This is a genomic window from Carnobacterium sp., from assembly GCF_040274425.1.
Genome location: NZ_JBEMBC010000003.1, coordinates 1 through 57671, shown reverse-complemented (window position 1 = coordinate 57671; position 57671 = coordinate 1). Strand labels below are relative to the sequence as shown.

Annotated in this window: 49 protein-coding genes (1 of these 49 running past the window's edge); 43 read left to right on the top strand and 6 right to left on the bottom strand. The window is 34.9% G+C overall.

Annotation, left to right across the window (positions count from 1 at the left end; genetic code table 11):
- Nucleotides 1-1154, top strand: partial view of a penicillin-binding protein PBP4(5) gene (pbp4, locus tag ABS911_RS01180; protein WP_350465895.1) — the 3' portion only. The gene continues 892 nt to the left of window position 1, outside the view; 1154 of the gene's 2046 nt are visible here — the last part of the coding sequence; the start codon falls outside the window, past its left edge; its stop codon occupies nucleotides 1152-1154.
- 91 nt (nucleotides 1155-1245) lie between these two features.
- On the top strand, nucleotides 1246-2592 hold the full coding sequence (locus ABS911_RS01175) for a hemolysin family protein (RefSeq protein ID WP_350465894.1): 1347 nt from the start codon (nucleotides 1246-1248) through the stop codon (nucleotides 2590-2592).
- 658 nt (nucleotides 2593-3250) lie between these two features.
- Here the strand turns inward: ABS911_RS01175 and ABS911_RS01170 are convergent.
- Nucleotides 3251-3913 (bottom strand): hypothetical protein, encoded by a 663-nt coding sequence (locus ABS911_RS01170; RefSeq protein ID WP_350465893.1) that lies wholly within the window; start codon nucleotides 3911-3913, stop codon nucleotides 3251-3253.
- 319 nt (nucleotides 3914-4232) lie between these two features.
- On the opposite strand from ABS911_RS01170, the gene ABS911_RS01165 reads away from it, so the two are divergent.
- The 9 genes from ABS911_RS01165 (at nucleotide 4233) to ABS911_RS01125 (ending at nucleotide 16298) form a co-directional block, all read left to right on the top strand.
- Nucleotides 4233-4808: a xanthine phosphoribosyltransferase gene (locus ABS911_RS01165; protein ID WP_350465892.1), complete on the top strand. Its 576-nt coding sequence runs from the start codon at nucleotides 4233-4235 to the stop codon at nucleotides 4806-4808.
- A 168-nt stretch (nucleotides 4809-4976) separates the two neighbouring features.
- Entirely contained in the window at nucleotides 4977-5534 is a 558-nt protein-coding gene (locus ABS911_RS01160) for a DUF2179 domain-containing protein (RefSeq protein WP_035023684.1), read from the top strand.
- A gap of 133 nt (nucleotides 5535-5667) precedes the next feature.
- Complete coding sequence (purK, locus tag ABS911_RS01155) at nucleotides 5668-6798, top strand: 5-(carboxyamino)imidazole ribonucleotide synthase (protein WP_502880486.1); 1131 nt, start codon at nucleotides 5668-5670, stop codon at nucleotides 6796-6798.
- A 15-nt stretch (nucleotides 6799-6813) separates the two neighbouring features.
- Nucleotides 6814-8112 carry an adenylosuccinate lyase gene (gene purB, locus ABS911_RS01150; protein ID WP_350465890.1) on the top strand — a complete coding sequence of 433 codons (1299 nt, stop codon included), beginning with the start codon at nucleotides 6814-6816 and terminating at the stop codon, nucleotides 8110-8112.
- A 227-nt stretch (nucleotides 8113-8339) separates the two neighbouring features.
- Nucleotides 8340-9236, top strand: coding sequence for a DMT family transporter (locus ABS911_RS01145; RefSeq protein WP_350465889.1), 897 nt, complete (start codon nucleotides 8340-8342; stop codon nucleotides 9234-9236).
- Between the two features lie 362 nt (nucleotides 9237-9598).
- Complete coding sequence (locus tag ABS911_RS01140) at nucleotides 9599-10249, top strand: GntR family transcriptional regulator (protein ID WP_350465888.1); 651 nt, start codon at nucleotides 9599-9601, stop codon at nucleotides 10247-10249.
- Nucleotides 10250-10489: 240 nt separating this feature from the next.
- Nucleotides 10490-12724: a DNA helicase PcrA gene (pcrA, locus tag ABS911_RS01135; RefSeq protein WP_350465887.1), complete on the top strand. Its 2235-nt coding sequence runs from the start codon at nucleotides 10490-10492 to the stop codon at nucleotides 12722-12724.
- A 438-nt stretch (nucleotides 12725-13162) separates the two neighbouring features.
- Complete coding sequence (gene ligA / locus ABS911_RS01130; RefSeq protein ID WP_350465886.1) at nucleotides 13163-15184, top strand: NAD-dependent DNA ligase LigA; 2022 nt, start codon at nucleotides 13163-13165, stop codon at nucleotides 15182-15184.
- A gap of 4 nt (nucleotides 15185-15188) precedes the next feature.
- The gene (locus ABS911_RS01125) at nucleotides 15189-16298 is read left to right on the top strand and encodes a CamS family sex pheromone protein (RefSeq protein ID WP_350465885.1); all 1110 of its coding nucleotides are present in this window, start codon (nucleotides 15189-15191) and stop codon (nucleotides 16296-16298) included.
- Nucleotides 16299-16655: 357 nt separating this feature from the next.
- Here ABS911_RS01125 and ABS911_RS01120 read toward each other — a convergent pair whose 3' ends face one another.
- The gene (locus tag ABS911_RS01120) at nucleotides 16656-17396 is read right to left on the bottom strand and encodes an alpha/beta fold hydrolase (RefSeq protein WP_350465884.1); all 741 of its coding nucleotides are present in this window, start codon (nucleotides 17394-17396) and stop codon (nucleotides 16656-16658) included.
- Nucleotides 17397-17944: 548 nt separating this feature from the next.
- Between ABS911_RS01120 and gatC the strand changes: the two genes are divergently transcribed.
- From gatC to ABS911_RS01060, 12 genes are all read left to right on the top strand, one after another.
- Entirely contained in the window at nucleotides 17945-18250 is a 306-nt protein-coding gene (gene gatC / locus ABS911_RS01115; RefSeq protein ID WP_350465923.1) for an Asp-tRNA(Asn)/Glu-tRNA(Gln) amidotransferase subunit GatC, read from the top strand.
- Between the two features lies 1 nt (nucleotide 18251).
- Nucleotides 18252-19706 carry an Asp-tRNA(Asn)/Glu-tRNA(Gln) amidotransferase subunit GatA gene (gene gatA / locus ABS911_RS01110; RefSeq protein WP_350465883.1) on the top strand — a complete coding sequence of 485 codons (1455 nt, stop codon included), beginning with the start codon at nucleotides 18252-18254 and terminating at the stop codon, nucleotides 19704-19706.
- 15 nt (nucleotides 19707-19721) lie between these two features.
- Nucleotides 19722-21152: an Asp-tRNA(Asn)/Glu-tRNA(Gln) amidotransferase subunit GatB gene (gene gatB, locus ABS911_RS01105; RefSeq protein WP_350465882.1), complete on the top strand. Its 1431-nt coding sequence runs from the start codon at nucleotides 19722-19724 to the stop codon at nucleotides 21150-21152.
- A 30-nt stretch (nucleotides 21153-21182) separates the two neighbouring features.
- Nucleotides 21183-22238, top strand: a complete 1056-nt coding sequence (locus ABS911_RS01100; RefSeq protein ID WP_350465881.1) for a diacylglycerol kinase — start codon at nucleotides 21183-21185, stop codon at nucleotides 22236-22238.
- A gap of 364 nt (nucleotides 22239-22602) precedes the next feature.
- Complete coding sequence (gene rlmD / locus ABS911_RS01095) at nucleotides 22603-23979, top strand: 23S rRNA (uracil(1939)-C(5))-methyltransferase RlmD (protein WP_350465880.1); 1377 nt, start codon at nucleotides 22603-22605, stop codon at nucleotides 23977-23979.
- 375 nt (nucleotides 23980-24354) lie between these two features.
- Entirely contained in the window at nucleotides 24355-25620 is a 1266-nt protein-coding gene (locus ABS911_RS01090; protein ID WP_350465879.1) for a PQQ-dependent sugar dehydrogenase, read from the top strand.
- A 628-nt stretch (nucleotides 25621-26248) separates the two neighbouring features.
- Nucleotides 26249-26422 (top strand): hypothetical protein, encoded by a 174-nt coding sequence (locus ABS911_RS01085; RefSeq protein WP_350465878.1) that lies wholly within the window; start codon nucleotides 26249-26251, stop codon nucleotides 26420-26422.
- A 216-nt stretch (nucleotides 26423-26638) separates the two neighbouring features.
- Nucleotides 26639-26851 (top strand): hypothetical protein, encoded by a 213-nt coding sequence (locus tag ABS911_RS01080; protein WP_350465877.1) that lies wholly within the window; start codon nucleotides 26639-26641, stop codon nucleotides 26849-26851.
- Between the two features lie 150 nt (nucleotides 26852-27001).
- On the top strand, nucleotides 27002-27157 hold the full coding sequence (locus tag ABS911_RS01075; protein WP_197050303.1) for a hypothetical protein: 156 nt from the start codon (nucleotides 27002-27004) through the stop codon (nucleotides 27155-27157).
- 1297 nt (nucleotides 27158-28454) lie between these two features.
- Nucleotides 28455-29534, top strand: a complete 1080-nt coding sequence (locus ABS911_RS01070) for a S66 family peptidase (RefSeq protein WP_350465876.1) — start codon at nucleotides 28455-28457, stop codon at nucleotides 29532-29534.
- A 161-nt stretch (nucleotides 29535-29695) separates the two neighbouring features.
- On the top strand, nucleotides 29696-30415 hold the full coding sequence (locus tag ABS911_RS01065) for a pseudouridine synthase (protein ID WP_350465875.1): 720 nt from the start codon (nucleotides 29696-29698) through the stop codon (nucleotides 30413-30415).
- Nucleotides 30416-30618: 203 nt separating this feature from the next.
- A complete protein-coding gene (locus ABS911_RS01060) occupies nucleotides 30619-30900 on the top strand; it encodes a DUF503 domain-containing protein (protein WP_350465874.1) in 282 nt (93 codons plus the stop codon).
- Between the two features lie 37 nt (nucleotides 30901-30937).
- Here ABS911_RS01060 and ABS911_RS01055 read toward each other — a convergent pair whose 3' ends face one another.
- On the bottom strand, nucleotides 30938-31777 hold the full coding sequence (locus ABS911_RS01055) for a glycosyltransferase family 8 protein (protein ID WP_350465873.1): 840 nt from the start codon (nucleotides 31775-31777) through the stop codon (nucleotides 30938-30940).
- A gap of 247 nt (nucleotides 31778-32024) precedes the next feature.
- On the opposite strand from ABS911_RS01055, the gene ABS911_RS01050 reads away from it, so the two are divergent.
- The 4 genes from ABS911_RS01050 (at nucleotide 32025) to ABS911_RS01035 (ending at nucleotide 34502) form a co-directional block, all read left to right on the top strand.
- Complete coding sequence (locus tag ABS911_RS01050; RefSeq protein WP_350465872.1) at nucleotides 32025-32447, top strand: VOC family protein; 423 nt, start codon at nucleotides 32025-32027, stop codon at nucleotides 32445-32447.
- Nucleotides 32448-32569: 122 nt separating this feature from the next.
- Nucleotides 32570-33145: a hypothetical protein gene (locus ABS911_RS01045; RefSeq protein WP_350465871.1), complete on the top strand. Its 576-nt coding sequence runs from the start codon at nucleotides 32570-32572 to the stop codon at nucleotides 33143-33145.
- A gap of 28 nt (nucleotides 33146-33173) precedes the next feature.
- Entirely contained in the window at nucleotides 33174-33602 is a 429-nt protein-coding gene (locus tag ABS911_RS01040; RefSeq protein ID WP_350465870.1) for a DUF1801 domain-containing protein, read from the top strand.
- 30 nt (nucleotides 33603-33632) lie between these two features.
- A complete protein-coding gene (locus ABS911_RS01035) occupies nucleotides 33633-34502 on the top strand; it encodes a DegV family protein (protein ID WP_350465869.1) in 870 nt (289 codons plus the stop codon).
- Nucleotides 34503-34878: 376 nt separating this feature from the next.
- Here ABS911_RS01035 and ABS911_RS01030 read toward each other — a convergent pair whose 3' ends face one another.
- The gene (locus ABS911_RS01030; protein ID WP_350465868.1) at nucleotides 34879-36228 is read right to left on the bottom strand and encodes an MATE family efflux transporter; all 1350 of its coding nucleotides are present in this window, start codon (nucleotides 36226-36228) and stop codon (nucleotides 34879-34881) included.
- Nucleotides 36229-36447: 219 nt separating this feature from the next.
- Here ABS911_RS01030 and ABS911_RS01025 point away from each other — a divergent pair, with 219 nt between their 5' ends.
- From ABS911_RS01025 to ABS911_RS01015, 3 genes are all read left to right on the top strand, one after another.
- Entirely contained in the window at nucleotides 36448-37710 is a 1263-nt protein-coding gene (locus ABS911_RS01025) for a mechanosensitive ion channel (protein ID WP_350465867.1), read from the top strand.
- 329 nt (nucleotides 37711-38039) lie between these two features.
- Entirely contained in the window at nucleotides 38040-39530 is a 1491-nt protein-coding gene (locus ABS911_RS01020; protein WP_350465866.1) for a DUF1538 domain-containing protein, read from the top strand.
- A complete protein-coding gene (locus ABS911_RS01015) occupies nucleotides 39523-40191 on the top strand; it encodes a P-II family nitrogen regulator (RefSeq protein WP_350465865.1) in 669 nt (222 codons plus the stop codon). Before ABS911_RS01020 ends, ABS911_RS01015 begins: the two co-directional genes overlap by 8 nt.
- A 484-nt stretch (nucleotides 40192-40675) precedes the next feature.
- On the opposite strand, the gene ABS911_RS01010 is transcribed toward ABS911_RS01015, so the two are convergent.
- A complete protein-coding gene (locus ABS911_RS01010) occupies nucleotides 40676-41152 on the bottom strand; it encodes a hypothetical protein (protein WP_350465864.1) in 477 nt (158 codons plus the stop codon).
- Nucleotides 41153-41383: 231 nt separating this feature from the next.
- On the opposite strand from ABS911_RS01010, the gene ABS911_RS01005 reads away from it, so the two are divergent.
- The 11 genes from ABS911_RS01005 to ABS911_RS00955 all read left to right on the top strand — a co-directional run bounded on the left by ABS911_RS01005 (nucleotide 41384) and on the right by ABS911_RS00955 (nucleotide 55624).
- Nucleotides 41384-42856 carry a UDP-N-acetylmuramoyl-L-alanyl-D-glutamate--2,6-diaminopimelate ligase gene (locus ABS911_RS01005; RefSeq protein ID WP_350465863.1) on the top strand — a complete coding sequence of 491 codons (1473 nt, stop codon included), beginning with the start codon at nucleotides 41384-41386 and terminating at the stop codon, nucleotides 42854-42856.
- Nucleotides 42857-42890: 34 nt separating this feature from the next.
- A complete protein-coding gene (locus ABS911_RS01000; protein ID WP_350465862.1) occupies nucleotides 42891-44021 on the top strand; it encodes a carbohydrate kinase in 1131 nt (376 codons plus the stop codon).
- A 98-nt stretch (nucleotides 44022-44119) separates the two neighbouring features.
- Nucleotides 44120-44620: a signal peptidase I gene (locus ABS911_RS00995; protein ID WP_350465861.1), complete on the top strand. Its 501-nt coding sequence runs from the start codon at nucleotides 44120-44122 to the stop codon at nucleotides 44618-44620.
- 603 nt (nucleotides 44621-45223) lie between these two features.
- The gene (locus tag ABS911_RS00990; RefSeq protein ID WP_350465860.1) at nucleotides 45224-45883 is read left to right on the top strand and encodes a TasA family protein; all 660 of its coding nucleotides are present in this window, start codon (nucleotides 45224-45226) and stop codon (nucleotides 45881-45883) included.
- 115 nt (nucleotides 45884-45998) lie between these two features.
- Nucleotides 45999-47801: a hypothetical protein gene (locus ABS911_RS00985; protein ID WP_350465859.1), complete on the top strand. Its 1803-nt coding sequence runs from the start codon at nucleotides 45999-46001 to the stop codon at nucleotides 47799-47801.
- A 323-nt stretch (nucleotides 47802-48124) separates the two neighbouring features.
- Nucleotides 48125-48808, top strand: coding sequence for a hypothetical protein (locus ABS911_RS00980; RefSeq protein ID WP_350465858.1), 684 nt, complete (start codon nucleotides 48125-48127; stop codon nucleotides 48806-48808).
- A 190-nt stretch (nucleotides 48809-48998) separates the two neighbouring features.
- Nucleotides 48999-49844, top strand: coding sequence for a metallophosphoesterase (locus ABS911_RS00975; RefSeq protein ID WP_350465857.1), 846 nt, complete (start codon nucleotides 48999-49001; stop codon nucleotides 49842-49844).
- 167 nt (nucleotides 49845-50011) lie between these two features.
- The gene (locus tag ABS911_RS00970; protein ID WP_350465856.1) at nucleotides 50012-50881 is read left to right on the top strand and encodes an aldo/keto reductase; all 870 of its coding nucleotides are present in this window, start codon (nucleotides 50012-50014) and stop codon (nucleotides 50879-50881) included.
- Between the two features lie 702 nt (nucleotides 50882-51583).
- A complete protein-coding gene (locus tag ABS911_RS00965) occupies nucleotides 51584-53077 on the top strand; it encodes an AcpB/EbpR/MafR family transcriptional regulator (protein WP_350465855.1) in 1494 nt (497 codons plus the stop codon).
- A 78-nt stretch (nucleotides 53078-53155) separates the two neighbouring features.
- Complete coding sequence (locus ABS911_RS00960) at nucleotides 53156-54157, top strand: Gfo/Idh/MocA family protein (RefSeq protein ID WP_350465854.1); 1002 nt, start codon at nucleotides 53156-53158, stop codon at nucleotides 54155-54157.
- A gap of 156 nt (nucleotides 54158-54313) precedes the next feature.
- The gene (locus ABS911_RS00955) at nucleotides 54314-55624 is read left to right on the top strand and encodes a DEAD/DEAH box helicase (protein ID WP_350465853.1); all 1311 of its coding nucleotides are present in this window, start codon (nucleotides 54314-54316) and stop codon (nucleotides 55622-55624) included.
- Nucleotides 55625-55728: 104 nt separating this feature from the next.
- Here the strand turns inward: ABS911_RS00955 and ABS911_RS00950 are convergent, their stop codons facing one another.
- Nucleotides 55729-56322, bottom strand: coding sequence for a hypothetical protein (locus ABS911_RS00950; protein WP_350465852.1), 594 nt, complete (start codon nucleotides 56320-56322; stop codon nucleotides 55729-55731).
- Nucleotides 56323-56625: 303 nt separating this feature from the next.
- Between ABS911_RS00950 and ABS911_RS00945 the strand changes: the two genes are divergently transcribed.
- Nucleotides 56626-56787 carry a hypothetical protein gene (locus ABS911_RS00945; protein ID WP_350465851.1) on the top strand — a complete coding sequence of 54 codons (162 nt, stop codon included), beginning with the start codon at nucleotides 56626-56628 and terminating at the stop codon, nucleotides 56785-56787.
- 42 nt (nucleotides 56788-56829) lie between these two features.
- Entirely contained in the window at nucleotides 56830-57300 is a 471-nt protein-coding gene (locus ABS911_RS00940) for an SRPBCC family protein (RefSeq protein WP_350465850.1), read from the top strand.
- The last annotated feature ends 371 nt before the right edge of the window (nucleotides 57301-57671 follow it).

Genomic DNA, 57671 nt, shown 5'->3' with positions numbered 1-57671 from the left:
CTGGAGACAGCATTGGAAAATCTGGTTTAGAGGCCACCTACGATGAACGGTTAAGAGGACAAAAAGGTGGACGCATAGAGATTCAAACAAGTGATAGCGAATTAAAAACGGTATTACAAGAAACTGAAGTCCAAAATGGTGAAGACATTACCTTGACCATTGATGCCGAAATGCAGCAAGCAGCTTATGATCAATTGTCAGGTGAAAGTGGCTCAGCTGTTTTCATGAGTCCAACAGATGGCAGTTTGTTAGTTTTAGTTAGCACACCATCTTATGATGCAAACTTGATGTCAAGTGGCATTAGTTCAGAGGATTATCAAACATATGCTGATGATCCAATGAGTCCGTTTCTAGCTCGTTATGCTGCTGGATATGCACCGGGATCAACTTTTAAAGTGGTCACAGCAGGTACAGGCTTAGATGCAGGAACGATCATTCCAGAAGAGACGCAGGAAATCGACGGATTATCTTGGCAAAAAGATGCTTCTTGGGGCGACTATAAAGTAACTCGTGTCAAGGATACTCCAAGTGTGAATTTAGCAGATGCATTTGCTTATTCGGATAATATTTATTTTGCACGAGAAGCATTGGAAATGGGTAGAGAAGTCTATGAAGCAGGCTTAGCTAACTATATTTTTGACGAAGATTTGAAATTACCGATTGCAATGAATCCCGCACAAATATCTAATAGTGGCACACTGGATTCAGAAGGGATTTTAGCAGATACAGCATTTGGGCAAGGGGAATTGTTGCTTAATTTAATTCAACAAGCGGTAACGTATACTCCTTTTGCAAATGAAGGAAACCTTGTGTACCCTAAACTGACAGCTGATCAAAAAACAGCAGAGCCAAAACAAGCTGTTACACCAGAATCAGCGGCTATTATTAAAGAAGATTTAGTTCAAACAGTACAAAAAGAATATGGATCCTCTCATAAACTAGCTGTTATTGACCAAAAAACTGCAGCTAAAACAGGTACAGCAGAAACAAGAGAATCAGAAACAGAAGGCGAAGATGCAGAAACAAATGGTTTCTTATTAGCCTTTGATGCTGAAAACAGCAGTTACTTGATGGTATCTATGATTGAAGGGAAATCAAGCGGAACAGTCATCGATGCAATGCTTCCAATGCTTGAAAAAATGGACACTTACTAGTAAAAGACTAGCAGTTGAAATTAGTTGAAAAAAGTGGTATATTATTTCTACTTTGTTAAAAAACAGAAAAATTTGAAGGAGACAATGATAAATGAATTCAGACCCCGATAGTCAGTCGTTGATAGGACAGATATTAATTATCGTTATATTGACAGCAGTTAATGCATTTTTTGCATCAGCAGAAATGGCATTCGTTTCGATAGATCAAGGAAAAATAAGAGAAAAGGCAGCTAAAGGTGATAAGAAGTCTTTGAATATCTTGAAGCTGTTGAGCAACTCAGATAACTTCTTAGCTACTATACAAGTAGCCATAACCTTAGCGGGATTCTTTTCAAGTGCATCAGCAGCAACCAGTTTTGCAACGCGCCTCGAACCCTATTTATCAACTATTCCAGGTGGGGCACAAATAGCAACATTTGTCGTGACGATTGTGCTATCTTATATAACCCTTGTATTTGGGGAATTATATCCAAAGCAAGTAGCTCTACAAAAAGCTGAAGAGGTTGCTCGCGCTACTTCTGGTACGATTCTAGTAGTACAAACATTCGCTAAACCTTTTGTACGATTACTTTCTTTTTCAACAAATATTTTAAAGAAATTAACACCAATAGACTTTACAGAAGAAAAAGAAAAATTAACACGTGATGAATTTCGAGCTTACCTAGAAAATAGCCAAATAGCTGGAGCAATCGATCCAGATGAATTCACTATGTTAAAAGGAATCTTATCCATGGATACTAAAATGGCTAGAGAAATCATGGTTCCACGTACCGATACATTTATGATTGATTATAAAGATGGAAGTGAAGTAAACATTCCTCAATTATTAGATATTCCCTATTCTCGTGTACCTGTTTATATCGAAGACAAGGACAGCATTATTGGGATCATCCATGTGAAGAATTTGTTGAAAGCTTCTCGAACAACTAAAATCGATGATATTGACTTAAAAGATATTTTAAATCCAGCTTTATTTGTTCCAGAAACCATTCATATTGATGATTTGCTGTATGAACTAAGACGTACACGTAATCAACTTGCAGTATTAAATGATGAATACGGCGGAGTTGTTGGTATTGTGACGTTAGAAGATTTACTCGAAGAAATAGTAGGGGATATCGATGATGAATACGATGAAACGTATAACATGATCGAACAAGTATCCGAAAGTATTTATTTAGTAGATGGTTCCACTCAATTGTCAAAATTTAATGAGTTCTTTGGAACAGAAATAGAATCAAACGATGTGGATTCTATTGCCGGCTATTTCATCACCCAATACGGAAATATTCCTCAACCAGATGATAACGCCAATGTGGAGTATGAAAATTACTTGTTAAAAGCCAATAAAGTAGAAGGTTCACGATTAGTGAGTCTTTATGTAGAACGATTAAACACCGTTGATGATGAAGAAGAAAATGAAGTATTAGAAGATTAAATTTGACCTCCAGGATGGGCAGCCTTCTGGAGGTTTTTTTGTCGCACATCTATAATTGTACAGATTAATGATTAGTGATTTTTCGTTACCGAAAAATTTTCTATATTAAACACATTTTGTTACAGAAATTTCACCTAATTTGTACTTGCTAGGTGAAATAGGTAAGAATGACGAGTAGAGGCGTTCTAGTTGATATTTGTTGATGGAAATAGGCTAAGAATGTCGGGTAGGAGCGGTCTAGTGAATATTTGCTAATGGAAAAGGGCTGAGAATGTCAAGTAGAGGTGGTCTAGTTGATATTTGCTGATTGGAATGGGTTAAGAATGTCGAATAGAAGCAGTCTAGTTGATATTTGTTGATGGAAATAGACTAAGAATGACGAGTAGAGGCGTTCTAGTTGATATTTGGTGATGAAGATGGGCTAAGAATGACGAGTAGAAGCAGTCTAGTGAATATTTGTTGATGGAAATAGACTAAGAATGTCGAGTAGGAGCGGTCTAATGGATATTTGCTGATGAAAATGGACTAGGAATGTCGAGTAGAAGCTGTCAAGGCAACATTTTCTCTCTAAGAGTGACATATGTGTTCTTAATTGAAAACAAACAAAAAGTACATTGTCTAAATGATAATGTACTTTTTGTGTGGTAAAGAGTATTTTCTATTCTTCACTAATGGAAGAGTCAATTGAAGGAATTTTATCTGCTGGTGGTTCTGACTCAATTATTTCTGGAGCAGAAGAAGAGTCTTCCGGTGTTTCTGGTTCAGGTTCTGGTGTTTCTACAGGTTCTGGATTTGATTCTTGAACAGGCTCTGATTCATCTGTCCCAGGTACTGGATTTTTAACAGGTTGTTTAGGAGTATTTGGTTTAGACGAGCTGTTATTGGATGACGAACCTGAACTTTTAGGTGTGCTTTTGTTATTTGAATATGTAGGGGTGTAGCTACTTGATTCAGTTGGTTCAATACTTTCATACTCAACACTGGAATCTTCGTCTTCTTCCACTTCGACTTCTTCTGGTTCGCTTTCAACAGATTCTTCCATTTCTTCAATGTCCGACTGATGGTCACTTAGGAAAAATAGTTTCGATTCTTTTCGAAAAACATTATTCTTATCTTCAGATACAGTAGAACTAACCTCAGATTCCACAACAGCAGACTCAGCTTCTTCTGAATTAGATGATGCTGTTTCAGTTATCGCAAGGCTCTCTGACCATGGTTTTTCTTGGTTTGTTCCAATAACGAGCACTACAATTAGAATGACAAATAAAATACCTAGATACCAATATTGTTTAATAAGTTCTAGTAAACTTTTATTACCCATGCCAAACTCCTTTCTTAAATTGCTTTAGTTTAATAGTATAACAATCTCTTTACAAATTCTAGCTTAATTTATGAGCTTACAGTAAAAACGACTATTAAATAACGAATCGTATAATGATTGAACGAGAAAATTGTTCGTTTTTTATACCTGTGCATCTAATTGGATATAAAAATGATTGACCTTTTACGTTAAAAAGCGTATATTCAATGTGAATGGATGACTATTTCGAGTCTTTTTCAACGCTTATGAACTCATAAGCAACGAGAAAGCTTTTTTTATTCTACTCTAAAACTATTAACGAAAAGAAAGGCTGGGCCTCATGAAAGAATTAGAAGAACGTATTTTAAGAGATGGGAATGTTTTAGGAGGAGAAGTTTTAAAAGTAGATAACTTTTTAAATCATCAAATTGATCCTAAACTTATGCAATCTATAGGAAATGAATTTGCTAAACATTATGCGAATAAAGGAGTCACAAGAATAGTAACGATTGAATCCTCAGGTATTGCACCTGCTGTATTCGCAGGATTGGCTTTAGGAGTTCCAGTGGTGTTTGCACGTAAGCAAAAAAGTTTAACGTTAACAGATGATTTGTATTCTACAGATGTTTATTCATTTACTAAAAAATCAACGAGTACGATCGTTATTTCTAAAAAATTTCTAGAAAAAACAGATCGCATATTATTGATTGATGACTTTTTAGCTAATGGGCAAGCAGCTAAAGGATTAATAAAATTATGTCAAGAAGCACAAGCGACAGTTGTTGGCATTGGTATTGTGATTGAGAAATCCTTTCAGATTGGCCGTCAATTGCTTGAAGAAGAAAATTATGATGTTTACTCATTAGCACGCATTCGTGCTTTTGAAGAAGGACAAGTAAAATTTGTAGAGGAATAAATTGACCTTATGAATAAGAAGGAACTGAACTAAAAGCTAAAGAATAGCTTTTAGTTCAGTTCCTTTGTTTAAGTACTTGATTTATAGTTGTTTTCCTTGCTATTTAAAGGGATTTTGATAATCTTAGAGAAGAATAAAATTTTTACCAATTAGTCAGGAGTGAAAAAAATGGAAGTAGATTTATCTTTTTTACTATTAATATTTGTTATTAACGTTGTTTACATCTCTTTGAACACGATCCGTTTTATGTTAACCATGAAAAGCTATCGCTTAGCAGCCTCACTCGTTTCAATGGTTGAGGTGACGATTTATGTTGTCGGTTTAGGATTAGTGTTGGACAGTTTAGATAATTATCTTAATCTGGCTGTTTATGCTTTAGGATACGGAGTCGGTATTGCTCTTGGAATTAAGATTGAGGAATTTTTAGCTCTTGGCTATATTATGGTTACCGCAATTGTTCCAGATTTAGAAACCAAAATGCCTGAAGAATTACGTAATTTAGGATACGGTGTGACAACAAGTCTTGCATTTGGTCGTGAAGGAGATCGAATGGTCTTAGAAATCTTGACACCTAGAAAAACAGAACGCAAACTGTATAAACAAATCAGCGAAATTGAACCTAAAACGTTTATTATCTCTTATGAACCTAAGTATATCAACGGTGGATTTTGGACCAAAAAAGTAAAAAAACGCCGTAAGGAAATTAGAAATGAAGAGAATAAATAAAAGCAACAAGTTATATTAAAATGTTTACTGAACAGAGGATCAGTTTTTCAAAGGTTGTCAATGACAGATAGCAAAATAACTGATAAACTAGGAACGAGAAGATAAAAAGTAATATAAATTGTTTTAGAAGGTAGTGATAGCTTTGTCTAATCTAATTAGTCCAGGGAAAATGATTGGGATCATTGGTGGCGGAGAAATAGCTCGCATGTTAGCTTTATCTGCTAAAAAAATGGGCTATCGGATAGGTGTATTGGATCCTGAAAAAGGATGTCCAGCAGCTCAGATTGCAGATTGGCAAATAATTGCTCCATTTGATAATCAAGAAGCATTGATGGATTTTGCAATGAAATGTGATGTAGTCACATATGAATGTGACACTATTGATGCAAATTTAATAATAAGAATGAAAAAGACAGTATCTGTTCCACAAGGTGCTGATTTACTGTCTATTACTCAAGATCGATTATTAGAAAAAGCCTATTTAGAAGCCAGTAATATCAATTTGGCTCCTTATGCCACGATTGTTACAGTAGAAGATATTAAAGGAGCAATAGACGGGATTGGATTTCCTTGTGTGTTGAAGACCATTAGCGAACGACATAATGGAAAAGATCGTTTTGTTCTTCAAAGTGAAGAAGATATTTCAAAAGCAACACATTTATTGAAAATGGGTACATGCGTATTGGAAGCTTGGATACCGTTTGAACGGGAACTATCTGTCATGGTCGCACGGAACCAGGCTAATGAAGTAGTTGTTTTTCCAGTATCAGAAAATATCCATCGGAATTCAATTTTACAGGAAAGTATCGTTCCAGCTCGAGTGGATCAGTACGTTGAAGAAGAAATAGAACGCATTGCTAGGGCTGTTGCTGAAAAGTTTGAGTTGATAGGGGTGTTAGGAATTGAACTGTTTATCACTTCCAGTGGTACACTTTATGTAAATGAAGTGATTCCAAGACCTCATCACTCAGGAAACTATAGTATTGAAGCTTGTTCTATGTCTCAGTATGATGCGCACATTCGTGCGATTTGCGGTTGGCCTTTACCTAAAATTGAGCTGATTACCCCAGCAGTCATGTTGACGATTTTAAGTGAGCATGAAGCAGCAGCAAAGGTCCAAATCCAATTAAAGCCGGATTGGAACTTTTATTATTATGGCAAAGAGAACTCAGAAAAGGGGCAAAAGATAGGCCATATTACAGTAGCAACCAAAAATATCGAAAAAACACTGTCCACCATTGCGGATACAGGAATATGGAAATAGGGAGCTAAGATAATTATGATAGAACGTTATACAAGACCTGAAATGGCGGCCATTTGGTCAGATGAAAATCGTTACAACACTTGGTTAGAAGTCGAAATATTGGCTGCTGAAGCTTGGGTTGAATTAGGGGAGATCCCTAAAGAAGATGTCCAAAAGATTCGTGCAAATGCTTCGTTTGAAGTTGAGCGCATTTTAGAAATCGAAAAAGAAACCAGACATGACGTAGTAGCTTTTACACGTGCAATTTCTGAATCATTAGGAGAAGAACGCAAGTGGGTTCATTATGGATTAACTAGTACTGATGTTGTGGATACTGCTTATGGGTACCAATTGAAACAAGTAAATGACGTTTTGCGTCAAGATTTACAAAAGTTTCTTGAAATTATTGGTAAAAAAGCTAAAGAACATAAATATACGGTTATGATGGGCCGTACTCATGGTGTGCATGCTGAGCCGACTACTTTTGGATTGAAATTAGCTCTTTGGTATTCAGAAATGAAACGCAACATTGAGCGTTTTGAACATGCAGCAAAAGGTGTCGAAGCCGGAAAAATAAGCGGAGCAGTTGGAACATTTGCTAATGTCCCAACTTTTGTTGAAAAGTATGTCTGTGAACAATTAGGAACGAGAGCTCAAGAAATATCTACTCAAGTTCTTCCTCGGGACTTGCATGCTGAATATGTCGCTGCAATGTCTTTAATTGCGACTAGTATTGAGAAATTTGCTACAGAAATCCGTGGATTGCAAAAATCTGAAACGCGTGAAGTTGAAGAATTTTTTGCAAAAGGACAAAAAGGATCGTCTGCTATGCCACATAAGCGCAATCCCATTGGTTCTGAAAATGTAACGGGTCTAGCACGTGTTATTAGAGGCCACATGGTAACAGCATACGAAAATGTTACTTTATGGCATGAACGTGATATCTCTCATTCATCTGCTGAACGCATTATTCTTCCAGATTCAACTATCTTATTAAATTACATGTTAAATCGTTTTGGAACGATTGTTGAAAAATTAACTGTTTTTCCAGAAAACATGAAACGCAATATGGATGCCACATTTGGATTGATTTACAGCCAACGTGTGTTGCTTAAACTGATTGATAATGGGATGAGCCGTGAAGCTGCATATGATTTGATTCAACCAAAAACAGCTGTATCTTGGGATGAACAAGTGTTATTCCGTCCATTACTTGAAAATGATAAAAAAATCATGTCTATTTTGACTACCAAAGACCTGGATGATGCTTTTGATTACAATTATCATTTAAGAAACGTAGATGAAATTTTCCAAAGAGTTGGTCTAGGTGAATAAAACTGTTCTTGTAAATTTAAGCGTAATATAAATACTAATTGAAGTATAAAAGCATAGGAATCTTTATTTTTCCTATGTTTTTTTTAACACATTTTTTTAAGAGGTGTACAACGTGAAAAACGGATAGCTGGTTCATAAAATATTTATATTTTTTTATTGAATAGAGGTTTTGAAATATAGGTTAATACTGAGTACATAGTTTACAAGAAGACTGAGGAGGGTGAAAAATGAGGATAGAAAAGGCTAAAGTTGTGATAGCAATGTTGCTATTTGGATCAATTGGGTTGATGGTCAAAAATATTGAACTGACTTCAAGTGAAATTGCTCTTTATCGTGGAGTATTAGGAAGTTTATTCTTGTTGATGTTCATGCTCTTTAAAAAAAATAAGGTTTCGTATGGGCTGTTAAAAAAGAATGCAGTTGTATTGTTTTTTTCTGGAACAGCTATTGGTTTAAACTGGATTTTATTATTTGAAGCCTATAACTACACAACGATTGCCAATGCTACGTTGAGCTATTATTTTGCCCCGGTAATCGTGATGGTTGTTTCTCCTTTTTTACTGAAAGAAAAATGGATGCTAAATAAAGCAGGAAGTATTTTATTGGCTATGGTTGGCATGTTTTTAGTCGTTGGGACAGGCAAGCAATCAAATATGGGTCACTCTCATTCGGTCGGAATCCTTTATGGATTAGGTGCAGCTATTTTATATGCAAGTGTGATGATGTTAAATAAATTTGTAAAAGATTTGACTAGTTTAGAGAGCACGATGATTCAACTAATGGTTGCTTCTGTTATACTTGCTCCTTATGTCTTCTTTACACAAGGGTTCGATGTAGTAGGGATAACAATCACGTCAGTTCCTTATCTTATCGTTTTAGGAATCGTACATACTGGTTTAGCTTATGTATTGTATTTTTCAGCGATGCAAAAATTAAAGAGCCAAACGGTTGCTCTGTTGAGTTACATTGACCCAGTTGCTGCAGTAGTGATGTCAGCACTTTTCTTGGGAGAAGCAATGAGTGGCATTCAAATTGTTGGTGGTGTATTAATATTGAGTTCAACATTTATTGGAGGACTGAAATGGCCAAAAAAAATTCCCATGATAGAGGAGAAAATAAAATAAAATAAAATAAAAAGACAAAAGAGAATTTGTCTTTTTATGTGATCTTCAACTATTCAAGGTCCGCTTTAAAAAGCGGACCTCAGGATGGGGGATCTTTACAATTATAAAAAAAGTAAAGAAAAATAGTTTCTGTTTGGAACAAGCTTATTATATCGTTCTAGTATAAATTCTATGTAAATATTTAGTAGTGGTTAAGTAAATTTTATTTTAAAGGTTAGATTTGGTTGAATACATAAAGGTATAGAAGTAAACTTGAAGTTAGGTAAGAAAAATCTTATAATTGGTACAGGCGTAAAAGATATAAAAAGCTGGTTTTTTCTGTGTAGATAAAAGTGATAACTAAAAATAGGCAGGTGAGCAAAATGTCTAAACCAAAAAAACTAGTAGAGGCAGCATACCAATACAGTAAGGAACAAATCTTAACCAAACAATGGTTACCTCAAACACATATTACAGAAATTGGGTTGTCTAAAAAGTTAGGTATTAGCCGGACTCCAATTCGACAAGCTTTTCTGAGATTAGAAGAAGAAGGTTACATAGTTATTGAACAAAATAAAGGCATACGAATTCGTGAAAATCAGATCTCGTTGCAAGGATTTCATGAACGATTAGAGTTTATGGAACTCCTATTAATTGATTATCTGCATTTTTTACAAATAAAGGAAATCCAGTTTGATACAGAATTTTTAGAGAATATATTGGATCAAATGAAAAAAGTGACCTATTTAAAAGAAATAGAGGTCTTTTCAACTATTGAATTTGATTATTGGAAGAGTCTTTACCGTTATGCTAAAAATACTTATACAACGTCTCTATTCTTAGATACATTTAGGAGTATCAGCGGACAAGCAGATCAAGAGATTCAAGGTTTTCTGCAGATAAGCCAACCTACGAAATTAAAACATTTTAACCAGATTTTGATTTTTTTGAAAAACAATGATTACGCATTAGCTAGAAAAGAAGTGCGTATTTTAATCAATCAGCTTAGTTTGATTGCGATACAGGGAATTTAGGAACTACCGTGATTTAAAAATTGGATGAGGGGAAAAAAGATTCTTTTTTTAAGAGTCTTTTTTCTTTTCTACATTCTTCATTTGAAACTGTTCATTTACTACTCGGAGAGGCTTTATTTGTGGTAAAATTATTCTTGAGAAATTATGCAAAACTTTAAAAGTTTTTGCTAGACTGGTGAAGTCCAAATTCTATTTTTTAATTTGAAATAGGATGTTATAAAAAGAGAGGATGTAAATAAATTGGTATTACGAGATGACTTATTAAATGGAATGAATCCCAAGCAAAAAGATGCAGTTGTATGCACAAAAGGACCTCTTTTAATTATGGCTGGAGCAGGAAGCGGTAAAACACGTGTCTTAACACACCGTATTGCCTATTTGATTGAAGAAAAAAATGTTAATCCATGGAATATTTTGGCTATTACATTTACAAACAAAGCTGCTAAGGAAATGAAAGAACGGGTAACGCGTCTCTTAAAAGAAGGTGGAAATGATGTCTGGGTCTCTACTTTTCACTCGATGTGTGTCCGGATTTTACGTCGCGACATTGATCGTATCGGCTATACGCGTGCATTTACGATCAGTGATCCAGGTGAACAACAAACTTTAATGAAACGAATTTTAAAGGAACGGAATATTGATCCTAAAAAATATAATCCTAGAGCAATCTTAGGTGAAATCAGCAATGCTAAAAATGAATTGCAGACACCCGAAGACTACCGTAAAACGGCAGCAAGTTTTTTTGAGAATATTGTCGCGGATTGTTACGATGATTATCAAAGAGAATTGCGTCGCAACCAATCAGTAGATTTTGACGATTTGATCATGTTGACTATCCGCCTATTCAAAGAAAGCTCTGAGATATTAGAACACTACCAAAATAAATTCCACTACATTCATGTGGATGAGTACCAAGATACAAATGAAGCACAGTATACTTTGGTAAATATGTTGGCGGATCGATTTAAAAACTTATGTGTTGTTGGAGATGCTGACCAAAGTATCTATGGATGGCGCGGAGCAAATATGGAAAATATTTTGAACTTTGAAAAAGATTATCCAGACGCAAATACTGTTTTACTGGAACAAAATTACCGCTCAACTAAATTGATTTTACAAGCGGCTAATGACGTGATTGGAAATAATTCAAAACGTAAAGTTAAAAAACTTTGGACGGATAACCACGATGGCGAAAAAATTACGTATTACCGTGGGCAATCTGAAGGGGACGAATCACGTTACGTTATTTCTAAGATACAAGAGGAAATGAAAGAAAATAATTACAACTATGGTGATTTTGCAGTTCTATACCGTACTAATGCTCAATCACGTGTCATTGAGGATAGTTTGTTAAAATCTAATATTCCTTATAAAATGGTCGGAGGACACAAATTCTACGATCGTAAAGAAATCAAAGATGTTTTAGCTTATCTTCGATTGATTGCCAACCCTGATGACAATATGAGTTTTGAACGGATTGTTAATGTACCTAAACGTGGTATTGGCCCGGGAACGATAGAGAAGTTGAGAGATTCTTCCAATCAATACGACTGGTCTCTTTTAGAAACAGCTTTAAATGTTTCTATTACACCGATAACTGGAAAAGCTGCTAATGAACTTGAAGGATTTGGCTTTATGATGAAAGATTTACGTCAAATGCAAGAATACGTACCTGTGACGGAATTAGTGGAAGAAGTATTAAAACGCAGTGGCTACCAAAAGGCACTAGAATTAGAACGGACTCTAGAATCTGAAACACGCTTAGAAAACATTCAAGAGTTCTTGACCGTAACACAACAATTTGAAAAAGAAAATACGGAAGATAAAACATTATTAACATTCTTAACGGATTTGGCATTGGTTTCTGATCTAGATAATTTAGAAGAAGAACCTCAAAGCGAAGTAACCTTAATGACACTTCACGCAGCTAAAGGATTAGAATTTCCGATTGTTTTCTTGATTGGCTTGGAAGAAGGGATTTTCCCATTATCACGTTCGATGATGGAAGAAGACCAATTAGAAGAAGAACGTCGTCTGGCTTATGTTGGTATAACACGAGCAGAGAAAAAACTATATATTACAAATGCTTATTCAAGGGTTTTATATGGTCGTACTCAAAGCAATTCGGCTTCTCGATTTATCAATGAAATCACGGATGAGGTCTTAGAACTAGGAAATCAACAAAATCTAAATACACCATTTAGCCGTTCGACAACCAGTTCTATGCAACGCAATCAAGCAACTCGAGCTACTAGCCAAGTTTATAAAGCTCCGGTAGCTAGCAAAACATCAAGTGGAGCTGATAAATTAGCGTGGAATGTTGGAGATAAAGCAGTTCATAAAAAATGGGGTGTGGGTACAGTAGTTAAAGTTACCGGTGCAGCCAATGACCTCCAACTTGATATAGCCTTTAAAGAACAAGGCATCAAAAGACTACTAGCAGCCTTCGCCCCAATCGAAAAACAGGATGCGTAGAGACCCTGAAAGACACACAGTAAAAACAGGGAATCACAGAGAAGATGTTTCATCTTCGGCGGGATTCATCTTTTTTACACAGTGTCTGGGTCTCGCAGCTCAACTACAGGATGCGGAACTTCCCGGTTAGACATGCAGCGATTTTAAACAATTGAAAGCAAGAGCATCCCGCGCATTGCGTCAATTTTTGAAATAGCCTAGTGTCTGGGAAGAGCAGCTCAACTTGAAGGATGTGTAGCACAACGTTTAGGCTTGATAGAAAAACAAGAAAACTCGCAGAGGATGTAACAACCTCGAAGAGTTTACGTTTTTTCCGAAAGTCTGGTGTGCGAAACTCAACTAAAAAAGGATGCGTAACTTCTCGTTGAGACACGCAGTATTACTCAACAATTAATAATGTTTTCCTATAAAATCTAAAGTACGAAAGGAATTAAGGGTATGTCCACACAAGATTTTGAATCTGCGAAACAACGGGTATTCGATTTGCGGTCGTTATTAGACAAATACAGCTATGAATATTATGTGAAGGATGCGCCATCTATACCCGATACGGATTACGATAAGTTGTACCACGAATTAGTTGCTTTGGAAGAAGAATTTCCAGACTTAGTCAGTAATGATTCTCCTACACAACGCATTGGAGGAACAATTCTGCCTGGTTTTGAAAAAGTGGTTCATGAAGTACCTATGTTAAGTCTTGGAAATGCATTTAACGAAGGAGACTTACTTGATTTTGATCGCCGTATCAAAAAAATAACGGATCAACCATTTAGCTACATTTGTGAGCTGAAAATTGATGGTTTAGCCGTATCGTTAAAGTATGAAAAAGGGAAGCTGGTTCGTGCTGCTACACGTGGTGATGGAACCGTGGGTGAGAACGTGACTCAAAATATTCGTACTGTTAAGTCAGTTCCGTTGCGCTTGAAAAATCCTTACTCCATTGAAGTGCGCGGGGAATGTTACATGCCCAAAGATTCCTTTATTAAATTGAATCAAGAACGCGAAGAAAATGGAGAAGCAATCTTTGCAAACCCAAGGAATGCAGCAGCTGGTGGATTGCGTAATTTAGATCCAAAAGAAACAGCTAAACGAAATTTAAATACCTTCTTATACACAATTGGTGATTTTGGTGAGTTAACAGCTATAAGCCAAGAAGATGCACTCCATCAATTAGATGAATTGGGACTTCGAACCAATCATGACCGCAGAGTGTTCCAAACAATTGAAGAAGTATGGGCGTACACTCAAGAATTTCAAGAAAAAAGAACCGCCTTGCCTTATGAAATCGATGGCATCGTGATCAAGGTAAATGAGTTTGCTGTTCAAGAAGAAGTTGGTTTTACCGTTAAAGCTCCTAGATGGGCTATTGCCTACAAGTTTCCGGCAGAAGAAGCTCATACAGTGATTCGCGATATCGAATGGTCAGTTGGCCGAACGGGAGTCGTGACACCAACGGCTATTATGGATCCAGTTCAATTAGCGGGCACCACGGTTCAGCGAGCAAGTCTGCACAATGAAGATTTGATCCATGAACGAGATATCCGCCTATTGGATACTGTAGTCGTTCATAAAGCAGGAGATATCATTCCAGAAGTCACTCGTGTCATTTTGGATGAACGACCGGAAGACAGCCAACCTTATGCGATTCCTACGCACTGTCCGGCTTGTGACAGCGATTTGATTCATTTGGAAGAAGAAGTTGCTTTACGTTGCATGAATCCCAAATGTCCAGCTCAAATTACGGAAGGCTTATCTCATTTTGTTTCTCGAAACGCGATGAATATTGACGGATTAGGCATTAGAGTATTAATGCAAATGTTTGAAAAAGACATGGTCCATGATGTAGCAGATCTTTATACATTAACGTTTGACCAACTGGTTACGTTAGATAAAATCAAAGAAAAATCAGCTAATAATCTACTAAATGCTATTGATGCAAGTCGCGGCAATTCATTAGAAAGATTGCTCTTTGGATTAGGCATTCGTCACGTAGGTGCAAAAGCGGCTAAATTAATTGCAGAACGCTTTGAAACAATGGAAGCTGTACAACAAGCGGAAAAAGACATGATTATTTCAATTGAGGGTATTGGAGAAATTATCGCTGAAAGTGTCGTCGCGTATTTCAGCCTACCAGAAGTGAACGAACTGATTCAGGAATTAAAAAACAGCCAGGTCAACATGAATTATTTAGGTAAGAAAAAAGAAGAAGTTGCAACAGTCGATTCATATTTTAATGGGAAAACGATTGTCTTGACGGGGAAATTGACGCATTTTACCCGTGAAGAAGCAAAAGAGCGCATTGAAAATCTTGGAGGGAATGTGACAGGGAGTGTCTCTAAGAAAACTGATTTGGTCGTTGCTGGTGAAGAAGCCGGCAGCAAGTTAGCAAAAGCTGAATCATTAAACATTCTTGTCTGGGATGAAGATCAGTTGTTGGAAACATTAGAAGGAGAGGAATAAGTAAATGAACAAAAAAGCAATTGCCTTAATGGCTGCCTGTGCCTTTATTTTAAGTGCCTGCCAAACGAAAGACTCGGATATAAAAGAAACAGAGTCTGTTGGTGAAGAAACTGAAACAACAAGCCAATTATCAGGTGATTATTACAGTGCAATCATTACGGATGGAACTTACAAAACCAGTTTAAACAGAGGGGTAACGTTAGGATTGAACTCAAATGTAAACTTAAAGGCATTTGAGACAGGATTAATGGATTTATCACAAAGTCATTTTTCACCAGATTCTTATTACTTTCAAGAAGGCCAATACATTAATGCTGAAACCACTAGTAAGTGGTTAGCCCGTGCGAGTGAAGAGAATCCAGAAGGTTTGAATCCAGAAGACAATGGAAACCTTGAACCAAATGAACGGAATCCAATTTATTTAGATTCATTATTGGAACAGAATTATATGGTACAAAATGGTGATGGATTTGCACTAGGTGGGATTTCTATAGGTTTAGCAATGAATACTGTAGATTATTATACAAAAAAAGAATTCGGCGCAGAATTTGAAACAGAAATTTCGCGAGAAGAATTATTAGCAGAAGGTAAAAAAATGGCTGATAAGATCGTGCAACGCTTACGGGAAACGGAAGGTATTGGGGATATACCGATCGTTGTTGGTATTTTTGAACAATCTACAAAAGATAATTTAGCTGGCGGAGTATACATTTCAGAATCAATAAGCCAAGATGGGGCAACTACAGTACAGGATTGGAAGTCAATCAATCAAAAGAAAGTGGTTTTTCCAACTAGTGGAGAAGAAAGTACTGAGTTATCTAGCTTTGAAAACTTCAAATCAGAAATTGAAAATTTCTTCCCAAACTTAAGTGGCGTAACAGCTGAAGCACTTTATACGGATGACCAAATTGTGAATATGAAAGTATCGATCAACACACAATTTTATGGAGAAAGTGAAATTATTGCTTTTACCCAAAATGTTGCTGAAAAGGCATCTTCGTATCTATTACCAAATATACCAATAGAAATTACGATAAAATCAATAAACGGTACTGAAGCATTCCTATCTCGAGAAGCAGGCGAAACCGAATTCTATACCCACGTATTTGATTAGGATGTGTAGCACACCGCTTAGACTTGACAGAATTACGTTTTTTCCGAAAGTCTGGTGTGCGAAACTCAACTAAAGGATGCGGAGTGTCCCGTTTAGCTCCGTAGAAAAATAGGGAATTCCCACAAGAGGCTAAGCCGCGAGGAGAATTTCATCTTTTTTCCTAGGAGCTGGGACATGCAACTCAACTAAACAGGATGCGGAGTGTCCCATCTTTACAGCGATTTTAAGAGAGACAGTCGAATCCTCATGAATGAAGATTAAAATAATAAAAGCCTCCCAAAATTCTGAGAGGTTTTTTATTATTTTTTAGAAAAATGTACTACAACTCTTTTCATGCTAGTACCTAGTCACATTATTTTACAGTAACTCATTAACAAAAAATGACGTTACTTCTCGCATCGTGTTTGTTTTTACCAAATGTACTTCGTCTTCGTTCGTAAAGTGAATATTGGACAGATTCTTTTGTTCTTCTGCAAAATCGGCAACGTGTTGATACGGCACAATTTGATCTTGTTTCCCATGCCAGATAAATAATGGTCGGCCTTTTAAAGTTTCTGGGTGTAAAGACAAATCATAATTTGGGATCCAGTTCAATAATTCATAATAGTCCTGCGGCAAGTATCGGTTTAATCTTTCGGCATGTTCTACAATGCGTTCTTGATAAGCTAGTAATTTGGGCGAACCCATCAAGCAAGCTGCTGCTTTAATTTCAGGATGATGGGTCAATAAGGCACATGTCGTTATGCCACCCATGGATGTTCCACCAACCCCAATCACGTCATCCACAAAACCAATCTTACGAAAGTAATCAATGATAAAACCAAATTCAAATAAATTCGATTGAATACTTTGCCAAAAAGTTAAAGAAGGAATTTTTGAAACTGGCTGCTTTCTCGCCCCATGGTTCATGGCATCAGGTAACAATACCCGAAATCCTTGGTGTGCTAAATAGCGTGCTTGAGTCAAATTCAATTCTTTTGATGATTGCCAGCCATGATAATAAATAATCAGCGGTAACAGATCGTTTCGCTGTTTCCTTGGTACGACTTCCAGTAACGGTATAGTTCCTAATGTTCTTTTTCGAATGGTTATTTCCAATTTATCCACCTCAAAACTATCATATCAAAATAGTATGACTAAGTGAATGGATTAGCAAATGTAGAAGTATTTTTTTATCCATTTGTCATTTTTCGATAGAAAACAGAATGCGGAGTTCGACGATTAGATATGTAGCGCTTTTCAAGAATTGAAAGTAAGTGCATCCCCGCTCATAGCATCTATTCTTGAAAATGCCTAGTTTCTGAGGAGAGCAGCTCAACTAAGAAGCATGTAAATCTCCTTAATTAGATACTATTGGGACAAACAAACCTTGTTTTAGAGAAAGTTTGTCCTGTTTGCATGATTTTGAGACAGACAGGCAGCCTTTTAAAGGGAGTTTGTCCCATTTGCATGATTTCAGGACAAACTAAACCACATTTCACAAAAGTTTGTCCCATTTTGTAGTTATCAAGAAAATCAATAGGAAAGTCTTTCATTTATTTTTAGGCAAAGTAAATTCAACGTACAGCATATAAGTGGTTTATGGTATTATAGTAAAGGAGTTTGAACTAAGATAATCTATTCAAAGAAAGCGAGTGAACAAACCGATGGCTATTACTGAAGAGGACGTAAAACACGTCGCCAAATTAGCAAAATTAGAAATTAGCGATAAAGGTATTGCACAATTTACAGAAAAAATGGATGCTATTATGCATATGGTAGAACAATTAGATGAGTTAGACACTGAAAATGTGCCCGTAATGGTTCATGGCTTGCGTACATACAATGTTATGCGAGAAGACAAAGCCGTTCCGGGAACAGATCGCGAATTGCTATTTAAAAATGTTAAAGAAGAAAAAGACGGCTTAATTAAAGTTCCTGCAATAATGGACAATGGGGAGGCAGGAGCATAATATGGATATAACAAATTACACAGTAGAAGAATTGCACGAAATGCTTGTAAAAAAAGAAGTAACAGCTCAAGAAATCGTTAAAGCTGTTTTTGCTCGCATTAGCGAAACAGAAGATAAGATTGGCGCTTTTATTACGTTAACTGAAGAAGAAGCTCTTGAACAAGCTCGCAAAGTAGACGAAGAAGGCATTGACCCGAATAATGTTCTTTCAGGTATTCCAATTGGGATTAAAGACAATATCGTAACAAGTGGTACGCGAACAACAGCGGCTAGTAAAATTTTGGAAGACTTTGTTCCGATTTATGATGCAACTGTTACGAAAAAAGTAAAAGAAGCGAATATGATTTCAGTTGGGAAACTAAACATGGACGAATTCGCTATGGGCGGAAGTACTGAAACGTCTTATTACAAAAAAACACGTAACCCATGGAATCTAGACAAAGTTCCTGGTGGCTCTTCAGGTGGATCTGCAGCGGCGGTAGCAGCGGGTCAAATTCCTGTTTCATTAGGTACAGATACTGGCGGATCGATTCGTCAGCCAGCAGCGTTTAACGGAATCGTTGGGATGAAACCAACTTATGGCCGAGTGTCTCGTTTTGGTTTGATTGCTTTTGGATCTAGTTTGGATCAAATTGGACCATTTACGCGTACAGTTAAAGACAATGCTTTAGTTTTAAATGCTATTAGCGGACATGATACGAGTGATTCAATGAGTTACGAAGGAGATGTTCCAGACTTTTCTTCTGATATCGAAGCTGGCGTTAAAGGTATGAAAATTGGTATTCCAACTGAATACTTAAATGAAAAGGGATTAGAAGAAGGCGTTAAAAAAGCCGTTCTTAAAGCTATCGATACCTTCAAATCATTAGGGGCTACAGTTGAAGAAGTGAGCTTGCCACATTCAAAATATGGCGTACCTGCTTACTACATCATTGCTTCTTCAGAAGCTTCTTCAAACTTACAACGGTTTGATGGCGTTCGTTATGGTTATCGTTCACCTGAAGCAAAAACGCTTGATGAAGTCTATGTGAAATCACGTACTGAAGGTTTTGGTATGGAAGTAAAACGTCGTATCATGCTTGGAACATTCTCGTTGAGTTCAGGTTTTTATGATGCTCACTTTAAAAAAGCTGGACAAGCTAGAACATTGATCAGACAAGACTTTGATAATGTATTTAAAGAATTTGATTTGATTTTAGGACCAACAACACCAACTACAGCCTTTGGAATTGGCGAACAAATCGATGATCCAATTGCAATGTACCTAAGCGATATTTTAACAGTACCCGTTAATTTAGCAGGCGTACCGGCTATCTCTATTCCTTGCGGTTTTTCAAATGATCTGCCAGTTGGTCTGCAATTGATCGGAAAACATTTCGATGAGCAAACGATTTATAAAGCGGCTTACGCTTTTGAACAAGCAACTGACTTTCATAAAGAAAAACCAAATTTGTAGGAGGAGAGAATCGATATGAACTTTGAAACAGTAATCGGACTAGAAGTCCACGTAGAATTAAAAACCGACTCAAAAATGTTCTCACCTGCTCCAGCTCACTTTGGTGCGGAACCGAACACGAACACAAACGTTATTGACTGGGGTTACCCAGGGGTTTTACCCGTTATCAATAAAGGTGCTATTGAATTTGGAATGAAAGCTGCTATGGCTTTGAATTGTGAAATTTCACAAGATACCAAATTTGATCGCAAAAACTATTTTTATCCAGATAATCCAAAAGCTTACCAGATCTCACAATTTGATCAACCCATCGGACATGATGGTTGGATCGAAATTGAAGTTGAAGGTAAGAAAAAGAAAATCCGCATTGAACGCGTACATTTAGAAGAGGATGCTGGTAAAAATACGCATGGAACAGACGGCTATTCTTATGTTGACTTAAACCGTCAAGGAACACCGCTGATTGAAATCGTATCTGAAGCAGATATGCGATCACCGGAAGAAGCTTACGCTTATTTAGAAGCAATCAAACAAATCATTCAATATACTGGTGTAAGTGATGTGAAAATGGAAGAAGGATCAATGCGTTGTGATGCCAATATTTCTATTCGTCCAATTGGGCAAGAAGAATTTGGAACCAAAACAGAATTGAAAAACTTGAATTCCTTTAACTTTGTTCGTCGTGGATTAGCTTTTGAAGAAAAACGCCAAGAAAAAGTTTTATTATCTGGTGGAGTGATTCAACAAGAAACAAGACGTTATGATGAAGCAACTGGAGATACTCTTTTAATGCGTGTCAAAGAAGGATCAAGCGACTACCGTTACTTCCCAGAACCTGATCTACCAAATATCGTGATTGATGAAAAATGGATTGAACGTGTAAAAGCGACTATTCCAGAAATGCCAAAAGATCGTCGTATTCGTTACATCAACGAATTAGGATTACCAGAGTACGATGCAATGGTCTTAACAGCAACAAAAGAAATGTCAGATTTCTTTGAAGGTATGTTAGCAAACGGAGCAGATGCAAAACAAGCTTCAAACTGGTTGATGGGTGAAGTTTCAGCGTATCTAAACAGTGAAAAGCTAGAGTTGCATGAGACAAAATTAACACCTGAAAACTTATCTGGTATGATCAAATTGATTTCGGACGGAACCATTAGTTCAAAAATGGCGAAAAAAGTATTCCGCGAATTGATCATGAATGGTGGAGACGCTCAAGGAGTTGTTGAAGCAAATGGCTGGGTTCAATTAAGCGATCCAACAAAATTATTGCCAATTATCAATGACATATTAGACAATAACGCACAATCAATTGAAGACTTTAAAAATGGGAAAGATCGTGCAGTTGGTTTCTTAGTAGGACAAATTATGAAAGCTACCAAAGGCCAAGCTAATCCAGGAGTCGTGAATAAATTATTGATGGATGAATTAAGCAAACGCTAGAATTAGGTGTGAAAGTAAAGGAGAAGATTTATGCGTGCAAGAGTGATTTATAATCCGACATCGGGTCGTGAAATTGTAAAAAAAAATCTAGTAGAAATCTTTCAAGTTTACGAAGATGCAGGGTATGAAACAAGTGCTTATGCGACAACTCCAGAACCTAACTCTGCTCGAAATGAAGCTGAAAGAGCAGCAAAAGCCGGCTTTGATTTAATCGTAGCGGCAGGTGGGGACGGAACGATCAATGAAGTCGTAAATGGGATTGCTGGTTTAGAAAAAAGACCTAAATTGGCAATTATCCCTGCTGGAACAACGAATGATTACGCTAGAGCTTTACACATTCCAAGAAATAATCTAGTAGAAGCAGCAAAAGTAATTCAAAAAGAGCAATCTTTTTTCATGGACATTGGCGAAGCAGTTATGGGAGAAGACTTGTCTTATTTCATTAATATTGGCGGCGGTGGATTATTGACAGAATTAACGTATGACGTTCCGTCACAACTAAAATCAATCTTCGGGTACTTAGCTTATTTTGTTAAAGGGGCGGAAGTTTTGCCTCGGATGAAACCTATTCCAATGCACATTGAGTACGATGATGGCATATTTGAAGGAGAAGCAACGATGTTTTTAGTTGCTCTTACCAATTCAATTGGCGGTTTTGAACAAATTGCCCCCGATGCTTTATTAGATGATGGAAAATTCACGTTGATTGTATTAAAAACATCCAACTTAGCAGATATCATGTATTTAGTGGCACAAGTTTTGAATGGCGGAAAACATTTAACCAATTCAAAAATTTTATACAAAAAAACAAGTAAAATTGTTGCACGTCCAGGAAACTCGTCTAAAATGATGATCAACTTGGATGGCGAATACGGTGGAAATGCGCCTGTTACGTTTTCTAATTTGCATCAACACATTGAAATCATTGTATCCACAGATGACATTCAAAAGGCCGTTGATAAAAAAGATGAAAATGCTGAAGGAGTAGAAGATGCCTTTATCAAAGAAGTTGAGGAATTAACTAACCAAGACATCAATGGTGATGGTGAAATTCACTCTTCAAAAAAAGAAGCTTATGAGAAATAATAAGAAAACTTTGAAATAAGGTGAGTTTTCTTGTATAATTACGAGTCAGTACCCAAAACTTATTATTAAGAATTGGAAGAAGCCTTTATAGTTAAATTTAAAGGTCAATACTATAGTGTAGATTAGAATCATTAGATAAGAACGTATTTTTAATCCCATCCCGTTTAGCCGGTCGAGTCAGGAACACTCCCAGTTAAGTGGATGATAGAAAGTATCAAATATCTGGCGTACTAACTGACAAGGAGTGTGACAAAAAGTTATTAGAATCGAATATTCTGTAAAAAGAATGACGGTTACGCTTTTTGAAACACGTTTAACTGATAAACAAATGACATGAAACAAGGTCAACGAAGGGAGCTTTTTTATGAAAGCAGATAAAGTAGTACCAGTTAAAAAGAATGAAAAACACACCGTTAAAATTGAAGACTTAACACATGAGGGTATGGGGGTAGCAAGAATCCAAGGCTACTCACTATTTATTGAAAATGCCTTACCCGGTGAACAAGTAGAAGTTAAAATTCATAAAACAGGGAAATCTTTTGGTTATGCAAAAGTATTGAACCGTTTAAACTCAAGTGAAGACCGTGTAGTCATCCAAGATGAAAATTATACACGTGTAGGCATTACGCCATTGCAACACATGAGATACCCAGCACAATTAAACTTTAAAAAACAACAAGTTATGAACAGTATGCAACGCATCGCAAAATTACCAGAAGTACCAGTATACGACACGATTGGAATGGCTAATCCATCAGGTTACCGTAACAAAGCGCAAATACCTGTACGTAAAATCAATGACAAATTGACAACCGGATTTTTCCGTAAAAATAGCCATGAAGTGATCCCAATGGAAAACTTCTACATCCAAGATCCTAAAATTGATGAAACGATTATCGCTGTCCGTGATATCATGCGTGAATATGGCGTTAAACCATACAACGAAAATGAAAACACTGGGAACTTGCGTCATATTATTGTTCGTCGCGGCTATTACACTGGAGAAATTATGATCGTATTAGTAACGAGAACAGCTAAATTATTCCCAACAAGTAAGATTATTCCAGACATTCTTGAAGCAATTCCAGAAGTTGTCAGTATTGTACAAAATGTTAACCCTAAACATACAAACGTTATTTTAGGCGATGACGCAATTGTTTTATATGGCGAAGACAAATACAGAGATACATTGCTAGGTAACACTTTTGAGATTTCTCATCGTTCATTCTACCAAGTGAACCCACAACAAACAGAGAAATTGTATCAAACAGTTTTAGATTTTGCTGAATTAACAGGTGAAGAAACTGTTATCGATGCTTATAGTGGAATTGGTACGATTGCATTAACATTAGCTAAAAATGCTAAACATGTTTATGGAATTGAAATAATTGAACCAGCAGTAGAAAATGCTAAAGCAAATGCGGAACTAAACAATATTGAAAATGTAACATTTGAAGCAGGAGCTGCTGAAGAAGTTATGGTTCAATGGAGTGAAGAAGGACGCACAGCTGACTTACTAGTTGTTGACCCTCCACGTAAAGGTCTTGAAAAAGAATTTACTGAGGCAGTTATTGCAATGCAACCAACAAAAATGGTTTACGTTAGTTGTAACCCTGCAACATTAGCACGTGACTTAGCTTTACTTACAGAAGGTGGCTATACAGTTAAAAAAGTTCAACCCGTTGACCTTTTCCCTCAAACCACTCATGTGGAAAGTGTTGCTTTACTCGTTCGTGACTAATCATTTTATATATATGAAAGAGTTGGTTTGAGATTCTTTCAGCAAACTTATTCTTACTTTTAATGGATCATACCATCAGAAGTAAGAATAAGTTTTTTTGTTTTGCAAATGGGAGTAAACCACTTGTCCATGAAAGGACCGTTAACGGAAGAGTAGAGATCAAAAAGTAAATCACTTGTCCGTGAAATGGCTTTTCATGAACGAGTGGCATTAGAAAAAGGCGTCACTGTTCCGTCAAAGTTGCTTTCATGGAGGAGTGAAGCAATAAAATGCTTTACTATCTTACTGTAAGGCAAGGAAGTTGCAGATAGAATCATAAAATTGGTAAACTAAAGAAAAATCTGGTAATGCTTCAAATGAGAGGAGTTTCTTAATATGAAATATCTGACTATCTGTTTGTTAACTCTTGCGGCTTTTGTTGGTGCTTGTGCTCCCGTAGAAGATACTAGTCAAATTTCTTCATCCGACAGCATATCAGTAGAAGAGTTCTCTTCTGAAAATGAATCCTCTTCCAGTTCTAGTACAGAAAGCAATCAAACAACTGAAACTCTTCCTTTCGAACCACTTAATTATGAATTAGTTGATGCGTATCCGAATCTTACTTTTGATCAACCTCTTTATTACACAACCGCCGATGATGAAACGAACGATGCTTTTGTAGTTGAAAGAACCGGTAAAATCAAAGTTTTTGAAAATGATGAAAACGTAACTGAATTCGATGTATTTATTGACTTAAGCTCTAAGATTGATTTTAGTGGACAAGAAAAAGGGTTACTGGGGCTAGCCTTTCATCCAAACTACGAAGAAAATGGTTACTTTTATGTTAACTATACAACAGAAGAAAATACAGTGATTTCTCGATTTAGCGTAGATCCGAATACCTTAACTGAAGGGGATACAGCTAGTGAAGAAATTTTAATGGAATTTACTCAACCCTATCCTAATCATAATGGTGGTCATCTGGCTTTTGGTCCGGAAGGGTACTTGTATATTGCAACTGGTGATGGAGGATCAAGTGGCGATCCACAAGGCAATGCACAAGATCTGACCAAAATCTATGGCAAATTATTAAGAATTGACGTCAATTCGGCGAATGGAGATAAGAAATATACTATTCCTGAAGATAATCCTTATGCTGGAAACACAACTGATTATGCAGAAGAGATTTATGCATATGGTCTCAGAAATCCATGGAAATTTAGTTTTGATGAAGAGCGAGAGTTGCTGTGGGCAGCTGACGTTGGTCAAAATGCCATGGAAGAAATTAATCTAATCGAAAAGGGCCAGAACTATGGATGGAATATTATGGAAGGAACTTTACCTTATGAAGAATCTGATACCGATAATGCAGAAGATCTTATAGAACCCATTTGGGAATATGATCATACCTTAGGTCAATCCATCACAGGTGGTTACACATATTATGGTCAGGAGAATCCAAGTTTAAATGGCATCTATATTTATGGGGATTTTATTTCCGGTAAAATCTGGGGGTTATGGTTAGGTGAAGGAGAACAAGTTGAAAATAAGGAATTAATAGATACCGATTTTATGATCTCTTCCTTTGGAGTGGACGAAAAAGGAGAACTAATGATTGTCGACTTTAATGGAAAATTGTATAAATTAGAGGAAACGAATTAAGAATAAATAAAAAGTAAGCACCATTTCTTAGAAAAACAACTCTAAGAAATGGTGCTTACTTTTTTTGATTAATAAATTATCTAACAACTCTACCGTTTGATATAGAGTAAAACAGTCAAGCTTAGGTAAAATCCAAGAGTCAATTCGACAAAAGGAGTACCGATGAGGTTGAGAGCTGCATAAATGGGTAGACTATAACCAAAGTAATAACCGACCAATAAGAAAATTAAAATAGCTATCCAGGCAATTAGAATCCATTTTGTAAGTTTATCAGTTTTATCGGAGTAGGTTATTAACTGGTAACTGATTAGTGTTATAGCTATGCCGATGAATAGCCAACTAATACTAATTGCCCAAAAGGCTGCTAAACTATATGTCCTAGCAGAAAATATTTTTGCATAGTAGATGATCCATGGAATTATCCCTAGCGTTACAACAGGAAACAACGAAACAAGTAATGGATTGAGTATTGATTTTTACTTCATATGTATACCTCCGTTTTGAGAGTCTATTTTACAAATAAATAGGTGATCCAATAAAAATGTTAGTTTATGAGCATTTTAAAAATACAATTATACTTTAGAGTATAGTATAGTTACAATATAAAATTCTTCTATTGGAGGTCATCATGTTTACTAAAGTACAAATCATAATCGGATTAATAGGGATATTTTTAGCAGCTTACCTTACATTAAATGAACTAGTTTCTCAAAAAGTAGGTGGAATATTATGGATATCTGTTTTTTCCTTGCAATTAATTTTCCGAGTGTATAATTTTAAAAAAAGATATTTTAGAAAATAAATTTAACGATTTATTAATGACAATAGCAATCCTAAAATTAGTAACAAAATAAAGGTGTATCTAGAAATTAAATAGGATTTTGGCAACGGTTCTTTAATGGTTGTTAAATCATTTATTAAGTCTATTATCCCATATTTTGATGGAATTTTATAGAAAGAATCAGTTTACAATTAGCAACTACTAGTTGCATTTAATGAATAAAAGAGGAGTGTGGAAATGTTGGATGAAATAGAAGAAGTTGGTATTTGTTATAAAGAGGATCTTTACACAGAATTTGTGTACATAAATAAAGATGAAAAAGATTCATTGTTAAAAATTATAATGGACGAAACGATTGAACTTTTTAAAATAGCAGACAAAGAAATCAAAAAAAGTGAATTAGATAGTTTAATGTTTGAAGGAATGACAATTCAATTTTATGAAGAATAATAATTTTGACAAGCTTAAAAACGTTGCTACTGCAAGGATGCAACTATTGGTTGCTACCATGTAAACTAATAGGTTCTTTTAAAAGAAAGACCTTTCATAGATAATTTAGAGAGTAAAAAGATTTAGGGAATTATCTATGGGGGAGTTTAAGTGAAAAAAATAAAGAAATCACAATGGTATCACTATTTCTCTATTTTAATTTTTGGAATAGCGATTTTTGAAATATTAAACCAAAGGCTTGGATTAGGATATGCTCTAATAGCCATTGGATACTATATGCTTCGCAGATCAGATTTTGAGAAGTAAGATTTGGATAGAGTTAAATAAAAATGAATGTTCAGAGGAGAAAATTCAATATGAAGAACTTAATTTTAATTCCTTTTTGTTCACTCGTCTTGATTAGCTGCTGAAATAATGACGAGACAACTATTCAAGAAGTAGATCCTATCTCAAACCTTGAGCCAATTTCAGATAATCCAGGAGATGTAACCATAGTCTCTGAAGAGTCAGGAATAACATATGCCATTCTTAATTCAGTCGGCCCAACAGTTGATGCAAAGATTATAGAAGATGGAGATAAATTAACGATAGCTTTTACAGATACAGTATTACCAGAAGAAGCGGATGAATATTATACACCACTCTATTATGAAATTAATGTGGATAAAGATTATGAACACGAATACTTAATTGTATTATTGAATGGTGAAGATGCTATACTAAATAGTTTAATCATACAATAAGCCATGTTATACATAATAGTTATCTGAAGTATAAGTAAATAAAAAGACCGTTTGATAGGAGCGTATATTAAATGATTAGTGAAGTAAGGAAAAAAGAATTGCTAGCTCTTTTGTTGTGGATGGGTATACTGCTTTTTTTACTGATGATTGATGACTATTATCCACTTTTTAATAACGCGCGATTGTTTATAGTTCCTTTTTGTTGGATAGGAAGCTGGACTACCAAATATTATATAAAAAGAAAATATTAGATAGGTGACTAGCTTATATGTGTGAAAGATTGGGCATATTTGTTGTAGAAGTAAAGCTGAATTAGTTAAAAGATAACAAGAATAATTTTAAAGTAAAAATAAATGATTAATGTAATTTGATAGCGTTAACAAATAAACATAGAGGTGTAAAATGATTGAAGACTTTGTAGATTCTATACTATTAATTTTAAAAGTTCTTGTGGCTCTATCTTTAACAACATACACACAGAGTCATATTCCTCAATTGGATTTTTTAACAGTAAGCAACAGTTTTTATGCTTGGAGTTATTTTTTAATTCTTTATTGTGGTTACTTTTTTATTGTATCCAAGGTTATTTCATATTTTTACGATATCGATTGACGTACTGTCTAATGAAGTATGTGATGAATAGAAAGGTATCTTATAGATACTTAAATTTATGCTAATTAGAACGTATGCTTCCTCTGAGGAGTATACGTTTTTTAGTAGTACTTATTATGAATTGGTGATTGAAAAATACTGGAAATTCCAAAAGAGTCATCAGCGAAATTCATGCTATTTTTAAAGAAGTTTGGTATATTATTAAAAATACATATAATAATTTTAGAACTAATAAAAGGAGGGAAATTATGATAAAACCATATTCGTTAAAAAATGGAGATAAATTAGCCATAGTCAGTCTTTCGAGAGGTATTTTAGGCGAGGAATTTTGTGCGCACCAATTAGAACTTGGAAAAAAACGCTTAGAGGCTTTAGGATTGAAACCCGTATTTATGACGAATACTCTTAAAGGAGTAGAGTACCTAAGAGATCACCCCGAAGCACGAGCACAAGATTTAAAAGATGCTTTTAAAGATCCAACTATTAAAGGCATTATAGCTGCAATTGGAGGCGACGATACTTATCGATTGCTGCCTTACTTATTAGAAGACGAAGAATTTATACGGAATGTACAAGAAATGCCAAAATTATTTACAGGATTTTCTGACACTACAATAAACCATTTGATGTTTTACAAATTAGGTATGGTTTCGTTTTATGGACCAAGTTTTATTACAGATATTGCTGAGTTAGCGAATCAATTGTTGCCGTACACAAAAGAAACGTTACAAGGTTACTTTGAAGGTCATGAACAACGAGAAATTCGTTCTAGTAATTTATGGTATGAAGAGCGCACCGATTTTTCTAAACAAGCTTTAGGACAAGATCGTATGCAGCATGATGAAAAGCATGGTTATGAAGTTTTGCAAGGAACAGGAATAGTTTCTGGTCCTTTGCTTGGAGGTTGCGTAGAAAGTCTCTACGATGTGTTGGCAGGAGAAAGGTATTCAGATGAAGCAGAAATCTGTGAAAACTATCAATTATTTCCTTCGTTAAAGGAATGGACAGGTAAAATCTTATTTTTAGAAACAAGTGAAGAAAAACCGACTCCAGATGTATTGAAAAAGTATTTGAAAAGATTAAAACAAACAGGTATTTTCTCTGTTATTAGCGGATTGATAATTGGAAAACCGCAAAACGAGGCGTATTACGAAGACTATAAAGATATCTATCTAAAAGTGATTGACGATGAGACATTGCCCATTCTATATAATGTTAATTTCGGTCATGCTTACCCAAAATGTGCTTTACCTTATGGTATAAATGCAACAGTTGATCTCGATGAAAAAATCATTTTGTTAGATGAACCTTATTTTCAAAATTCATGAGAACGGAACAAACAACGACTAAAAAGAAAGAAATTTGTTCAATTAAGATGTTTTGATTACTTCTTAAAAGAGGAGCTATTAAATTCTTTCACGCATTGACAAAGAAGAGAGCTGTACCGTATTCTATAACTATAAACAGATAAAGTAGAAGGAGCAACCGAATGCGGCTAGATAAATTATTGTTTGAGACAGGATTCGGTTCACGCCGTACAGTTAAACGATTGATTAAAAGTAAACAAGTCCAAGTGAATGGACAAATTGCAATAGTGGATAATCTTAATGTGGATCCGCAGTTACAAGAAGTTAAAGTTTCTGGGGAACGCATTCATCATCAACCGCATGTCTACTATATGCTGCACAAACCAGCTGGCGTAGTGAGTGCAGTAACTGACGTGTTGAATCAAACGGTCATTGATTTAATAGAACCTTCTCAACGTGTACCCGGATTATTTCCGGTAGGTCGACTGGATAAGGATACTGAGGGATTGCTTTTACTGACAAATAATGGGCAGTTGGGTTATCAGTTATTGATCCCAAAAAAAGAAGTGATAAAGCGTTATGAAGCTATTGTTAACGAACGAGTCACCAGTGAGGATCAACATGCATTTGCTTCCGGAATTGTCTTTGATGGAGGCGTTAAATGCAAACCAGCTAAGTTGACTATTCTTAGTCAAAGCGAGACTGAAAGCAAAGTGTTACTAGAGATTAGCGAAGGAAAGTTTCATCAAGTTAAGAAAATGTTCTTATCGGTTGGAAAAAAAGTTATTTATCTTAAACGACTTTCGATGGGGCCGTTGCAGCTCGACAAAACATTGCCATTAGGCTCTTACCGAGCGTTGCATTCAGAAGAATTAACTGCATTGAAACCTTATTTCAAATAATTTTTAGTCGATAGTAGTCAAACGAGCTCGCATATCAGATGCCATTTGATTAGTAAACCCATTTTATTAGTCAAACGAGCCTGAATTTCATCTGTCATTTGACTAGTAAAGCTATTTATTAATCAAACGAACTCGAATTACAGCAGTGGTTTGACTAGCACAACTCGATATCAGAATAAAAATGTGTTTAAAGGAGATTCATTATGATTATTTTAGGTATGAAAGTATCTTTTCTCATCTATCATTCGTATTCTTTAAAAGACAAGCGCAGCGTGATAAAAAGCATTATCAAAAAGACACAAAATAAGTTTAATGTCAGTATTTCTGAAGTTGAAGCTTACGATACAATCAACCAAGGCGTGCTAGGGATTGCTGTGGTAAGCAATAATCGAATCGTGTGTCAGCAAACGTTGGATCAAGTGATTCAAGAGATTGAAGACAATGGAGAAGTTGAGATCCATTCGATTGAACGAGAAGAACTATAAAAAAAAGACAGAGGAGTTGAAATCTCCTCTGTCTTTTTTAATCTTCTTCCATAGGGAATGGTGTTTCAGCTCGTACATTTAAGTACTCATCACGGAAAGGATGGTCTGATTCACTTTGCCAAGGCTTAACATGTCCACTATAGTGAATCAAAGCTGGTTCATTCCGTGCTTCAGTATATTCTTGGTTCCCAATTTTTGTTGGGTGTTTTTGTTCTTTCGTAATAATATAAGCTTGTGCATTCCATCGTGGATGAAGGACTAACCAGCGATCATGCAAGATAGCATTCAATGCATCTTGATCATGAAATCTTAACTCATCTGAATTGTCAGTAGCAAATTTTAATACTTGCTCTGATATTTTTTCAGCACGCCATTTTTCGATATCAATAATCATCATGCCAGAATTAAAATAAGTATTGGATTCTGCATCAATTTCCATAGCATCTAAACGTTCATGGAAACCAGCATCTTCAACAGCAGCTAATAAGTTATCACCTAAATCAACGTTCCAAATATTTTCAATATCTTCTTTAGCAATAATGTCACAGTCTAGATAAATTGCCCGCTTGATATCCGTATGTTTTAGATAATTAGGTATCGCGATTCTGAAATAGGCTGTTTTAGGAATACGATCACTCTCAACCATATCTTCAAATGTCAGTGTATCAATTTGCAAATAGCTAATTGAGGCATTGTATTCGTTGACCATTCGGTTTAAAGCATCTTTAGAGGTTAATGAAATATGATCATCAATAACGTAAAAGTCTATTTTTGTTTCATCTTTTTTAGTTTTCAAAATAGATAAAAATAATGTAGCTAAATGTGGAACAAATCCATCATCTGTAGCTGAAACGACTGTAATATCTGAATCAATCATGGTAGTTTTTCTCCTTTTGAGCACTGAACGGTTTAAATTCGTATGTGCCAGTTGATGTGTAACAAGTGAGTTAATCATAATCGTTTACCACTAAAGAATCAAACAAAACGCCTATAGTATAACAAATAGTGTTGAAAAAAGAAGACGAGTATTTGGATAATAATTATTATTGCGAGTATACTAATGATGAATAGGATCCAGTCAAATAAGAGTTGGTACCAATTTACATATAAAGGAGGTGTGGGAAATGACTGTTGGAGTGAAAGCGGTTTTTGTTAATCTACCTGTTAAGGATTTAACAAAATCTATTGATTTTTTTAAGACACTTGGATTTAAATTTAACGAGCAGTTTACAGATAATAAGGGAGCAAATATGATCATCTCTGATTCTATTTTTGTGATGTTGCTAACGGAAGAGTTCTTTACAAGTTTTACCCACCTAGGGATAACAGATACGTCAAAAGAAAACGAAACGATTATTGCTTTACAAGTGGAATCAAAAGATGCAGTTGATGAACTCGTAAATACAGCACTTAAAAATGGAGCGGAAGATAAAACTACTGCTTTGAGTGAAGAAGAAGAGGCTATGATGTATTATCGTCGAATTAAAGACTTAGATGGACATCTATGGGAAATCATGTATATGGATATGAATGCAATGGACATTTAGATGGTAAGCAAAAGAGACATGAGAAGGTAAGTTTTCTCATGTCTTTCGTGGTTATTTTACGAATAAGATAAAATGCGGTAGAATGAATATAAATGATAGTGAAGCATAGGAGTTTAGATAAAATGAGAGAAATACATAATATAATGCTGATCAAAGGAATACCGAATCATCAATTGGAAAATAGTTTGATGGTCTATAAAAAAGGTCAATTACTTCAAATTGCTGAAAGCCAACAGCTACTAATGAAGAAAAGTTATACAAAGACTAAAATTATTGAACAGTTAAAATCGGTTATAATTGAAAATGCAGCGAATTTTTTTGCAGAAATGGATTCAAATGCACTACAAATACTTGCTAACGCAGCTAACGGAACATTGCAAGATGTATCTGACGAAACACTTAATAGCGTTCAGTCTGCTATTGAATCTGGCTATCTATTTGCCTATGTAATCAATAGTAAAGTGACACTCGTTCTGCCAAATGAACTTATTTCTTCTATTGAGAGTGAACCAAGTTCAACTAAAGTTAAAGAGAAACGAGAGAATAGTTCGCTCTTTTTGAGACAGCTAGAAAATGCTCGGAAAATTTATGGCAGATACGACCTGAATCATCTAGTTTCGGTGTGGAATCACTATTTTACTCAAACGGTAACTGTCGAAGAAGCGACAGTATGGATTAAACAAGCCAATAGCTACTAATCGAACTAATTTGGAAGAGGTGGATGGAATGACTGAAAATAAAACGCAAGAAACGTCAGAAAATGTCTCGAAGTTTGTAGAAGAAATTGAAGATGAGCAGAAACGACAAGATGCGCATCGCTTAATCCAATTATTCAGTGAAGAAACGGGTTATGAACCTAAAATGTGGGGAGCAGCGATTATTGGTTTTGGCTACTACCATTACAAATACGCAAGCGGACATGAGGGAGATGCTCCTCCAGTTGGATTCTCTCCTAGAAAAGCTCAAATCAGTATTTACCTTTCTCAACCAGATGATGAAAATAGAGCAGAGAAACTAAGTCGACTTGGTAAGCATAAAATGGGAAAAGGTTGCTTGTACATTAAAAAAGTGATAGATATTGATCCAGCTGTGCTAAAAGAATTAGTACAAGACAGCGTGAATTATATAAAAGAAACTTACCCGGAGAAAAAATAACGGTAAACGTAAAGATAAGGTGAGATAAAAATGACAAAATTAATTATTGACACAACTATTGATCGTAATTTAGAAATGGAACAGAAGTATGACTTCGAGGTCATTCCACTTAGCATAATACTAGATAATCAATCATACTTGGATGGCGAAGAAATCACAGTGGATGCTGTTTATGAAGCAATGCGGTCTGGAAAAGTGCCAAAGACTTCTCAAATTTCTTATGAATCTCTGACAAAAGTATTGGATAAAGGGATTCAGGAAAATGAAGATATGATTTATCTTTCCTTTTCGTCAAAAATGTCTGGAACGTATCAATTTGCGTATCAGATTATGGAAGAATACAAAGAAAAATATCCAGAACGAAAAATGGCTTTAGTTGATTCAAAAGGAGGGGCAGGTGGTGGAGCTCTTATTGCACTTCAAGCGTTAAAAATGATTGAAGCTGGAAAGCCATTTGACGAGATTGTTCGTCAAATGGAATGGAACATCGACCATGTTCTATACAAATTTACGTTAAGGGACTTAAATTGGCTGGTTAAAGGCGGGCGCGTAAATAAAACTACGGGTTATGTAGGAACAGCGTTAAATATTAAACCGTACTTGATTGTTGACGATGGTTTTATCAAAATGCACAAACTTGTTCGCGGAGAGAAAAAAATCTACAAAAAATTAATTGAAGATGTTAAAAATGGTTTAGGAAACTTTACGGATCAAACTATTGGTATTAGCCATGGCGACGATGAAGAAACAGCTAGAGCGATTGAGGCGAAGTTAAAAGAAGAATTGCCGGACTGCCAAACTCAAGTATTTCGAATTGGGGCAGTTCTAGGGTCTCATATCGGAATTGGTGGAATTGGCGTCTTTTACTTTGATGAACGACCGGAATGGTATCAAAACTAAGAAAAACGAGTCAAGACTATAGGTCTCGACTCGTTTTTTTTTGCATATTTTATCAATAAGCGCACATTAATTTTTGCTGATCTCTTTTTCATGGATGAGTGAGGAAAGTTTTATGCGTCACTTTGCCGAGAAACCAGTTTTGATGGACAAGTAATGTTTGTTTTTTTGTTCACTCATCCATAAAAAGCTGTTTCATGGACGAGTGAACGAAATTTTGAGCTCAACTTGTCCATAACAGCTCATATTACAGCCTTAATCCTTAAAAAATGTAGCATTTGCTACGTGCAATCAGATTAGTATTGATTTTCGGGCAGCAAATATGACAAAAAGAGGACGAAACAACTGTCGTCCTCTTTTAATGAGATAAATTAAATTGTTAAAGCGGATGCTGAGTCGTTTTGAACTGACTCTTTAAAAAGACAAATGTCACAACAAAAGCTAAAGCTTCAGCAATCGGAACAGCAGTATAAATACCGTAAAGACCAAAAATAGAAGAGAGAAGGAGAACTAATGGAATCAAAAAGATGATTTGACGAGCTAAATTTAAAAAGCTGGCCAGTTGAACTTTTCCGACTGCTTGAAAATAACTTGCCCATACAATTTGGATACCAACAAGTGGAAAGGCTACTGTCCAGATGCGGATTGCTTCTACTCCTAATGAAACAACAGCTGGTTCTTGGTTGAATAATGTAATAACGAAGTCAGGGAATAATTGGAAAACTAAGAAACCTGTCGTGCTGATAATTCCACCAACAATACTACCAATTTTCAACGCTTGTTTTACGCGGTCGGTTCGATCTGCTCCAGTATTGTAACTGATAATGGGTTGTAGACCTTGAACCAATCCTGAAACCATCATAATGATAATAGTTGTTGCACTAGTTATGATACCAGCAACTGAAATAGCAATGTCGCCCCCATAAGTAACTAAGCTAGCATTGATGACAATGTTCAGCACGCTATTTGCGATTTGCAATAAGAATGCTGGTATACCGGTCGTTAAGATGTCTTTTACATAGGCAACTTTTAACTTCATGTTTTGGAAAACCAGTTGGATATTTGCTTTAGGCCCCAAGAAATAAGTTAATTGCCAGACCATTGAAAGAAACTGTCCGCCAATAGTAGCATATGCTGCTCCTTTCATACCCCAACCCAGTTGAACGATGAAAATATAATCAAATACGATATTGAATCCAGCACCGATCATCATACTGATCATAGAAACACGCGGGTTTCCGTCAGCTCTTGAGAAGTTATTCAATGCCATAGCGACACTTTGGAAAACAGCTCCATATAAAATAACACTCAAATAATCTTTTGCGTATGGAAGGACAGCTGTACTGGCACCTAGTAAACGCAAGATGGGTTCAATAAAGATATTTCCTAAAATCATAAACAACAGTCCAGCGAGAATAGCTAGCGTAACTCCATTTCCTAAAAAGAACTTAGCTTTTTCAGTTTCTTTTCTACCTAAGCTAATAGAGAAACGAGTCGATCCTCCGACACCTACCATTAAGGCAAATGCCAGTAAAACCAGTGTTACAGGATAAGTAATTGAAACGGCAGCTAGTCCCAAAGATCCTAATACTGGATCATTTCCAATAAAGATTCGATCCACAATGTTGTAAATAGCATTAACCAGCATCCCAATAATTGCCGGTATTGAAAATTCTGCTAATAATCTTGGAATAGATTCTGTTTCAAGCCGATTTTTTTTGATAATCATGCACCTTCTCTTATTTTATTTATGTATATACTCTTAAAAATATAACAATGATTGTATTTTTAGTCAATGAGATAAATGGGTCAAAGATTGATAGAATAAGATTTAGACTATAGGTGTGTAAAATAAGTGAAATAGATAATGCGTATTATTTTCTTTAAAAAATTACATCCGCTATACTAATAAATGTAAAGAAAACATTAAAAAAAGGAGATGTAAAATATGAACAATGTAACAGAAACAGTCAACTCAGGATTACATTCATTTTTGGATTTTCTTCCGACGTTGTTAGGTGCAATCCTATTACTATTACTAGCTTGGATTGTGGCTACACTAGTTAAAAAAGCTGTCCAAAAAGGGTTGAAAGCAGCCGGATTTGGTCGATTATTAACAAAATGGGGAGTAACAAACTCACAGGAACAAGCAGACACTACCATCGATTCTCTAGCACAAGTACTTTATTTTTTAATTTGGCTATTGTTCTTACCAGGTATTTTAAGTATGTTAGGATTAGATGCAGTTGCTCAACCGATTTCGAATATGTTTGATAGTGCATTAAACTTCTTACCAAACTTACTTGCTGCAGTAGTAATTGTAGCAGTTGGAGTATTCGTTGCACGTTTTGTTAAGAATCTTGTTTACAACTTAGCGTTAACATTAAATGTTGATAAATGGGTTTCAAAATTTACAAGTTCTGATTCAGATACTACTGCAACACCTTCTGCTAGCCAAAAGAGTACAATGGCTAAAGTATTAGGAAACATTGTCTACGTAGTTGTTTTAATTCCAATCGTAACAATTGCTTTAGAAACATTAAATATTGATTCTATTTCACGCCCAATTGTTGGTGTGTTGAACCAAGTTCTAGCTGCTATTCCAAATATTATTGTAGCTGTAATTCTACTAGCTGTTGGGGTTGCTATTGCTAAATTTGTAGGTAATTTGTTAACAGATTTACTTTCAAGTACTGGTATCAATGGTTTGACTAAATACATTAAAAATTCAGGAAATATGAATTTTGATTTAGCTAAAATTATTGGACAAACAGTTACCGTTGTTATTAGTGTATTCTTTGTAGTTGAAGCATTAAATGTTTTAAACTTAGAAGTTCTAAATGCTATTGGCGCAGCAGTGATCGCTTACTTACCACTTGTTCTTAGCGCTTTAATTATTTTAGGAATCGGTGTTGTAGGTGGAACTGCATTAGGTGGATTCATTTCAAAATCTACTGGTAATAAATTTGCTGGTGAAATTTTGAAATACATCTTGATTGTTTTATCTGTTTTCATGGCTCTAAACCAATTACAATTTGCTACAAGTATTGTTAACTTAGCCTTCATTTTAATCTTAGGAGCTTTGTCAGTTGCCTTTGCAATTGCATTTGGTGTTGGTGGACGCGACTTTGCTAAAAGTCAATTAGCAAAATTAGATAAAAAGATGGAAAAAGAAAGTAAATCTACAGACGATCAAGGTCCAACTTTATAAAATAAGCGAATAAAAAGGACGAACTTCTACTATTAGAAGTTCGTCTTTTTGCTGTTTAAACGAATCAATTATTCAATAAGATATATAAGTAGAAACAGTTAATCAGATTTTAATTCCAGCAAATCTTATGGTACAATTAAAAATAGGTAATGAAGTAGGTACTTGCATGGGCAGTTGATGAAAGCAAAAAATAAGTTCAGCCGAGATAAATAGGTCTTTGAACGTTCAAAAAGAAGGGTTTAATTCAATATATTCATCTTTTGTTTTCTTCAGCAACCCTCATTAGGTAAAGACAAAATTACCAAAGTTAGAAAGGATGTGCCATTTATTTGAGTATACTTACAGAAAAATTTAAAGAAGTTTTACTATCCGTATTGCCGATCGTTGTGATCGTTTTAATACTGAATTTTACCATAGCACCGCTTGAGACTAGTTTATTGTTGCGTTTTTTATTGGGTGCTTTGTTTGTGGTTATTGGGTTAGCTATTTTCTTATTAGGAACGGATATAGGGATTACTCCCATTGGGACCAATTTAGGAAAAGGAGTCGCCAAGAGCAATAAAGTTTGGGTCGTCGTTATCGCAGGGCTTGTGCTGGGGTTCTTTATTTCAATCGCTGAACCCGATTTGCATATTTTAGCTAATCAGATTGCAGATGTTACTGGAGGCGTTATCGACAATATGAGCATATTGATTTATGTTTCTATTGGGATCGCAGTCATGATGACCATTGGTTTATTGCGAATCGTGTTCAATATTCCATTGTATAAATTATTGACTGGAATCTATTTTGTTATTTTTTTATTAGCACTATTTACATCAAATGAATTCCTGGCAATGGCGTTTGATGCTTCGGGAGCTACTACAGGCGCATTAACAGTACCATTCATGCTGGCATTAGCATTAGGCGTATCAAATTTGAAAAAAGATGGTAAAGCATCTGAAAAAGATAGCTTTGGTTTAGTAGCCATCTCTTCTTCAGGAGCGATTATAGCCGTTATGTTGATGAATATTATTGGTGGACAAGATGAAATTTCAGGAAGTTTAGCAGTAGATTTAACTGGTTCTGAATCGGTTATCGCACCATTTATTCATCATTTCCCTACTATTACAAAAGAAATATTAATTGCTTTAGTACCTATTGTCAGTATTTTCTTGATTTACCAAGTCTTTTTCTTGAAATTATCAAAGAAAAAATTAATGAAAATCCTAAAAGGGGCCTTCTACGTTTTTGTTGGTTTAGTTATTTTCTTAGTTGGAGTAAATGCTGGTTTCATGGAAGTTGGAAGTGTGGTAGGATATACTGTAGCGGCTTTGGACAATAATATTTATGTCTTGATCGTTGCTTTTGTATTAGGAATCGTAACCATTTTAGCTGAACCAGCCGTATATGTCTTAACACATCAAATTGAAGACGTTACAAACGGCTATGTTAAGAGGAAAGTTGTTCTAACAGCCTTATCGATTGGTGTTGGATTAGCGGTTCTTTTATCAATGATTCGTATCTTAATTCCAGGTTTACAATTATGGCATTTTATTTTACCAGGGTATATTTTGGCCATTGGACTAATGTATGTTACACCCAAAATGTTTGTCGGAATGGCATTTGATGCTGGTGGTGTAGCTTCAGGCCCTATGACAGCAACCTTTATTTTAGCATTTGTACAAGGAGCAGCTGAATCGATCGAAGGAGCAAATGTCTTATTAGATGGATTTGGTATGATTGCAATGGTAGCTATGATGCCAATCATCACGTTAGAAATACTTGGTATATTGTTTAAAATTAAATCTCGTAAGGGAGGACTCCAATCGAATGAGTAACACGATTATTGAAGGTATGGATTATGATTTGTTATTCTTAGTAGTGAATAGCGGGACGGGTAGTAAGGCTCTGCAAATTGCTAAAAAGAATGGCATATCTGGAGGAACGGTTTTTCGAGGTTTAGGTACAGCGTCTAATTCAGCATTAAAATTTTTTGGACTAGAAGATGTCAAAAAAGAAGTTTTAATTATGGCTGCACGCAAAGAAACGGCTGAAACAGCATTAGATGCCTTAACAGAGAAATTACAATTGAAAAAAAGAAATCGAGGAATTGCGTTTACGATTCCTATTGCAAATTTATTAGGAAACCGAAATTGCATCTACAATACAGATGCTCACGGCAGAAAGGTTGAGGATATTATGCATCAAGCTATTTTTACGATTGTGGATCGTGGTCAAGCAGAAGAAGTGATCGATGCTGCTGTTGCAGCTGGATCTCAAGGAGGAACAGTCATCAATGCTCGTGGTTCAGGTAGCCACGAAACAAGCCGTCTTTTCTCAATGGACATCGAACCAGAAAAAGAAGTCGTGATGATCCTTACAGAGCAACAAACCACAGATGCCGTGGTAGCATCTATCAGCAATGCGCTAAAAATCGAACAACCAGGAAACGGTGTACTCTTCACTATGGACGTAACCAACACAAGAGGCTTATTCTAAAGGATGCGAAGTTCGACGGTAGGCACGACAGAAAAAAAAGGAATTCTGGAAGGGATGTTTCATCCCTGAAAGAATTACGTTTTTTCCGAAAGTCTGGAGTGCGAAACTCAACTAAAGGATGCGGAGAGTCTCGTTTAGCTCCGTATAAAAATATGGGAATCACAAAGAAGATGTTTTATCTTCTTTGTGATTTTTTTATTGACAGTAGATTGACCAATACATACACTAATTTAGCTATACAGGTTATTTATCTTAGGGTATGTTTTAAAACTAGTTCGTCAAGAGGAAAATAGCCGTTAGATAGACAAAGGCTAAATAAATTTCTGCGAGTTTATCGTTTATCGAACTGAGTTGCGATAAGCTGCCGCTACTTCCAAAATGGACCGGATTTGATAATGAGAAGGGAAACCACTATCAGGTCCAACTTAGAATCTCATTTGAGTAGGTACAACAATCCTTAGTTCGATCAACTCAGAATTAATTTTCATTTGAGTTGAAGTAAAACGAGCCCTAATTCGATCATCTCAGAACTGATTACCATCTGAGTTGGTGTAACGAGCCCTAATTCGATCAACTCAGAATCGATTGCCATTTGAGTTGACGTAACGACCCCTAATTCGATTAACTCAGAACCGATTGCCATTTGAGTTGAAGTAACGAGCCCTAATTCGATCAACTCAGAACCGATTGCCATTTGAGTTGAAGTAACGAGCCCTAATTCGATCAACTCAGAATCGATTGCCATTTGAGTTGAAGTAACGAGCCCTAATTCGATCAACTCAGAATCGATTACCATCTGAGTTGAAGTAACGAGCCCTAATTCAATCAATTCAGACTTGATTGCCATTTGAGTTGAAGTAACGAGCCCTAATTTGATCAACTCAGACTTGATTACCATTTGAGTTGAAGTAACGAGCCTTAGTTCGATCAACTCAGCACCGCTTTCTATTTGAGTAGGCACAATAAGCCTTAATTCGGCTAACTTAGAATAGAAATCTAATTTATTTATTATTTTTTAATAAACAAAGGTAAGTAAATTGAAATTAAGCGCTATCTAGGTTAAGATTATGAATATCTACTGAATAATTTAACGAAAAAATAAAACTATTTCGTAATGAAAATTACTAAACAGAAGTAATAATATAATTTTGCTTTGTGTCCTATCAAAGGAAAAGAGGGGAAGCTGATCACAATGAAAATAAAAGATATACTAACAATGGGTCATTTAGAATACAGCGAAACCTTGGATCAGTCACTAGAAGTGAAAGGGATTACTGATAATTCAAATGAAATCAAACCTGGCTATGTTTTTATTGCAATAAAAGGGTATAAGAAAGATGGGCACATCTATATCCAACAAGCAATTGTTAATGGAGCCATTTTAATTATCGGAGAAAATGAACTTATGGATTTAGATGTTCCTTATCTAAAAGTAAAAAACGCTCGAAAGGCACTAGGGCAAGTTTCAAAGTTATTTTATAAAGACCCTTCAAAAGATAAAATTATGATAGGGATTACTGGAACAAATGGTAAAACGACAATTAGTTTCTTTATTAAGCATCTATTAGAAAAACAAGGTTACAGTGTTTCCTCGATTGGCACCATCTATAATGAAATCAACGGTAAAAAAATTCAAGCTATTAATACAACCCCTAATGCTAAAACAATCAATCAATTATTAGTTGCATCAACAGATCAAGTTGTTGTTATGGAAGTATCTTCTCAAGGACTAGAACAAGACCGTTTAGAGGGGATTCAATTTGATTATGCTCTATTTAATAACTTACAACATGACCATCTAGATTATCATCATACGATGGAAGAATATTTTGAATGCAAAGCGTTATTATTTCAAAAGCTTAAACCAAATGGAACAGCAATCGTTAATAGTGATGACAGCTGGGGGAAAAAGCTAATTGAGCGTTTGACTGCAGAAGGTAAGAAGGTTTTAACAGTAGGCGAACAATCATTTAGTGATATTCAAATTTTAAGTAAAGACCTAAACAACGTATTAGTAATGCATAAAAATAAGGAGTATAATTTACGTACGCCATTACCAGGAATGCATAACTTGTATAATTTATCTATGTCTAGCTGTGCAGTCCATGAGTTAGGGGTTCCGTATGAAAAGGTTGAACCGTACATGTCAGATTTTACAGGTATTTCAGGACGATTTGAACTCTTTCATTTAGAAAAAAATGTAACAGTGGTTGTGGATTATGCTCACACACCGGATGCTTTAGAAATAGCAATCAATACGGCTATCAACAATGGAGCGAACCATATTATCACAGTATTTGGATTCGCTGGTAACCGTGATACAACTAAAAGAAAAGCGATGCTTGAAAACGTGACTCGCTTGAGCGACTCTTCTATTCTAACGGTAACGGAACTTTTTGGTTCAACGATTGATAAATTGTACACAGATTATGTAATGATTCAAAAAGAATGCCAAGTAGAAAATTCGACGAGTATTATTATGGATCGGACACTAGCTATTCAAAAAGCTATTGAGAATGCCCAATCAGGCGACTGGGTTTTATTATTAGGTAAGGGACATGAGCAGTACAAAGAAAACTATGCATTAAACACAAAATCAGATCAAGAAACTGTTCTGTATTTGCAAAAAAATAAACTATCAACTTCAGTAATAACCGATCAGTAACCAAAAAAATGTAACTCAGGAAGGAAAACTTACAATGAGCCTTAATGAAAAGGAAAAGTTGATTTTAGAAACGATACGTGAGAATCCATTTATAGCTCAACTAGAATTGGCAAATGTGATTGGGTTGTCCCGTTCTGCTACAGCGAATCTCATCTCAGGACTTGTAAGAAAAGATTATTTATTAGGAAAGGCATATGTGTTAAATGATGAAGAACCTATTATTTGCATTGGTGGAGCAAACATTGATCGCCGATACTTAGTTAAAGATACTTTAATTCAAGGAACATCTAATAATGTACAATCTCGGACAAATGTTGGGGGAGTTGCACGTAATGTTGCCGAAAATTTAGGTCGCTTAGAAGAAAAAGTAATGTTGTTTTCAGTTGCTGGGAATGATGCAGAATGGAAGATGATTGAAAGTCATTCGGAACATTTTATGAATATTAAAGCTGTCGATACAATAGAAGGATGTCCTACTGGAACATTCATGGAAGTAATCGATGAAAACGGGGAAATGGTCTTAGGTCTAGCTGAAGTGGATATTTTTGATAAAATGACTCCTGATTGGATCAATAAGCATTTATCCGTCTTAAAACGCTCAAAATATATCATCATCGACTTAAATTGCCCTAAGGAAACAACTGAATTTTTAACTAGTTTTGCTGTTAAATATGATGTTCCTATTGTTTTGCTAACTGTATCTGTTCAAAAGTTATCGAATCTTCCAAGTTATTTAGATGGAATAAAAATGCTGATTACGAAAACCAATGAAACTGAAGCACACTTTAACATGACTATTAAAACTGATGAAGATTTAATAAATGCAGTGAAAAAATGGTTGAATAATGGAAAAGGACCTGAACACGTTTTTGTCTCTAAAGGAAGCACTAAAATTGCGTATGGATCTCAGAAAGATGGTATTCATATTTTTAATTACTCAAGCGAACAAAATGACCATTATAATTGGGGAATGAATGAAGCTTTTTGTGCGGGGCTGGTGTTTAACCGTCTGCAAGGTGAATCTTTATCTGAAAGCATTAAAGTAGGATTAACGAATGCTTATCATACTTCTCAGTCTTTGTATGTCGTACGTCCTAATTTATCCAAAAATCAGTTACAAAATGAATATAATGGGTGTTTAGTCGACAAGGTATTTTACAAATAAATGAATGATTTTTGTTTGATCATAAACGATATAAGATAGATTTAATAATAAAGATATGCTATCTTTAAACCAGTTTAAAGATAGCGAGGAAATAAACCATGAAAATAGTAAAAACTATTGGAACAACTATAGCAGTAGTCATTGTTCTTATTTTTGTAATAATTGCCGGAATCAGCTTCTTTTCTGCTCCTGACAGCAGCGGATTATTTGGATACAAAGGATATACTGTTGTAAGCGGAAGTATGGAGCCAAAAATAGCAGTAGGTGATTTTATCATTGTTGAAATGGATCCTTATGACAACGTGAATAAAAAAGACATTATTACGTTTCAATACAATCAAGAACTTGTTACGCATAGAGTAGTGGATAGAACAGCTGAAGGATTAGTTACAAAAGGGGATGCCAATAATATTCAAGATCAAGGTTTTGTAATAGAAGAGTCCTACATAGGAACTCAAAAAATGTTGATTCCATACTTTGGGTATGTCATTACGTTCTTACAAAAACCGATTGCCTTTGCAGTCATTGTCGCTTTAATGGGCATCTATCTTATCTATCTTTATCTTCACCCATCAATAAAGGAAGAAGCAACAGAGTAAACACCTAATAAACAACTGTTTGTTAAGTACCTGTTTACTAAATTGTCACAAAATGGACATAAAAATATTTATACAGTAGTAAGCGTCTTTATTAAATAGAAAGTGGATAATCTTATCCACTTTCTATTTTTTTTGCTCTTTTTTTAGAAATTAATCTAATATTTATGGGTGAAAAATAAGAGTAAAAAGAAATAAAATTTAATAGGTGTTTATTTTAATTTTATAATCTATACTAAAAAACGGTCTTTATTTCATAAAGTAACAGCTAATGTCAATAAAAGGTATATAATCGGTTTTTATATTCATAAATTATTCAATTTATACTATTTCAATTAAAACAAATGTTGTAAATATGTTTAGGATTACAACTGTTCTTATACAAAAACATAACAATCTCTTCTTTAAAGGCCATCATAATGCAATTTGTTTGAATATCAAAGTGATTTTTATTAGCGGTATTTATAAACAAAAGTTACATCTTAGATGATGGATATTTATTATTTTGTATAAATACTATATTGTTTGACTTCTTTTTTAACCAAGATTATAGTTACGAGTGTTGGAAACAAGCAAACAATTAAAAACAACGGAGGAGAATATAAAATGAAAAAAGCGTCAACAAGCAGACTAAAAAAATTACCATTACTACTAGGAACTTTATTAATTATCAGTGTGGCAGCATACGGCACAAGAGCTTATTTCTCGGATAGTAGAACTCAACAAGCAAATATCGTATTAGAACTAGGCAATGTAGAAATAAGTACAGAAGATTCTGAATGGATACCAACAACAACGGGTACGGATTTGAAAAAGTTAGGTAAAGATGAAATAACAAAAAACTACTCATTTAAAAATGTTAAACCAGGAGATTTTTTTACAAGACAATATACTATCAAAAATACAGGATCTCTTGATACAAAAGTGACGTTAGAATATAGTGGGAAAATGAATCCAGCTATAGACCCACTAAATTTAGATTTAGTAACTCAAGACCAAATAAATGGTGAACACCCAATTAAAGGTACTCCGTTCATTATTACTATTAAAGACTTTAAAAATAATCTAGTGCTCAAGGCAAATTCTGGTGTAGATAGTAAAACAACATACACGGTTGTTATTACAGTAGATAAAAATGCTAGTGCTGATTTTAATATTAATGCTACAGCTAAAGAAAAAGCTGGAAATCAAAACTTAGATTTAGTTGTTTCTGACTTTCTTAAAGAAAACCTAAAAATAACAGCCAATCAAGTAGCAACAAAATAAAAAAATATTAAACAAAATTTTATTTATAGTTTGATAGAAACGGTTAGGGAAGTTATCTAATCGTTTTTTATTCAGAATTTTTTCATTACTTAGAATAAGGAATAGGAGGGATAACATGAGGAATCTAACAAAGAATTTAAATGGACTAGTAAAAATAAGTTTGTTTTGCTTTGCTTTTTTCTTGTTATCCCCCTCGATACCTGTAAAAGCAGTGTTTAGTGATACAGTAAATCAAACCTTAGGAATTCAGTTGGAATTTGGAACCGTTAGTTTAGATCCAAAGGAGACTGAAATCGTTGATTCAGTTAAATTTACTGAAGGAGAGCCAGTTAAAATTGCTTCAAGCACTCTTGTGAACAATGGGAGTTTGTCTGCGAAGTTAGCTTACAAAGTAGATGTAACAAAAGAAAATGATTCATTACTGACCGCCGATGAATTAAAAAATATGGTAATCTCAATCGATTTAGGAAGTGCAGCAAATAATGTAGAAGCAACTGCAATAACTTTAAACTCAAATAGCTTTACTTTTGTAAAAAGTACGAGCGGTAGTGATGTCGTTATTGAACCTGATTCAGTAGGTAAAGTACCAGTAAGTATTTCTTATAAAAGTAGTGTTCCTACTAAAGAAGAAAAGCTTAAAATTAGTGTTACATTTAGAATGATCCAATCGAATACTTTAGATGCGAATGATAACCTGTTTTCTGACACGTTGACAATAGAAAATAATATTTCACTTGTTCCTGAAGTTGTTGAAAAAAAAAGTTATTGGCCAGATCAAAGAACGTTTATTAATGCTGTGCATGGAAATTACACCTATAGTTTAGAAAATATGGAAATGTTTTTTAGTGAAACATACGAAACGATTAATTCAGAAACAAGAAAAATTAAAAATTTAAATAAAGCTATGTTATATATTCAATTGCCAAAAAGTGAACCTTTAACAAAAATCATTACTAAAAATAATGGTGCAAAAGAAACTAAAGAAATGTTTATTGTTTCTAAGTTAACAACGGACGAAGCAGCTATCAAAGTAGAATCGATAGAACTAAATGAAGAGCATCATGGGATAATCATTACATTTAAACTAGAAGATGAATATGTTTATAATCCATCAAATCCAGATACATCACTTGCTCAATCGAATAAAGATAGATATGCTATAAGCCTAAATATTGAAATTCAAAAGTATGGTATGTATGGATCAAATGAATATCACTATTATGATAATTCACATAATTATAATCACTTTTTTGCTACTAGATTAGTCTTAAATACTGATATACCAGATGCGCCTAAAAATTATGCGCAAATGTCAATTAATTTAACAGGTAATGAACGAATTTTATCTATTAAACATCTTTACTATAATTCAGCTCCATATGTAAGACCGGAAGATTTCAAAGAAGTTCAATTAAAGAATGAAATAGTTAACGTTGAGATAACTGGAAACAATGGGAAGTTGGTATCAAGTAAGGCAAATACAAATAAAACATTTTCTCTGTGGTTAAATTCTAATGAAAAATTGGATGAGGCTACCTTAAACGTAAAAATTACAGGAGATGCTAGCAACACATTAGTTATTTCTAGAAAATTAGAAAGTAGTCTTCAAACTCAATCTACAAGTATAAAATCAATGAAAATACCTTTGATAGATAAAGAGACAGAAGAACAAACTAAACAGCAGTCTGATACTTCAAAAAATACAGAAGAACCAGATTCAGCGATTGATAACACAGTATCAAATGAGCCAGCTGCTGAAGTACCGATTGAGGAGTCTTTTCAAGAAGAGATAGATGATGTTGGAAAAGTAGAACCCTTTGATTCTTCATCAGCTGACAGCGATGTTGAAATAAAGGAAGAAACTGTACCAATTGAAAACTCAGATCAAACTATATCTAAAGAAATAAGTGATGAGTAGATAAACGAATGAGTAAAATAAAATATGTTATTATCTTACTGAATGAAGATAATAATGACATGGAAGAGGGCTAGGTTATATCTAGTTCTCTTTTTTTTGCCTTTTTTTAAAATAAAGCTTAACAAATGAAATTTTATGTCGATTATATAACTATAAGATAGAAGCTATCGAAAAGAGATTTCAAAAAAATGTAAGGGCTTTATATTGATTTTGTGGAATTTTTATACGATATTTAATTAAAAAACGTGACATTTATGACGTAAAGTAGTATGTTTTTTGTATAAGAATAGATTAAAATTGAATAATAGGAAGTGGTGTTTTTTATGAGAAATCCAACAGTGCATACTCATATACATAAAAAGAACGCAATTTACCTTCGTTTAAGTTTAGTTGTACTTCTAGGATGGGGCTTATTCTTTTTAGGCTACCTGTTTCAACCCGTTTATGCTAATGCATTAGATGGACTAGCTAGCACCTACCGCACTACTTTTTCGTCAAAAAAGTTGGAAAAGATTGATCCTATAGTATCTATTTTTTCTTCTGATAGTACTGAAGAAGAGTTAATTGAAGAAGTAAAAGAATTAAAAAAAGAAAAACAACAAGAAGTGACTATTTTAACTTATTATGATTCTGCACAAGAAACGGATTCGAAAAAAGAACTAAATTATAAAGCTGAAACAACGAATGAAGGAGTAAAAATGACACATTTTTACCATAATGCAACTTCGGTCTCGGACACTACTTTTTCTAAACAATGGGATGTTAGCAAGAATAATTTTGACTTAGTGAGTGGCGTCCTTACGATTCAACTAACAATTGAAGAGGGGTTAAGCGTGGATACTATATTAACACAATCAAAAGGACTGGTAGATTTATTAATGACATATAATGCTGAAAAGGAAATCCAAGCTATTGAGCTTGAGATTAAAAGTGGCAAGGAACAGTACTCGTTTAAATCAGTAACAGCTGATACATTAACAAATACTAAAATGGTTTACACTAATTAAATAAATAAAAAAAATTCCGATTCTTTTATCCAAAAGAATCGGAATTTTTTTTGATGAGAACCATTCATTGGTAACCGTTTTATCAAGAAAACTATGATACAATAGGGCAAGACTAGTACACTAAATGAATCAATTAATTAGAGCAATAAGTAAAAGTAATTAGTTTTGGTTTGGTTAAGGAGGAATAAGCATGTCAGGATGGACAATAGTTGGTATAATTATAGCAATCATATGTGTTATCGTTCTTTATTTGTATCTACAAAATACACAGCTACAACGAACGCAAATTGAGATTAAACTGCCTTTCACGGGGAAAAAATTAAGTGGGGCAAAAATTGTTCATTTAAGTGATTTACACTTTCCGCGTCAAGGTGTTTCTATAAAACAGTTAATTGAAAAAGTTGCAAAAGAAGAACCAAATATGATTGCATTGACTGGTGACTTGATAGACGTACGTGGCGATTTTCCAGAAAAAGAATTGGAATCTTTTTGTAAAGCATTAGTCGAGATCGCCCCAACTTATGCTGTGACCGGAAACCATGACTTGATGTCAGGTCATTTGCAAAAGTGGGAAACGGTCCTAACCTCTGCTGGAGTAAGAGTATTGATTGATGAAGCAGATTGGCTACCAATTGGAGACGATGGAATCGTAGTTATGGGTTTGTCTGAGAAAGAAGATTTTGAGAATACGCCAAAACCTATTTTGAGAGAGGTGACCATTGAAGAATCTTTGCGTACAAAGCCGCGTATTTTATTGGCACACCATCCCGAATTGTTTGAAGAGTATTTAATGGACTTAACGCGTGTTCCAGCGCTTACGCTTAGTGGACATGCTCATGGAGGGCAAGTTAGGTTGCCTTTCTTAGGTGGCTTGTTTGCACCAGGTCAAGGGAAGTTACCTGCATTCACCAGTGGAATTTATTATGATCCCAATATGCCAGCTTATCGTATGATGGTCAGCCGAGGAATTGGGAATTCTACCTTTCCGTTTCGTTTTAACAATCGACCAGAAATGGTAGTTGTTATTTTACATTAAAAAATCGAATAATACCTAGCTGAAAAGACAGAAGTGAAGCACACAATAGTTAAGTTATTGTGCGTTTCATGTTCTGTCTTTTTTTTGATTTGTAAGTGTTTTCTTTTGAAGTTTAACCTAGGGTTGTTTAAACTAAAGATAACACAAAGTTTAGGAGGCGGATAACTATGGTAGTAAGCTTATTAGACAGAATGGCGTTAAACAACGGGTACACGATTCCTGGAATTGGATTAGGAACTAGTGGAATGACAGGAACAGAAGCTGAAGAAGCCGTTTTTTCAGCAATTATGAAAGGGTACCGATTAATTGATACAGCTTCACAGTATGATAATGAGGAAGATGTTGGTCGTGGAATCAATCGTGCAGTTAGTTCAGGTGTCTCTCGTGATGAAATTTTTCTTGTTACTAAGATCTGGAAAACAGATGCTGGGTTCGATAATGCTATCCAATCTTTTGAAGCAAGTTTAAGTCGGTTAAACCAACCGTATGTTGATTTGTTGCTGATTCACTGGCCCGATAAAGATGACGCAGTAAACTTAGATACGTGGAGAGCACTCGAAGATATTTATGAATCAGGTAGAGCGAGATCAATCGGTGTCTCTAATTTTAGTAGAGGCGATTTGTCTGAATTGTTAAAAGAAGCAAAAGTAAATCCAGCTATCAATCAGTTTGAAGTTTATCCTGGGCATCCTAACGAGGATTTAAACGACTTTTGTGATTCTGAAAATATTGTGACAATGGCTTATAGCCCTTTAAAAAGAGGGAATGTCAGTAAAGAACGCCACTTGACAACCATCGGTGAAAAATATGGTAAGACAGCTTCTCAAGTTGCTTTACGTTGGGATATTCAACGTGATGTAATCCCAATTCCAAAATCTAGTAATAAAGACCGGATGCAAGAAAATATTGAAGTATTTGATTTTATGTTATCAGATGAGGATATGAATACCATTAATAATCTAGATAAACAAAATAGAGAACGTAACCCACATGGAATGGTTCGTTTAAATCGAGAAAAAAGACAGGGTCGTAGATAAGTTTTATAAATAAAATAACTATATTTTTGAATAAACGGCGTTTTATAATATGAATTTAATCATAAACCAATGAATACAGTGCCTTTTTAAGCATTGTTTATTCATTGGTTTATTTTTTTAAAAGGACGGAGGACAAATGTTTGATAGAGATTTTTTATTAAACAATTGATTAATCATAAATTGCCTGATGTAGTGCATAATATGAAATGAAAATTTGATTAGAATTTGCTATACTGATGTTACTTAATAAACAGAGGAGTGATGTGACGAAATAATAAACAATTGTTTAGAGTTTCTCCGTCTCTTGTACAACCGCCCGAACCCCTATCTGATCCTATACCCTAATTCTAAAGGATTAAAAATACCCTGCTTTAAACCTCAAGAATTACCTAGTTAAATATCCTAAGCTCTATTTCTCTCCTTTAAAATGACCACGTATACCCACGATTTGTCTGGCAAACTTATCTGTACGATTGGTTTTTACATTTAAAGAATTACATTGATCCAATTTACACTTACCCCCATCTATTCACAATACCCCATGCCAAATTGTGATAGACGTAATCCTCTTTGCAAAAAAACTCATTTTATGAGTACATCGCAAGAATCGTCTGCAATACGAGACGATTCTTTGTTTAACAACGAAATCTGTTTAATTCGTGTCGAATGGGTAGAAATAAAAACGTGGGAGTGATCAGTACCATGAGATTATTGTTGGATTCTAGTTCATTAAGACGCTTAGAATTGATTGAATTATTAAATGCTAGTGATGAATGGTGGACTGTTGAAGAGATAGCTTTTTGCTTAAAATGTTCTGTCCGTAGTGTTAAAGCAGACATATATTACTACAATACATCCGCTCACCTTCCTATTAAACTGGTCACGTCCAATCACCATGGTGTAAAATTGATTGCACCAACTACTTTTCAAATGGAAAGTGTCTATCAAGAAATTTTAGCTAGAAATTTAAATTTTCAACTTTTAGAGTGTTTATACAATGAAACTCACTACTCTATAGAGGATTATGCTGAAAGATTATTTACTAGTACATCTTCTATTATACGCAGCATAAAACAGATTAATTTATTTCTTGACCAATATAAACTAACTGTTCAAAAAAATCCTATGGCAATAGTCGGTCCTGAGAAACAAATTCGTTACTTTTATAATATTTTTTTCTGGGAAAAATACGGAGTTAAAGTAGTTGTAACGGAACATCCTAATTTTAATGAAGTAAAACAAATTGTACATAAACTCGCAAAAAAAACGGATATAACGCTATCTGTTATTACCGAAAATAAACTCTCTCTTTATTTACTAATTAACCTCGAACGCATTAGTAATGGCTATATACTTCAAAAGTATACGCCGCCCATGATAGTAGAGAAAAATATTTTAGACAGTATAGAAGAACTTCTAAATGAATTACCATTTCATATACCTAAGCAAGAACTTTATTATATAGGATTTTGTTTTATCAATCGATTTCTGAAGCCAAATCTTCAATCAACCCATTTATCTAAAGAATTAGTAATAATCTGCCAGCAAATCGACTTATTTTTAACTCGTTTTTCTGAAAAAAATGAGTTTGTTTTGCCGAATAAACTTGAGTTACAGCAGATTATTTTTCATCATGTTGTGTATAAAAGAGAATTTCAAGGACAGAATTATTTTTTTGCTAATCGAACAAAAAATACATTGCAGCATATAGATAAAATGTATCATTCATTTATAAAATTGGTTATTACTGAACTAGAGGATTGGACTAATGACGAATGGATTCCAAGAGAAAGTGAGAATATTAGTGAATTTTTATATTTATTGATTATCCATTGGAAAGGGTTAATAAATCAAATTATAGAGTTACAGCCTAAAATAAGTGTTTTGATTATCTCCCAGTTTGGGGAAACGCATGAACTATTTTTAGCTGAAATCTTAAAGAGCTTTTTTCCTAATGAGTTAGTATGCTATAGTCTAGCAGAGGAAAAATTTGGGAATACAAAAATACAAATTGTGGTGACCGATGCTCAAGTAGAAGAGGTAAGGAAAAAGATTGCTAAAGAAATACCGATCATCGGCATAGAGTATGCTCCAAATGAACGGAACTGGAAAAACATACAAAATATCCTATCTGATATCAAACAGGTTAAAGAGAATGACAACAACTGGTTAAATACTTATTCTCATTTCAATTAAATGGAATAATATGGTATGATAAAAGAAAAAAACGCTTGCACTTAACGTGTGAACGATTTATTAGGTGGGGTTGATAGGGTGTTAAATTTAGGAATTATTGGAACAAATTGGATCACGAATCAATTTGTTGATGCAGCAATCGCAACGCAAGAATATCAGTTAGTTGGCGTGTATTCAAGATCGCTTGAAAAAGCCAAAGCTTTTGGCGAACCTTACCATGCAACTGTTTTTGAAACAAGTTTAGAAGCCTTCGCTACAAATTCAGATATTGATGTTGTGTACGTTGCATCACCAAATAGCATGCACTATGAACAAGCCGTTACCCTAATGAAAGCAGGTAAGCATGTTATCGTAGAAAAACCTATTTTTTCTAATCCGCGTGAATGGATCGCTGCAGCTCAAGTAGCTGAAGAAAATAAAGTGTTTTTATTTGAAGCGGCTCGTCATGTTCACGAAGAAAACTTTAAAATTGTAAAAGAAGAAGTGAAATCGATTGAAAGTCTTCAAGGTGCGACCTTTGCATATATGAAGTATTCTTCTCGCTATGATGCTGTTTTAAATGGCGAAGAACCAAATATTTTCTCTTTAAACTATTCTGGTGGAGCTTTAGCCGATTTAGGTGTTTATCCGTTATATGCTGCGATTTCATGGTTTGGTATGCCGGAAAGCAGCCATTATTTCTGTACGAAAATTGCTACAGGAGTCGATGGGAAAGGAACTATCATCTTACGCTACAAAGGGTTTGATGTAACAATATTAGCCGGTAAAATTGTTAATTCTTACTTGCCAGCTGAAATTTATGGTTTAAATAAAACACTATCGATGGACAGTATTGAATCTATCACAACTATTGAAGTGATTGATCGCAAAACCAAATTGAAAGAAAGCATTGCTCAAAAAACTTCTGAGAATCCAATGATGGATGAGGCTAAAGACTTTGCAGACGTAATCAACTTCCCTGATGATGTTGCTAAACAAAAAGAATACAAAGAATGGTTGACGCTAAGTCAAGAAGTGAATCAAGTGATGACAGATTTACGTAAAGATGCCGGTATCGTTTTTGCGGCAGACGAAAAATAAAACAAAGTTAACTAAAAGGAAGCTCGAATGATTTATTCGAGTTTCCTTTTTAATTTGATGGAATAAAAAAATAACAGTAGAAAAGTTAGCTGAAACGGTATAATTTTGATATGATAGAGCATGACAGCAACAGGTACGCAAAGAAACGAGGACTAAATGATGATAGAAAACAGTTTACCCGCATTTAAACAGCATTGGGAAGCATTAGCATATAAAGAACCTTCTGCTATTCAAGAAAAAGTTTATGAACCGCTAAAAACAGGAAAAGACGTGGTGGGTATCTCACCTACAGGAACTGGTAAAACAGTAGCATATACACTTCCAACTTTAGAACAAGTTGAACCAAAAGCTGGTGTCCAAGTAGTTATTTTGACACCTTCACAAGAATTATCGATTCAAGTGGGAGAAGTAGTCCAAGAGTGGGCAAACCAACTTGGCTTAAACAGTCAGACTATTATTGGTGGTGCAAACTTAAATCGCCAGTTGGATAAACTGAAAGAAAAACCAGAAATTATTGTCGGTACTCCTGGTCGAATTTTTGAAATTTCTGAAACAAAAAAATTAAAATTGCATACAGTACAAACGGTTATTTTGGATGAAGCGGATCAATTATTGCAGCAAGAGCAATTGGCAACGGTAAGAAAACTAGTCAATAAAATGCCTGGACAACGTCAAATGGGCTTCTTTTCAGCTACTAGTAATGAACTGATGCAAGATTTGGCAAAATGGTTTAATGTAGAACCGGAATGGATCGATGCAACAGAAGATGATCAGTCTAAAGGCGAAGTCCTTCATGCGTATATTGAAACACCTACACGTAAACGGGTAGAGACACTTAGACGATTGACACATATGAAAGACTTTAGAGGGTTAGTTTTTGTAAATAATGTTGCTAACTTAACATTGGCTTTTGAGAAATTGAATTACGAAGGTATCTCTGTAGCTGTTTTACACGGTGAAAAGTATAAAACAGAGCGCAAACAAGCGTTGCAACAATTTCGTGATGGTAAAATAAAATTATTGTTAACGACGGATGTAGGCTCTAGAGGATTAGATATTCAAGACTTACCGTACGTGATTCAATATGATGTTCCACAAACGAAAGAAAGTTACATTCATCGCTCAGGTCGTACGGCACGAATGGGGAAAACAGGAACTGTTTTGACCTTGGTCAATGAACGTGAATTAAGAGAGTTCAAAAAATTGATTTCTTCATTGGAAATCAAATTGAGCCAAGTTTACTTGTATGGTGGAGAAATTGTGAAAGAGCGTCCGTTGGCTGAAGAACAGCCAGAAACATCTGAAGCAGTAAAAGTACCTGTTAAAGTGAAAAGAATTATTAAACCAACTGTTGAGACAGCTAAAAAAGAAATCATTGAACCAGTTAAGAAAAAGAAGAAACACCGTAAAAAAGTAGATAAAAATAAAGGTGCTCGTAGAAAAACAAAGAACAAAGAAATCGAATAAAGTAAAAAAGACTAGAAAAATACAGAAATGTATTTTCTAGTCTTTTTTTTATTTTCCATGAATGATTTAAAAAGCAAGCTGAAACCTTTATGGAATACCCTATTCTATAAACTATCGCTAGGTATTTTCCAACCAGCATCTAGAAATTCTTGGGAAGTAACGGGGTAAAAAATAACTGATCCATTAGCTGATTTTAAAACAAATAGACCGTCTTTTTCTATAAGTTCTAGTGTCAACAAATAGGTTTCGTCTTTGCCCTCAAGATTCGAATCAGGTGTATAAAGTTCTAACGTTAGCATAGATCCCTCAATTGTATAACCAAGGATATCACTACCACCTAAAGTTGTTCCCCATTCACCTGGAATAAAGGAGTCATCTGTTATTGCAACAGTATATTTACCGATATCAGATTGAAAAGGAACGGATTCTTTTGAATCAAAAGTAGCCCAATATCCTTTGAAATCATCAAATGTAATCACACCGTCATTTGCTTCTATAGTGGTTGATTCGAGTGGTGTGGCTACCGCAGTACTAGATTTAGAAGCAGCATGGAACTCTTTTTGCTGAGCAGAAGCACTATCAGCACTGTTTACATCTGTTGTGCCACAGCCAGTAATAACAGATCCAGCAAAAAAAAGAGTAAGGATAAGAATGGAATGTGCCCACATGGAATAATGGCCTACCTTTAACTGTTTCATCAAACTACCTCATTTCAATTTAGTCAAACTCGTTAACGTTAGTGTAACAAGATTTAGTAAAGAAACAAAGGAATATGCTAATGGACATGCTGACGATGCAAGGGCATGTAACGACTATAGGTATGCTTTTTTTTGTATGATAGCACATCCTAAAATAAAGTGGAAGCGTTATTTATGCATTAACCTTCAAAATAAGAGCAAAAAGTTGACACACGTTTTCATTTTGGTGAAAATAGGTATGTGAAGAAGAAAGTTCAACTATTGACTGAAAGACGAAATCCAAAATAGCGAGGATGAGGAATCATGCTGAAGAATGGATTGTTTATGATGACAATCGGATTTGTTGCCGTTATATTAGGTCTCACAGGTCTGGAAGAGCACCGCATACTCATTTTAGGAATCGGCATAATGCTGATTATTTTAGGTTTTGTGTTATACAACAAAGGTGAGAAGAAAGAAGACTAACTATTCAAAAGAAAAAACGTAAAACATACTGGAGGTAGCAAAATGTTGGCAGAAATACAACGAGTGAATGATGAGACAGTTGCAGAGTTTCACCGTGATTTTCCTTATCCTATAGAGGAAGTATGGACAATGTTAACGGATAATGACCATTTGGTAAAGTGGTTTAGTGAACTTAAGATACAAGAATTAGCTGAAGGTGGAAAATTGTTATTTGATATGGGAGATGGCTCTTATGAAGAAATGACAATAACTGAAGTTAAGATTCCAACAGTATGGGAGTTTACATGGGATAAAAATTTGATTCGATTTAACTTAAGTGAAAATCCAGAAGGTACTCATTTAGTGCTGAAAGAATACATGAAAGAAGTAACCGAACATACAGCTCGAGACATCGCAGGGTGGCATGTTTGTTTGGATGTGATTGGTCTATTATTAGCCAATAAACCAATCGAAGATCGACAAGATGAATGGAACAAGGTCTATCCTCAATATAAGGAACAACTAACTAAATAAAATTATGAAACCAGAGAAATCGATTATCATTTCTCTGGTTTCTTTTTGAGTGAAAGGACAGTAAACTATTTAATATATTTGAGCTAGAGGTGTTCTACTCACCATTTTAAACAAATTAATGCTAGCAAATGTCTTGTAGAGGCGTGCTACTCACCATTCTAAACAAATTAATGCTAGCAAATAGTAACTAGAGAGGTACTACTTAACAATCTAGATGAATTATTACGAGCAAATAGTAACTAGAGAGGCACTACTTAACATTCTAGATGAATTATTATGAGTAAATAGTAACTAGAGAGGCACTACTTAACAATCTAGATGAATTATTACGAGCAAATAGTAACTAGAGAGGCACTACTTAACAATCTAGA

What these genes read in the sequence shown, in the direction of transcription:
- ABS911_RS01175 (WP_350465894.1), top strand. Translation starts at nt 1,246, where the DNA reads ATGAATTCAGACCCCGATAGTCAGTCGTTGATAGGACAGATATTAATT.
- ABS911_RS01170 (WP_350465893.1), bottom strand. Translation starts at nt 3,913, where the DNA reads ATGGGTAATAAAAGTTTACTAGAACTTATTAAACAATATTGGTATCTA.
- ABS911_RS01165 (WP_350465892.1), top strand. Translation starts at nt 4,233, where the DNA reads ATGAAAGAATTAGAAGAACGTATTTTAAGAGATGGGAATGTTTTAGGA.
- ABS911_RS01160 (WP_035023684.1), top strand. Translation starts at nt 4,977, where the DNA reads ATGGAAGTAGATTTATCTTTTTTACTATTAATATTTGTTATTAACGTT.
- purB (WP_350465890.1), top strand. Translation starts at nt 6,814, where the DNA reads ATGATAGAACGTTATACAAGACCTGAAATGGCGGCCATTTGGTCAGAT.
- ABS911_RS01145 (WP_350465889.1), top strand. Translation starts at nt 8,340, where the DNA reads ATGAGGATAGAAAAGGCTAAAGTTGTGATAGCAATGTTGCTATTTGGA.
- ABS911_RS01140 (WP_350465888.1), top strand. Translation starts at nt 9,599, where the DNA reads ATGTCTAAACCAAAAAAACTAGTAGAGGCAGCATACCAATACAGTAAG.
- ligA (WP_350465886.1), top strand. Translation starts at nt 13,163, where the DNA reads ATGTCCACACAAGATTTTGAATCTGCGAAACAACGGGTATTCGATTTG.
- ABS911_RS01125 (WP_350465885.1), top strand. Translation starts at nt 15,189, where the DNA reads ATGAACAAAAAAGCAATTGCCTTAATGGCTGCCTGTGCCTTTATTTTA.
- gatC (WP_350465923.1), top strand. Translation starts at nt 17,945, where the DNA reads ATGGCTATTACTGAAGAGGACGTAAAACACGTCGCCAAATTAGCAAAA.
- gatA (WP_350465883.1), top strand. Translation starts at nt 18,252, where the DNA reads ATGGATATAACAAATTACACAGTAGAAGAATTGCACGAAATGCTTGTA.
- gatB (WP_350465882.1), top strand. Translation starts at nt 19,722, where the DNA reads ATGAACTTTGAAACAGTAATCGGACTAGAAGTCCACGTAGAATTAAAA.
- ABS911_RS01100 (WP_350465881.1), top strand. Translation starts at nt 21,183, where the DNA reads ATGCGTGCAAGAGTGATTTATAATCCGACATCGGGTCGTGAAATTGTA.
- rlmD (WP_350465880.1), top strand. Translation starts at nt 22,603, where the DNA reads ATGAAAGCAGATAAAGTAGTACCAGTTAAAAAGAATGAAAAACACACC.
- ABS911_RS01090 (WP_350465879.1), top strand. Translation starts at nt 24,355, where the DNA reads ATGAAATATCTGACTATCTGTTTGTTAACTCTTGCGGCTTTTGTTGGT.
- ABS911_RS01085 (WP_350465878.1), top strand. Translation starts at nt 26,249, where the DNA reads ATGTTTACTAAAGTACAAATCATAATCGGATTAATAGGGATATTTTTA.
- ABS911_RS01080 (WP_350465877.1), top strand. Translation starts at nt 26,639, where the DNA reads ATGTTGGATGAAATAGAAGAAGTTGGTATTTGTTATAAAGAGGATCTT.
- ABS911_RS01070 (WP_350465876.1), top strand. Translation starts at nt 28,455, where the DNA reads ATGATAAAACCATATTCGTTAAAAAATGGAGATAAATTAGCCATAGTC.
- ABS911_RS01065 (WP_350465875.1), top strand. Translation starts at nt 29,696, where the DNA reads ATGCGGCTAGATAAATTATTGTTTGAGACAGGATTCGGTTCACGCCGT.
- ABS911_RS01060 (WP_350465874.1), top strand. Translation starts at nt 30,619, where the DNA reads ATGATTATTTTAGGTATGAAAGTATCTTTTCTCATCTATCATTCGTAT.
- ABS911_RS01055 (WP_350465873.1), bottom strand. Translation starts at nt 31,777, where the DNA reads ATGATTGATTCAGATATTACAGTCGTTTCAGCTACAGATGATGGATTT.
- ABS911_RS01050 (WP_350465872.1), top strand. Translation starts at nt 32,025, where the DNA reads ATGACTGTTGGAGTGAAAGCGGTTTTTGTTAATCTACCTGTTAAGGAT.
- ABS911_RS01045 (WP_350465871.1), top strand. Translation starts at nt 32,570, where the DNA reads ATGAGAGAAATACATAATATAATGCTGATCAAAGGAATACCGAATCAT.
- ABS911_RS01040 (WP_350465870.1), top strand. Translation starts at nt 33,174, where the DNA reads ATGACTGAAAATAAAACGCAAGAAACGTCAGAAAATGTCTCGAAGTTT.
- ABS911_RS01035 (WP_350465869.1), top strand. Translation starts at nt 33,633, where the DNA reads ATGACAAAATTAATTATTGACACAACTATTGATCGTAATTTAGAAATG.
- ABS911_RS01030 (WP_350465868.1), bottom strand. Translation starts at nt 36,228, where the DNA reads ATGATTATCAAAAAAAATCGGCTTGAAACAGAATCTATTCCAAGATTA.
- ABS911_RS01025 (WP_350465867.1), top strand. Translation starts at nt 36,448, where the DNA reads ATGAACAATGTAACAGAAACAGTCAACTCAGGATTACATTCATTTTTG.
- ABS911_RS01015 (WP_350465865.1), top strand. Translation starts at nt 39,523, where the DNA reads ATGAGTAACACGATTATTGAAGGTATGGATTATGATTTGTTATTCTTA.
- ABS911_RS01005 (WP_350465863.1), top strand. Translation starts at nt 41,384, where the DNA reads ATGAAAATAAAAGATATACTAACAATGGGTCATTTAGAATACAGCGAA.
- ABS911_RS01000 (WP_350465862.1), top strand. Translation starts at nt 42,891, where the DNA reads ATGAGCCTTAATGAAAAGGAAAAGTTGATTTTAGAAACGATACGTGAG.
- ABS911_RS00995 (WP_350465861.1), top strand. Translation starts at nt 44,120, where the DNA reads ATGAAAATAGTAAAAACTATTGGAACAACTATAGCAGTAGTCATTGTT.
- ABS911_RS00990 (WP_350465860.1), top strand. Translation starts at nt 45,224, where the DNA reads ATGAAAAAAGCGTCAACAAGCAGACTAAAAAAATTACCATTACTACTA.
- ABS911_RS00985 (WP_350465859.1), top strand. Translation starts at nt 45,999, where the DNA reads ATGAGGAATCTAACAAAGAATTTAAATGGACTAGTAAAAATAAGTTTG.
- ABS911_RS00980 (WP_350465858.1), top strand. Translation starts at nt 48,125, where the DNA reads ATGAGAAATCCAACAGTGCATACTCATATACATAAAAAGAACGCAATT.
- ABS911_RS00975 (WP_350465857.1), top strand. Translation starts at nt 48,999, where the DNA reads ATGTCAGGATGGACAATAGTTGGTATAATTATAGCAATCATATGTGTT.
- ABS911_RS00970 (WP_350465856.1), top strand. Translation starts at nt 50,012, where the DNA reads ATGGTAGTAAGCTTATTAGACAGAATGGCGTTAAACAACGGGTACACG.
- ABS911_RS00965 (WP_350465855.1), top strand. Translation starts at nt 51,584, where the DNA reads ATGAGATTATTGTTGGATTCTAGTTCATTAAGACGCTTAGAATTGATT.
- ABS911_RS00955 (WP_350465853.1), top strand. Translation starts at nt 54,314, where the DNA reads ATGATGATAGAAAACAGTTTACCCGCATTTAAACAGCATTGGGAAGCA.
- ABS911_RS00950 (WP_350465852.1), bottom strand. Translation starts at nt 56,322, where the DNA reads ATGAAACAGTTAAAGGTAGGCCATTATTCCATGTGGGCACATTCCATT.
- ABS911_RS00945 (WP_350465851.1), top strand. Translation starts at nt 56,626, where the DNA reads ATGCTGAAGAATGGATTGTTTATGATGACAATCGGATTTGTTGCCGTT.
- ABS911_RS00940 (WP_350465850.1), top strand. Translation starts at nt 56,830, where the DNA reads ATGTTGGCAGAAATACAACGAGTGAATGATGAGACAGTTGCAGAGTTT.